57 protein-coding genes, 1 tRNA gene, 1 other RNA gene and 2 other annotated features (1 of these 61 running past the window's edge) are annotated in these 57671 nt (G+C 46.4%); of the genes, 14 read left to right on the top strand and 45 right to left on the bottom strand.

Annotated elements, in window-relative coordinates:
- The 6 genes from FC47_RS02735 to ezrA all read right to left on the bottom strand — a co-directional run.
- A protein-coding gene (locus tag FC47_RS02735; protein ID WP_039945928.1) for a bifunctional folylpolyglutamate synthase/dihydrofolate synthase crosses the window boundary here: on the bottom strand, positions 1-517 show its 5' end (the start). Its footprint begins 803 nt before the window's first position; 517 of the gene's 1320 nt are visible here — the first part of the coding sequence; its start codon is at positions 515-517; its stop codon lies beyond the left edge, outside the window.
- A 118-nt stretch (positions 518-635) separates the two neighbouring features.
- Positions 636-3293, bottom strand: a complete 2658-nt coding sequence (locus FC47_RS02730) for a valine--tRNA ligase (RefSeq protein WP_048345495.1) — start codon at positions 3291-3293, stop codon at positions 636-638.
- Between the two features lie 75 nt (positions 3294-3368).
- Positions 3369-3588, bottom strand: a binding site (T-box leader).
- Between the two features lie 57 nt (positions 3589-3645).
- Positions 3646-4152, bottom strand: a complete 507-nt coding sequence (gene tpx / locus FC47_RS02725; RefSeq protein ID WP_039945929.1) for a thiol peroxidase — start codon at positions 4150-4152, stop codon at positions 3646-3648.
- 142 nt (positions 4153-4294) lie between these two features.
- Complete coding sequence (gene thiI, locus FC47_RS02720) at positions 4295-5515, bottom strand: tRNA uracil 4-sulfurtransferase ThiI (RefSeq protein ID WP_006500257.1); 1221 nt, start codon at positions 5513-5515, stop codon at positions 4295-4297.
- Between the two features lie 27 nt (positions 5516-5542).
- A complete protein-coding gene (locus FC47_RS02715) occupies positions 5543-6691 on the bottom strand; it encodes a cysteine desulfurase family protein (protein WP_006500258.1) in 1149 nt (382 codons plus the stop codon).
- Between the two features lie 189 nt (positions 6692-6880).
- Positions 6881-8587, bottom strand: a complete 1707-nt coding sequence (gene ezrA / locus FC47_RS02710; RefSeq protein WP_039945930.1) for a septation ring formation regulator EzrA — start codon at positions 8585-8587, stop codon at positions 6881-6883.
- Between the two features lie 129 nt (positions 8588-8716).
- Here ezrA and FC47_RS02705 point away from each other — a divergent pair, with 129 nt between their 5' ends.
- Both FC47_RS02705 and rpsD read left to right on the top strand, forming a co-directional pair.
- Positions 8717-9172 (top strand): GAF domain-containing protein, encoded by a 456-nt coding sequence (locus tag FC47_RS02705; RefSeq protein WP_081036720.1) that lies wholly within the window; start codon positions 8717-8719, stop codon positions 9170-9172.
- A 194-nt stretch (positions 9173-9366) separates the two neighbouring features.
- Positions 9367-9975, top strand: coding sequence for a 30S ribosomal protein S4 (rpsD, locus tag FC47_RS02700; protein WP_033934417.1), 609 nt, complete (start codon positions 9367-9369; stop codon positions 9973-9975).
- 194 nt (positions 9976-10169) lie between these two features.
- Here rpsD and tkt read toward each other — a convergent pair whose 3' ends face one another.
- On the bottom strand, positions 10170-12185 hold the full coding sequence (tkt, locus tag FC47_RS02695) for a transketolase (protein ID WP_006500262.1): 2016 nt from the start codon (positions 12183-12185) through the stop codon (positions 10170-10172).
- Complete coding sequence (locus FC47_RS02690) at positions 12178-12933, bottom strand: transaldolase family protein (protein ID WP_006500263.1); 756 nt, start codon at positions 12931-12933, stop codon at positions 12178-12180. The genes tkt and FC47_RS02690 overlap by 8 nt, the downstream gene beginning before the upstream one ends.
- A gap of 650 nt (positions 12934-13583) precedes the next feature.
- On the opposite strand from FC47_RS02690, the gene FC47_RS02685 reads away from it, so the two are divergent.
- The 7 genes from FC47_RS02685 (at position 13584) to FC47_RS02660 (ending at position 17761) form a co-directional block, all read left to right on the top strand.
- Positions 13584-14264, top strand: coding sequence for a DUF6198 family protein (locus tag FC47_RS02685; RefSeq protein ID WP_006500265.1), 681 nt, complete (start codon positions 13584-13586; stop codon positions 14262-14264).
- A gap of 46 nt (positions 14265-14310) precedes the next feature.
- Positions 14311-14721 (top strand): VOC family protein, encoded by a 411-nt coding sequence (locus tag FC47_RS02680; protein WP_006500266.1) that lies wholly within the window; start codon positions 14311-14313, stop codon positions 14719-14721.
- Positions 14722-14816: 95 nt separating this feature from the next.
- Entirely contained in the window at positions 14817-15287 is a 471-nt protein-coding gene (locus FC47_RS02675; RefSeq protein ID WP_006500267.1) for a YueI family protein, read from the top strand.
- A 41-nt stretch (positions 15288-15328) separates the two neighbouring features.
- On the top strand, positions 15329-16588 hold the full coding sequence (locus FC47_RS02670) for a replication-associated recombination protein A (RefSeq protein ID WP_006500268.1): 1260 nt from the start codon (positions 15329-15331) through the stop codon (positions 16586-16588).
- Between the two features lie 42 nt (positions 16589-16630).
- Positions 16631-16819: non-coding RNA, 6S RNA (ssrS, locus tag FC47_RS11090), on the top strand.
- A gap of 88 nt (positions 16820-16907) precedes the next feature.
- Positions 16908-17192 carry a hypothetical protein gene (locus FC47_RS02665; RefSeq protein WP_146192094.1) on the top strand — a complete coding sequence of 95 codons (285 nt, stop codon included), beginning with the start codon at positions 16908-16910 and terminating at the stop codon, positions 17190-17192.
- 86 nt (positions 17193-17278) lie between these two features.
- Entirely contained in the window at positions 17279-17761 is a 483-nt protein-coding gene (locus tag FC47_RS02660; RefSeq protein ID WP_006500270.1) for a universal stress protein, read from the top strand.
- 57 nt (positions 17762-17818) lie between these two features.
- Here FC47_RS02660 and FC47_RS02655 read toward each other — a convergent pair whose 3' ends face one another.
- From FC47_RS02655 to FC47_RS02515, 30 genes are all read right to left on the bottom strand, one after another.
- Positions 17819-18658: a helix-turn-helix domain-containing protein gene (locus tag FC47_RS02655; RefSeq protein WP_006500271.1), complete on the bottom strand. Its 840-nt coding sequence runs from the start codon at positions 18656-18658 to the stop codon at positions 17819-17821.
- 177 nt (positions 18659-18835) lie between these two features.
- Positions 18836-19969, bottom strand: coding sequence for a D-alanine--D-alanine ligase family protein (locus tag FC47_RS02650; RefSeq protein ID WP_033934410.1), 1134 nt, complete (start codon positions 19967-19969; stop codon positions 18836-18838).
- 86 nt (positions 19970-20055) lie between these two features.
- Complete coding sequence (locus FC47_RS02645; RefSeq protein ID WP_006500273.1) at positions 20056-21015, bottom strand: DUF2785 domain-containing protein; 960 nt, start codon at positions 21013-21015, stop codon at positions 20056-20058.
- 86 nt (positions 21016-21101) lie between these two features.
- The gene (locus tag FC47_RS02640; RefSeq protein ID WP_006500274.1) at positions 21102-22244 is read right to left on the bottom strand and encodes an ArgE/DapE family deacylase; all 1143 of its coding nucleotides are present in this window, start codon (positions 22242-22244) and stop codon (positions 21102-21104) included.
- A 60-nt stretch (positions 22245-22304) separates the two neighbouring features.
- Positions 22305-23024: a methionine ABC transporter permease gene (locus FC47_RS02635; protein ID WP_080744364.1), complete on the bottom strand. Its 720-nt coding sequence runs from the start codon at positions 23022-23024 to the stop codon at positions 22305-22307.
- The gene (locus FC47_RS02630; protein WP_006500276.1) at positions 22999-24066 is read right to left on the bottom strand and encodes a methionine ABC transporter ATP-binding protein; all 1068 of its coding nucleotides are present in this window, start codon (positions 24064-24066) and stop codon (positions 22999-23001) included. The genes FC47_RS02635 and FC47_RS02630 overlap by 26 nt, the downstream gene beginning before the upstream one ends.
- 29 nt (positions 24067-24095) lie before the next feature.
- Entirely contained in the window at positions 24096-24944 is an 849-nt protein-coding gene (locus tag FC47_RS02625; RefSeq protein WP_006500277.1) for a MetQ/NlpA family ABC transporter substrate-binding protein, read from the bottom strand.
- A gap of 125 nt (positions 24945-25069) precedes the next feature.
- Positions 25070-25304: a binding site (T-box leader), on the bottom strand.
- 135 nt (positions 25305-25439) lie between these two features.
- Positions 25440-25730: a glycine cleavage system H family protein gene (locus tag FC47_RS02620; RefSeq protein ID WP_006500279.1), complete on the bottom strand. Its 291-nt coding sequence runs from the start codon at positions 25728-25730 to the stop codon at positions 25440-25442.
- Between the two features lie 12 nt (positions 25731-25742).
- Positions 25743-26936, bottom strand: a complete 1194-nt coding sequence (locus FC47_RS02615; protein ID WP_006500280.1) for an FtsW/RodA/SpoVE family cell cycle protein — start codon at positions 26934-26936, stop codon at positions 25743-25745.
- A gap of 65 nt (positions 26937-27001) precedes the next feature.
- A complete protein-coding gene (locus tag FC47_RS02610) occupies positions 27002-27226 on the bottom strand; it encodes a DUF2969 domain-containing protein (RefSeq protein ID WP_006500281.1) in 225 nt (74 codons plus the stop codon).
- Between the two features lie 4 nt (positions 27227-27230).
- The gene (gene yidD / locus FC47_RS10380; RefSeq protein WP_074504706.1) at positions 27231-27482 is read right to left on the bottom strand and encodes a membrane protein insertion efficiency factor YidD; all 252 of its coding nucleotides are present in this window, start codon (positions 27480-27482) and stop codon (positions 27231-27233) included.
- Positions 27483-27490: 8 nt separating this feature from the next.
- Complete coding sequence (gene mreB / locus FC47_RS02605; protein ID WP_006500282.1) at positions 27491-28489, bottom strand: rod shape-determining protein; 999 nt, start codon at positions 28487-28489, stop codon at positions 27491-27493.
- Positions 28490-28573: 84 nt separating this feature from the next.
- Positions 28574-29821, bottom strand: coding sequence for a UDP-N-acetylglucosamine 1-carboxyvinyltransferase (locus FC47_RS02600; RefSeq protein ID WP_045025453.1), 1248 nt, complete (start codon positions 29819-29821; stop codon positions 28574-28576).
- A 22-nt stretch (positions 29822-29843) separates the two neighbouring features.
- Positions 29844-30074: a DUF1146 family protein gene (locus FC47_RS02595; RefSeq protein WP_006500284.1), complete on the bottom strand. Its 231-nt coding sequence runs from the start codon at positions 30072-30074 to the stop codon at positions 29844-29846.
- A gap of 133 nt (positions 30075-30207) precedes the next feature.
- Positions 30208-30630: a F0F1 ATP synthase subunit epsilon gene (locus FC47_RS02590; RefSeq protein WP_033934403.1), complete on the bottom strand. Its 423-nt coding sequence runs from the start codon at positions 30628-30630 to the stop codon at positions 30208-30210.
- Positions 30631-30641: 11 nt separating this feature from the next.
- Positions 30642-32066 carry a F0F1 ATP synthase subunit beta gene (gene atpD, locus FC47_RS02585; protein WP_006500286.1) on the bottom strand — a complete coding sequence of 475 codons (1425 nt, stop codon included), beginning with the start codon at positions 32064-32066 and terminating at the stop codon, positions 30642-30644.
- Positions 32067-32093: 27 nt separating this feature from the next.
- Positions 32094-33017: a F0F1 ATP synthase subunit gamma gene (locus tag FC47_RS02580; protein ID WP_006500287.1), complete on the bottom strand. Its 924-nt coding sequence runs from the start codon at positions 33015-33017 to the stop codon at positions 32094-32096.
- Between the two features lie 31 nt (positions 33018-33048).
- Entirely contained in the window at positions 33049-34581 is a 1533-nt protein-coding gene (gene atpA / locus FC47_RS02575) for a F0F1 ATP synthase subunit alpha (protein ID WP_006500288.1), read from the bottom strand.
- A gap of 26 nt (positions 34582-34607) precedes the next feature.
- Entirely contained in the window at positions 34608-35150 is a 543-nt protein-coding gene (gene atpH, locus FC47_RS02570; protein WP_056967787.1) for an ATP synthase F1 subunit delta, read from the bottom strand.
- Entirely contained in the window at positions 35140-35655 is a 516-nt protein-coding gene (gene atpF / locus FC47_RS02565; RefSeq protein ID WP_033934402.1) for a F0F1 ATP synthase subunit B, read from the bottom strand. The genes atpH and atpF overlap by 11 nt, the downstream gene beginning before the upstream one ends.
- Before the next feature lie 44 nt (positions 35656-35699).
- Complete coding sequence (gene atpE / locus FC47_RS02560; protein ID WP_006500291.1) at positions 35700-35912, bottom strand: F0F1 ATP synthase subunit C; 213 nt, start codon at positions 35910-35912, stop codon at positions 35700-35702.
- Between the two features lie 24 nt (positions 35913-35936).
- Positions 35937-36650, bottom strand: a complete 714-nt coding sequence (gene atpB, locus FC47_RS02555) for a F0F1 ATP synthase subunit A (RefSeq protein ID WP_006500292.1) — start codon at positions 36648-36650, stop codon at positions 35937-35939.
- 311 nt (positions 36651-36961) lie between these two features.
- On the bottom strand, positions 36962-38239 hold the full coding sequence (locus FC47_RS02550) for a solute carrier family 23 protein (RefSeq protein ID WP_006500293.1): 1278 nt from the start codon (positions 38237-38239) through the stop codon (positions 36962-36964).
- 158 nt (positions 38240-38397) lie between these two features.
- The gene (locus FC47_RS02545) at positions 38398-39171 is read right to left on the bottom strand and encodes a YibE/F family protein (RefSeq protein ID WP_006500294.1); all 774 of its coding nucleotides are present in this window, start codon (positions 39169-39171) and stop codon (positions 38398-38400) included.
- Positions 39168-40283: a YibE/F family protein gene (locus FC47_RS02540; protein WP_056967785.1), complete on the bottom strand. Its 1116-nt coding sequence runs from the start codon at positions 40281-40283 to the stop codon at positions 39168-39170. The genes FC47_RS02545 and FC47_RS02540 overlap by 4 nt, the downstream gene beginning before the upstream one ends.
- A 176-nt stretch (positions 40284-40459) precedes the next feature.
- On the bottom strand, positions 40460-41095 hold the full coding sequence (gene upp, locus FC47_RS02535) for a uracil phosphoribosyltransferase (protein WP_006500297.1): 636 nt from the start codon (positions 41093-41095) through the stop codon (positions 40460-40462).
- Positions 41096-41179: 84 nt separating this feature from the next.
- A complete protein-coding gene (locus tag FC47_RS02530) occupies positions 41180-42205 on the bottom strand; it encodes an L-threonylcarbamoyladenylate synthase (protein WP_006500298.1) in 1026 nt (341 codons plus the stop codon).
- A 21-nt stretch (positions 42206-42226) separates the two neighbouring features.
- Entirely contained in the window at positions 42227-43087 is an 861-nt protein-coding gene (gene prmC, locus FC47_RS02525) for a peptide chain release factor N(5)-glutamine methyltransferase (RefSeq protein ID WP_056967783.1), read from the bottom strand.
- Positions 43080-44162: a peptide chain release factor 1 gene (gene prfA / locus FC47_RS02520; RefSeq protein WP_174435177.1), complete on the bottom strand. Its 1083-nt coding sequence runs from the start codon at positions 44160-44162 to the stop codon at positions 43080-43082. The genes prmC and prfA overlap by 8 nt, the downstream gene beginning before the upstream one ends.
- 8 nt (positions 44163-44170) lie before the next feature.
- Positions 44171-44758, bottom strand: coding sequence for a thymidine kinase (locus tag FC47_RS02515; protein WP_006500301.1), 588 nt, complete (start codon positions 44756-44758; stop codon positions 44171-44173).
- A gap of 238 nt (positions 44759-44996) precedes the next feature.
- On the opposite strand from FC47_RS02515, the gene FC47_RS02510 reads away from it, so the two are divergent.
- Genes FC47_RS02510 through FC47_RS02500 form a run of 3 tightly spaced genes read left to right on the top strand, consistent with a single transcriptional unit; the run spans position 44997 to position 47369 of the window.
- Positions 44997-46334, top strand: coding sequence for a Mur ligase family protein (locus FC47_RS02510; protein WP_056967781.1), 1338 nt, complete (start codon positions 44997-44999; stop codon positions 46332-46334).
- The gene (locus FC47_RS02505) at positions 46334-47041 is read left to right on the top strand and encodes a type 1 glutamine amidotransferase (protein WP_056967779.1); all 708 of its coding nucleotides are present in this window, start codon (positions 46334-46336) and stop codon (positions 47039-47041) included. The genes FC47_RS02510 and FC47_RS02505 overlap by 1 nt, the downstream gene beginning before the upstream one ends.
- Positions 47042-47060: 19 nt before the next feature.
- A complete protein-coding gene (locus FC47_RS02500) occupies positions 47061-47369 on the top strand; it encodes a hypothetical protein (protein WP_033934396.1) in 309 nt (102 codons plus the stop codon).
- Between the two features lie 34 nt (positions 47370-47403).
- Here FC47_RS02500 and FC47_RS02495 read toward each other — a convergent pair whose 3' ends face one another.
- From FC47_RS02495 to FC47_RS02470, 6 genes are all read right to left on the bottom strand, one after another.
- Positions 47404-48423 (bottom strand): serine hydrolase domain-containing protein, encoded by a 1020-nt coding sequence (locus FC47_RS02495; RefSeq protein WP_006500305.1) that lies wholly within the window; start codon positions 48421-48423, stop codon positions 47404-47406.
- 122 nt (positions 48424-48545) lie between these two features.
- Positions 48546-49247 carry a homoserine O-acetyltransferase/O-succinyltransferase family protein gene (locus FC47_RS02490; RefSeq protein ID WP_006500306.1) on the bottom strand — a complete coding sequence of 234 codons (702 nt, stop codon included), beginning with the start codon at positions 49245-49247 and terminating at the stop codon, positions 48546-48548.
- A gap of 333 nt (positions 49248-49580) precedes the next feature.
- Entirely contained in the window at positions 49581-51431 is a 1851-nt protein-coding gene (locus FC47_RS02485) for an ABC transporter ATP-binding protein (protein ID WP_006500307.1), read from the bottom strand.
- Complete coding sequence (locus tag FC47_RS02480) at positions 51415-53157, bottom strand: ABC transporter ATP-binding protein (RefSeq protein ID WP_006500308.1); 1743 nt, start codon at positions 53155-53157, stop codon at positions 51415-51417. Before FC47_RS02480 ends, FC47_RS02485 begins: the two co-directional genes overlap by 17 nt.
- Complete coding sequence (locus FC47_RS02475; protein ID WP_006500309.1) at positions 53150-53605, bottom strand: MarR family winged helix-turn-helix transcriptional regulator; 456 nt, start codon at positions 53603-53605, stop codon at positions 53150-53152. Before FC47_RS02475 ends, FC47_RS02480 begins: the two co-directional genes overlap by 8 nt.
- A 191-nt stretch (positions 53606-53796) precedes the next feature.
- Positions 53797-54408 carry a hypothetical protein gene (locus tag FC47_RS02470; RefSeq protein WP_056967777.1) on the bottom strand — a complete coding sequence of 204 codons (612 nt, stop codon included), beginning with the start codon at positions 54406-54408 and terminating at the stop codon, positions 53797-53799.
- A gap of 236 nt (positions 54409-54644) precedes the next feature.
- Between FC47_RS02470 and FC47_RS02465 the strand changes: the two genes are divergently transcribed.
- Both FC47_RS02465 and FC47_RS02460 read left to right on the top strand, forming a co-directional pair.
- Complete coding sequence (locus FC47_RS02465) at positions 54645-55775, top strand: Y-family DNA polymerase (protein ID WP_056967775.1); 1131 nt, start codon at positions 54645-54647, stop codon at positions 55773-55775.
- A 69-nt stretch (positions 55776-55844) separates the two neighbouring features.
- Positions 55845-56660, top strand: coding sequence for a hypothetical protein (locus FC47_RS02460; RefSeq protein ID WP_056967773.1), 816 nt, complete (start codon positions 55845-55847; stop codon positions 56658-56660).
- Between the two features lie 444 nt (positions 56661-57104).
- On the opposite strand, the gene FC47_RS02455 is transcribed toward FC47_RS02460, so the two are convergent.
- Positions 57105-57176: transfer RNA gene (locus FC47_RS02455), tRNA-Gln, on the bottom strand.
- Positions 57177-57671 lie beyond the last annotated feature (495 nt).

Raw genomic sequence — 57671 nt, 5'->3', positions numbered from 1 at the left:
CGTAGCCAACCGTAACAATCCCACTGACAGCTGGCACAATCACATTAGTTGAGTCATAAAGGCCACCAATTCCCACCTCGAGAATTACAACATCTGGCTTTTTTTGTGCAAACCAGGTAAACATGATTGCTGTATCAATCTCAAATTCAGTGGGACCACCCTCAGGCAATACTTGATCTAGATAATCAACAACGGGGGCCACCTTTTGGGCAGCCTTTACCAGCTCATCATCCGAAATCGGCTGGCCATTCAGTGAGATTCGCTCATTAAAGCGGACAATAAACGGCGAGGTAAAAGTCCCTACCGTCAAGCCACTTGCCATTAAGAGCGATCGCAGCATTGCTACGGTTGATCCCTTGCCATTGGTGCCGGTAACGTGTAGATAGCTGAGCTTTTCTTGTGGATTGCCAAGTTCTTTTAAAAATCGCCGCATCCGTTTCAGAGTTGGAATCTTTTTAAACTTGGTCCGGCCATGAATAAATGCCAGGGCATCATCATAGTTCTGAATATTTGTCATGATAAATCCTTTCATTTTTACGCCTAATTATAGAACGATTGTTCGCAAAAATCGACTTAATTTGCAAAAAAACATCCCCAAAGCTCTGATGAACTCTGGGGATGTCCTGCTTACCTAATTAAGCATTCTGCAGCGAAGCAAGACGTGCTTGGGCTGCTTCCAGCTTTTGCTTCCATTCGACTGCCTTAGCGCGTTCTTCGGCTACGACGGCTTCAGGAGCATTATTGACAAATTTTTCGTTGCCAAGCTTCTTTTCGGAACGTTGAACTTCCTTTTCCAGCTTAGCAATCTCTTTTTCCATCCGTGCCTGTTCCTCTTTTAGGTCAACCAGTTCAGCCATTGGAATGTAGACTTCAGCACCGGTAACGATACCGCTCATGGCCAATTTTGGCGCCTGCGTATCGGTAGCAATCTGCAAATCAGCAGGATGGCAGAATCGCTTGATGTAGTCTGCATTGGCCAAAAGCATGTCAGCAGCAGCCTGATCATCTGTCTTGATCAGCAGATCGACTGGCTTGGACATTGGCGCATTGGCTTCATTGCGAATGTTGCGCACGGCCGTAATCAGTTCGATCAGACGCTTCATCTGTTCTTCTGATTTTTCATCTGCAAATTCATCATGAACCACTGGATAGTCAGCAATCATGATTGACTTGCCTTCATGCGGCATATCTTGCCACAGCGCCTCAGTAACGAATGGCATGATCGGATGCATCAGTTTAAGCGTTTGGTCGAGCACGTAGCCTAAAATGTTCTTGGTGTCGGCTTTTTCTGCTTCTGTACCATTGTTGAGCTTTTCTTTGGTCATTTCAATGTACCAGTCACAGAAATCGTTCCAGATAAAGTTGTACAGACAGCGACAAGCTTCACCAAAGTCAAATGACTCAAATTGATCGGTAACCTGCTTGATCGTTGCGTTCAAACGACTCAAAATCCAACGGTCTGCCAGATCCCACTTGTCTTTAGCCGGCAGTTTTGGTGCATTCTGCATGTCACCAAGATTCATGATTACATAACGGCTGGCATTCCAGATCTTGTTGATAAAGTTCCAGGCTGCATCCATCTTCTTGTAGGAGAAACGAATGTCTTGACCTGGCGTAGAACCCGTAACCAGGAACCAGCGCAAAGCATCCGTACCATACTTTTCGATGACGTCCATTGGATCAATCCCGTTACCCAAAGACTTACTCATCTTACGGCCCTGCTCATCACGAATCAAGCCGTGCAGCAAGACATTGCGGAATGGTGCCTTGCCGGTAAATTCCAGTGATTGGAAGATCATCCGGGCAACCCAGAAGAAGATGATGTCGTAACCGCTGACCAGCGTGTTGGTTGGGAAATAACGCTTAAAGTCAGCAGAATCAGTGTCTGGCCAGCCCATCGTTGAAAATGGCCACAATGCCGAGCTAAACCAGGTATCAAGCACATCTTTGTCCTGCTCCCAGTTTTCGGCGTCTTTTGGTGCCTCCATGCCAACGTACATTTCACCGGTTTGTTTGTTGTACCAAGCCGGAATTCGGTGACCCCACCATAATTGACGTGAGATAACCCAGTCATGCACGTTTTCCATCCACTGATTAAAGGTGTGCTCAAAACGTTCTGGGACAAAGTTGACCCGATCAGCTGTCTTTTGGTTGGCCAATGCTTTTTCTGCCAATGGCTTCATCTTAACGAACCACTGCGTTGAAAGCCGAGATTCAACCTGTACGCCGGTCCGTTCAGAGTGACCAACAGAGTGTACGATTGGATCAATCTTCAGCATATAGCCGCCATCTTCCAGATCCTTGACGATTGCCTTGCGCGCCTCGAAACGATCCATCCCGCAGTACTTGCCGGCATTTTCATTCAGCGAGGCGTCCTCGTTCATCGTGTTGAGTTCAGGCAGGTTGTGACGCTTGCCAACCAAGAAGTCGTTTGGATCATGAGCCGGCGTAATCTTAACCATCCCAGTACCAAATTCAGGCGTTACGTAGTCATCAGCAATGATTTCGATCTCACGGTTGACCAGCGGCACCATAACATGCTTGCCGACCAGTTCCTTGTAGCGTTCATCATTTGGGTTTACGGCAACGGCCTCATCGCCAAACATGGTTTCAGGACGCGTCGTAGCAACTTCAATGTAGTCTTTGCCATTAAACGTCGTGCCGTCGGTAAATGGATATTTAACGTGGTAGAAGGCACCCTTGTCATCTTTGTGGATAACCTCCATGTCGGAAAGCGCCGTCCGTGCCTGTGGGTCCCAGTTGATAATGTAGGTTGCCCGGTAGATCAGTCCCTTATTGTACAAATCAACGAAAACCTTGCGAACCGCTTTGTTTAGGCCCTCGTCAAGGGTAAAGCGTTCACGATCGTAGTCAACTGAGATTCCCATCTTAGCCCACTGTTTGTGGATGATGTCGGCATATTCGTCTTTCCAGTCCCATACTTGTTGAATAAACTTTTCGCGACCCAGGTCATAGCGTGAAATGCCTTGTTCGCGCAACCGTGCTTCAACCTTAGCCTGCGTTGCAATGCCGGCGTGGTCCATCCCTGGCAGCCACAAAACGTCATAGCCCTGCATCCGCTTTTGCCGAATAATCATATCCTGCAGCGTAGTATCCCAGGCATGACCCAAGTGCAGCTTGCCAGTAACGTTAGGAGGTGGAATAACGATTGAATATGGCTTGGCTTTCTTATCACCACTTGGCTTAAAGAACCCTTCATCGATCCACCACTGGTAGCGCCCTTCTTCAATCGAAGCCGGGTTGAACTTGGTGGACATGTTCTTTTCTGACATGGCAAGTTCCCCTTTCAGATTTACAGTTATTGGTTAATTTAATTGGCATCAAACAAAAAAAGACTCGCCCTAATAAATTAGGACGAGTCTGCTCGCGGTACCACCTAAATTGAAACCCATCCAAAGACAGGCTTCCACTCAAACATGGGATATCGGCCATGAACCGGAACTGCCTACTTGCTTTCAGCAATTCTGCTCGCGAGCTACCTTCAATCTGGCAAACCGAACCTTTTTTCAGCAACAAGGTCTCTCTAAACGGCTTTACCAGATCTACTCTCTCGTTCAATGCTTGGATAGCGTAATAATAAAAGAAATTTTTGACAACGTCAAGTCGATTCAAATAATTTCTTAATTATTCAGCAGCCGTGCCCAACTTTTCTACTGCATTCAAGGCAGCCAGATAGTCAGGCTCATGCGTCATTTCAGGAACGATCTGTCGATAGACGATCTGGCCATCAGCATCAATGAGGAAGATTGACCGTGCCAAGACGCCTTCATCAGGGATCAAAAGCTTCATTGCATAGCCAAATGACTGTTCATAATCAGATAAAAGCTCAGCATTTGGGATATCATTGGCCGCGCACCAGCCCTTCTGTTCGTTAATTGGATTGGTGGAGACCGTAATCAAGCGGACGTCAGGATATTCAGCCATTGCCTTGTTGAATTTGCGTGACTGCAGCGAGCAGACCGACGTATTGATGTCTGGTACGACTGAGAATAAAGTTGGCTTGCCCAGCAGCTCACGAGTCTTAACCCGTTGATTCTGAGCATCAAACAGCTTAAAGTGAGGAATTTCCGTACCTACTTCTGGCGGATTGCCGACCAGCTGCATCTTCTCACCATTGACAGTAACTTCCACGATGAACGCTCCTTTCAGTTTCACAGCGTTTTTTAATTTTGTGTGGGAACAGTATACCAAATTTAGCACCATTCGAATAGCCAAATCCGGTGTTTGAAATAAAAAAGCTGATGCATTAAAAAGTCTTGCATCAGCTTAAATTTTACAGCAATTCGGCGAATACGTCTTGATTCTGATTCAAGAATTCGTCACCAGCATGAATCTCAGTAACCTTAATGTTTTCCAAAGCTCGCTGCATCAATCCTTCAACATCCAGCCGTGCTTCATAGGCCCGTGCCCGTTTCAGGTTTGGCTTGGTTTTTGGCGATGGCGGCGTAAAGACCGTACAGCAGTCTTCATATGGCAGAATCGACAATTCATAGGTATCGATTTCTTCAGCGATCTTGATGATTTCAGTCTTATCAAACGACAGAACCGGACGCAGCACCGGCCAGGTAGTCACATCATTAATAGCGACCATGCTTTCCATCGTCTGTGAGGCTACCTGTCCAAGGCTTTCACCGTTAAAGATGGCCAGGCCATGGCGTTTCATGGCCAAAGCCGCGGCCAGTCTAAGCATTAAGCGGCGCTGGACGGTCATCAGATAGCCCTCGGGAATCTTTTCCTTAACCGTTTCTTGAATTTCGGTAAACGGTACTTGAATGAACTTGATGCTACCACAATATTTTGCCAGTTTGCTGGTCAGTTCCTTTGATTTAGCTAATGCCTGTTCACTGGTATATGGCGGACTGTAGAAGTGCACCATCTCCAAAGAAACCCCACGCTTCATGGCCAGGTAGGCAGCAACCGGTGAATCGATTCCGCCTGAAAGCATCATCATGCCTTTACCAGCCGTTCCAACTGGTAGACCACCTGCGCCCTTGATCTTTTCACTGGTCAGATAAATTCCGCTTTTCCGAATCTCAACCATCAGATCAATATCTGGATGGTGAACGTCAACTGTTAAAAGATCAGGAAATTCCTTTAGCAGATAGGCTCCCAGCTCACGATTCATCTCAAACGTCCCCATTGGAAAGCCATGGTCGGCATGCCGAGTACTGATCTTAAAGGTGGCCGGTTCTTTTACCTGTTCTCTGATCATCTTAGCCGCTGCCTGCTTAACTGCTTCAAAGTCGCTTTCAACTCGTAAAGAAGGAGAGAAGGTCTGGATGCCAAACACCTGCTTTAAGCGATCCATGACCTGACTACTGTCGGCACCGTTTAAGTCAATATGCATCCGGTCTCTTTGCGGATGAATCTTAACCTGATCAAAGCCATGCAACGCTTTGGTAACATTGGCTCCCAAACGGTCAATAAAGTTCTTTTGGTTGCGCCCTTTAGTCGAAAGCTCGCCATAGCGCACCATAATTTCATCATATTGCATTTTGGAACTAGATTTTCCTTTCAAAAACTAATCGATAATCTTCTTAAAGCCGGCATACAGCTCATCAAAGACGCGATTGAACTCATCAGCCTCAGCCAAGGTGTTTTGATCGCCCAGGCTGATCCGTACGGCACTGGTTGCAATTTCATCGGGAACCTTCATAGCCGCCAAAGTCCCGGCTTCAACGTGCTTCTTTGAAGAGCAGGCACTGGTCGTTGAAATATAGATATCGTGATCTTCAAAAGCGTGCACGATCGTTTCACCACGGACGCCAACAATTGCAAACGTCAGAATATGAGGAGCAAACGAATCATCATTTTGCGAGATAACCTCAACGTGTTCAAAATTCTTGATATGATCGTAAATTCGCGTCTTGATTGCTTTTTCGCGTTCAACGGCCTGCTTTTCGTTTTGTTTTACCAACCGTAATGCCTTGGCCATCGCAACAAAACCAGCCGTATTTTCGGTCCCATTGCGGCGGCCGCGCTCCTGACCGCCACCATCAATCAGTGGAGCCAGCTTGCGGCCGGCTTTGGCATATACAAAGCCGGTTCCGCGCGGTGCATGGAACTTATGACCAGAAAAGACCGCAAAATCGACCCGATCTGAAAAGACAAGGTCATCGATTCCCTTACCGATTGCCTGCACCGCATCAACCATAAAGTGAACTTTAGGATAGTCCTTTAAGATTTCACCAATTTCCTTGATTGGCTGAATCGTACCAATCTCATTGTTGACAACCATTGATTCAACCAGAATCGTATCTGGGCGCAGTGCTTTTCTAACGTCTTCTGGATCAATGCGTCCCTGATCATCGACCGGCAGATAGGTAATCTCAAAACCAAGGTCAGCTAAGCGCTCCATCGAATTACGCACCGCAGCATGCTCAACGCTGGTCGTAATAATATGTTTGCCATATTGACGCTTTTCAATTGCCGTTCCTTTGATGACCCAGTTGTCGCCCTCTGAACCACCACTGGTAAAAACAATCTCACTTGGCAAAACGTCAAACAGGTCCGCAATCTGTTTACGTGCCTGCTCTTGAAGATTCCAAGCCGTCTCACCAACCTTATGCAGACTGGAGGGATTCCCCCAAATCTTTTGGCAGACTTGATTATACGTATCCAAAACTTCCGGCCAGATCTGCGTCGTGGCACTATTGTCAAAATAAATCATACTGTGCTTACTCCTTTAATGCACGCGGGAAAACAGATTTTCCTCGCAAGATATTGCCGCCGATGGATCACATCCGCGACGAAGGTTCGGCTCCTAAAACAACGCTACATTATAACAGATCCCGTTTCTTTTAACCATGATTGACACTTGAAAATAAAAAAACGCGTCATTGGCGACACGTTTTTGGTTTTAAGAATTGCGCTTAAGCTCGGTATAGTAACGCTGCTCCATTCGCTTATAGGAACCCGGCTCGACTTTTTCAACGGCCTTCTCCAAGATTTCCAGACTACCTGGATAATTATAGCGATTGAATTCATTTTGTGCTTTGGCAATCGCATCATTAATCTCTTCATGGTCAATACTGAGCCGGTTGGCATATTGAATCAGCCGTTCGGTCAGTTCGGCACTGTCTCTTAAGTCATCAGTTTTTTCCTGCAGCGTTTCCAGATCGTCTTGCACGATTAAAAGCTGCTTGGTGATGTCTTCCATATCAATCTTAACCTGGCTGATTGCATCGGCTAGTTTACCAATTTCATCGCTGACCAGGAAGAAATAATCCATGTAGTCTTGGGGAATTCCTGGCAGATTCAGTGACTCCACACGCCGTTTGATTGTACGAATCTCAACTGAGAATCGCTGCAGCGTTTTTTTTGCTCGCGCCTCATCAGACTGAAGATCAGCAACACTATCATTGATCTGTTTTTGCTGTTCTTCGATTGCCGTCAATGACTTTTCATTATCGGTCTGACGAGCAACAACCTGGCTGTCAATAGCTTCTTCGACTGCCAGTGCTTCTTGATCTTGGTCATATGATGCCTGCAGCTGCCGCAGCTGTTCGTCAAGGCCGCGTGCGTTGGCCAGTTCGTCATTGTTAAGCGTGTAGTTAAGACTTAAACGTTCCAGTTCATCAATCAGCTCACGATTCTGCTGTTTGGCATGACTCAAATGCCGACCTACATCGCGCATCAATGGTGCAACTTTTGGCCGAGCATCAAGTTCGCGCTGCATAACATCGTAAAGCTGCTCAATATGCTGCGTCAGCTGATCATTTGCCGTTGCCGCCTCATCCAGTCGCAAGGCATTCAAATCAGCATCTGCTTGTTCGCAAAGCTGACCAAGCCGCTTAATTTCTTGATCGATCTGGCCATCAGCAAAGTTATAGTGGTGTCGTTTCAGCTGCTCATAGCCATTTTTTAGTTCCTGCAGTTGGGTGGGAAATTCAGTCAGCAGCGGCTTATAGATATCTGGAATCCTTTGCATCAGTCGGGCCAGTTCCTCGGTATCCTGCTGCAGCTCGTTAAGGACGTCTTGAGCCGCTTCATAGTCGCCTTTGGCCGTAAGCGTGGTGAACTTGGCAAAACGAGCTTCCAGATCCGTCAGACGCTGGCGCAGAGCCGTACTGCTTTTGCCATAGCGATAGCTGTTTTCTTCCAGTTCATTATGAAACTGCTGGTATTGCTTTTTTAGCTCGCCAATTGCTTTTTGATGTTCTGCCTTGGCATCGTCAATTTTTTTCAAACCTTCTTCAAGATTTGTCTGTTCACTCAGCAGCTTAGCAGTCGCATCCTGCAGCTTACGCAGATCCGGCTTGACTTTCAATAGATTAAATCCATGCAGATCTTGCGCTATTTGATCGGCCAAGTCATCGACCCGACTGGCAGCCGTTAGGAATTCATCTTGATATTCATCCTTGAGCTGATTAAAATCCTTTAGCGAGTCGCCGCTCAGCTCTGGATTTGCGTTTTTGGCAAACCGTTCGTCCAAATGAGTTGTCAGTGCGGCAGCTTTTTGATTCAGCAGGGCGTCTACCGCATTGAGGGTGCGCTTTTGATAGACGTATACGCCAATAATTACCAATGCAGCAATAACTAAAATTCCGATCAACACTTGAAACATCTATATCCCACCTATATTTTGCACGGTTTATGCTTTGCGTTTTTCACCGTTTAATCTTAAAATTCCACTAATTAAAATTATATCATATCTGCTCTTGACAACTTATTATTTATCGGAGGGATTTTTATTTTGCCAAACTTTAAGCTTATCAACACCCAACTGGCTGCCTTATTGGAAAATGAAACCAACTTAATTGCTAATCTGGCTAATGCCTCAGCACTGTTAAACGACAGCATTGATCAATTGAACTGGACCGGCTTTTATCTTTATGACCCTAAAGAAAACGAACTGGTGCTGGGACCATTTCAAGGGCATCCAGCCTGTATGCACATTGCAATGAACAAAGGCGTCTGTGGTCAGTCAGCTGCTCAGCGGCAGGCATTGGCAGTTGATGACGTCACTAAGTTTCCTGGTTATATCTCATGTGATGCTACCGCCCGTTCTGAGCTTGTAATTCCCTTGATTAAAGATCAGCAATTGCTTGGTGTCTTGGATTTGGATGCCCCAGTTGAAAAAAGATTTGATGCAAAACTGCAGGCCGGCATTCAATCTTTTGTCGATGAACTGATCAAACATCTTGACTAGGCATGTTTTTCGCGTTAAAGTACTCTTTGTGTAAAATAATGCAGCAGTGAGGGGCAAGCTCGTCAACAGACCAATGCCGCATGGTGTTTCCAGTAACCCAGCTGCAAGGGTGAACGATCCAATTGGCCTGCACGAATGTCAAGCTCACAATCGGATTATTTTACTCCAAATAATTTTATTGGAGGAATTCTAATATGTCTCGTTACACTGGCCCTAGCTGGCGTGTATCTCGCCGTCTCGGCATGTCTCTGTCCGGTACCGGTAAGGAACTGGCTCGTCGCAACTACGCACCTGGTGATCACGGTAATGACCGTCGTGGCCGCCTGTCTGAATACGGTATGCAACTGCGCGAAAAGCAAAAGCTGCGTTACATGTACGGTATGACTGAACGTCAATTCCGTAACCTGTTCAAGCGTGCCGGTAAGATCAAGGAAGGTACTCACGGTACCAACTTCATGATCCTGTTGGAACGTCGTCTGGACAACATGGTTTACCGTCTGGGTCTGGCTACTACTCGTCGTCAAGCTCGTCAACTGGTTAACCACGGTCACATCACCGTAGATGGCAAGCGCGTTGACATTCCTTCCTTCGAAGTTAAGGTTGGTCAAGTCATCTCCGTTCGCGACAAGTCCAAGAACCTGGACGTTATCAAGAACGCTGTTGAAGCCGTTGTTGCACGTCCTTCATACGTTGAATTCGATGCTGACAAGCTCGAAGGTAAGCTGGTTCGTCTGCCAGAACGTGAAGACATGAACGCCGACATCGACGAAGCGCTGATTGTCGAATTCTACAACAAGCTGTAATATCTAATTACGGTTTATTTCTTAAAAAGCTCTGTGATTTAAAATCACGGAGCTTTTTTATATACCAATTCAAATCAAAAAGGCCATGAGCGACTGGGATAGTGGATCGCTCATGGCCTTTGGGGATTTTTGGAGTATTTTGAGATTTAGAGATTAAGATTTATGTGTGATACGTAGTTTTTAGAAAACAGCAGCTAGCCATTAGCAGCCATTTGAGTTGATTTTTCATTTTCAAGCCCGGCTGTCTGCTTAAAGGCTGCAGCAACGCGTTCTGGCGTGAAGCCAAACTTTTCAATAACCTGTTCACCTGGAGCGCTGGTACCGAATTCATCAACACCCATTACCATGCCATTCAAGCCGACAAAACGGTGCCAGCACATTGAACTTCCCATTTCGATTGCCAAGCGCTTATCCAGGCGTGGCGGCAGCACCATTTCTTGATACTGCTTTGACTGCCGCAAGAAACGTTCCTGACATGGCATCGAAACAACCTGCACGTCAATGCCTTCTTTGGCCAATCGTTCTCTAGCCTGCAATGCCAAAGAGACCTCAGAGCCGCTGGCAATCAGGATTCCAGCCGGATGATTGGTTTGAGCCGGTGCCAGAATATAAGCTCCTCGTTCTACCGGTGCATGTTTAGCCGCTGCCAAAACTGGCAGTCCCTGACGCGAGGTAACGATTACGCTGGGACGATCAGTAGTTTTGCCAATGACCTGCCAGGAAGCAATCGTTTCATTGGCATCAGCCGGACGATAGACATCGACACCCGGCATTGAGCGCAGCGCTGCCAACTGCTCAACTGGTTCATGCGTTGGACCATCTTCACCAACAGCCAAAGAATCATGAGAAAAGACAAAGGCAGTTGGGATCTTCATTAAAGCAGCCAGACGAACGGCACCCTTAAGATAGTCGCTAAAGACCAAGAACGTGCTGCCAAAGGCTCGGGTACCACCATGCAGCGTAATTCCATTCAAGGCTGCTGCCATGCCAAATTCACGTACGCCAAACCGCAGATTGCGACCTAATGGATTATCCGCAGCAAAATTGTCATCTTTTTTCAGCAGCGTTTTGTTAGAGCTGGCCAGGTCCGCAGCCCCGCCCCAAAACATCGGATTCTGCCGGGCGATTTCCTGCAGTGCGTCATCACATACCAGCCGCGTGGCAATTTTTTCACCTGGTTGATAGTTTAAGGCATCATCACTCAACTTAAACTCATCATTCATCAATTGAGCAGCCAGTTGCGGATACTGCTGCTGATAGGAAGCCCATATTTCCAACCAGCGCTGGTATTGCTTTTCTTTGGCAGCCACCAGCTCTTGGAAGTGATCATAAACAGCCTGCGGTACGGTGAAAGATGGCTCATGCCAGTCAAATTTTTCTTTGAGGATAGCCAGGCCATCCTGACCAACCGGCGTACCATGAACTTTGTTGGTTCCCTGCTTAGGCGCACCGTAGCCAATTACCGTCTTAACCTCAATCAAGGTTGGCTTATCGGAACGTTTAGCCCGCCACAAAGCTGCATCGATCTGAGCCAGATCATTGCCATCCTCAACGCGTTCATAATTCCATGAAGCCGCCTTGACTCGCTGTTCAACATTGTCATGCGTACTCATTGACAATGGCCCATCCAGTGAAACATCATTTGAGTCATAAAGCACGATCAGTTTATTAAGCTGCAGATTGCCTGCAATATCCAAGGCTTCTTGACTGATGCCCTCCATCAAATCACCATCACCCGCCAAGGCGTAAGTGTAATGATCAATTACTGGCATCCCCGGTCGGTTGCACTGTGCAGCTAGATGCTTTTCTGCAATCGCCATACCAACTGCCATACCAAGTCCTTGACCCAAGGGACCAGTCGAGGCATCAACGCCAGGCGTCCATCCATATTCAGGATGGCCTGGTGTTTTGGAACCCATTTGGCGAAACGCCTTCAAGTCATCAACAGTGAGATCAAAACCGTTTAGATGCAGCAGACTGTAGAGCAGCGCTGAGCCATGGCCTGCTGACAAGACAAAGCGATCGCGGTTGATCCACTTAGGCTGCTTAGGGTTAAAACGCATATGATATTCAAACAGCGTGTAAGCCATTGGCGCGGCATCCAAAACGATCCCAGGATGGCCGCTGTGCGAGGCTTCAATCATTTCTACGCCCAGCATTCGAGCAGCCGTAACTGATTTTTGATCTAGAGTTGCTTGCTGATTACTCATTGACCGCCGCCTCCTCTGCAACTTCATCTAAAATGCTGAATCCCAGCGTACTAATATCTTGGTCAAAACCGCGAACCGTATCCAGAGCAACATCTTCTGGCGTAAACTCGCGCCGTGCCAGCCATTTTTGCAGAATTGCCGGTGGTACTGTAATAATATCGATACCAGCCTGCTGAGCCTGACGAATGTTGTCGACTTCACGCGTCGAGGCCCACAGCAAGTCAACGTTTGGATGCAAATGTGACATCGCTACGCTGGCATTGACAAAGGAAGTTGGATCCGCACCCGTATCAGCAACTCGTCCCACAAATAGTGAAATAATCGCCGGCGTCTGTTCGTCCAAAGCTTCCAATGCCAAGCGTACCTGTTCGCTGGTCGTTACTGCGGTAATGTTCAGCTTGATGCCGGCATGTGCCAGTTGATGAATCAGCTCCGTATTAGGCTGTCCATTCAAGTTTAAAATCGGAATCTTAACATAGACATGTTTGCCTAATGAACTTAAGATTTCTGCTTCCTGCTGCATTTTCTGAGGATCTTGTGAAAAAACCTCAAAAGACAGGGAAGCTTCCGGAAACTCACCGACTACTTGCTTGGCAAACGTCAAGTAATTAGTAACTCCTGCTCGCTTCATCAGTGAGGGGTTGGTCGTAAAGCCCGTTACTTCAGGCAGCTTAGCCATTTGACGCATGTCATCAATGACAGCCCCGTCAGCATAGATGGCAATCGTTTTTTGCTCAGTTGATTGCATTTCTCTTGCTCCTTTGTTAAATATACCAATTTTTAGTTAACAATTAATTCATGACTCGTATCATGACCGAATTTACCAACGCCGTCAATTGGATTTTGAAATTATTTTTGCTAATCGATTAGCAATACCAATTCAAGCTTGTGCACTGATTATCAGTCAATTTTTGAATTAATTGCCGTCATATCAATGATAATTCACATCTGGACCACTAGACGACAGTAGCTTTATATTGTTAAGCAATCGATTGCGCAAAACTTTATCTTTTTTAGTTATATATGATTTTATTTTCATTTATAGCCCTGAGATAAGCATATACCAATTTTAAAGTGAGCAAGTCAGGACTGTCAAAAGCCTGTGAATCAAACAACAAATTCACGAAAAAAATTAAAAAAACAGCTGCCAAACCGATTAATTCCCACTATCTGATTACAGCAACAAAGAAATCGCTTTCGTAAACTGATTTTGAGACAGTTTTTATCATTCTAAATTCTGTCAACCGGTTGACATCGATAGTTACTGGGGGTATCTTTATCGTGGCAAGTGAAGTCTATCACCAATTTTTAAGACGTGATCTTGTCAGGAAGAAGGGAATTAATTTGGAACAAGCAAGCTCAAAAAATGTCACCGCGGTACCAAAGCGCACTATTTCAATGCCAGTCAGCATCGCCTACTTCGCCCTATCGATCGTTATCAACTCGATGGGAAACGTTTTGACTCTGGTTACCAGTTCACATATTCATCCACAGTTTTTAGGATCCGCTTATTGGACGGCGGCTGAAAACAACCTTGGCATTGCCGTCCTGGGGAATAATTCAATGACACTGTTTTGGGCATTCATGGTTCTGGGAATGCTAACCGCAGCCTTAAACGCAATTCTGATGCATAAATGGGAATGGAAACGAATTTTTGGCAATTTCATGTTTATGCTGCCGTTTTCAATCTTTATTCAATGGTTTTCCGATATTTTCAACCGGATTATGCCCGATGCTCATTCTTTGCCAATGGTAGTTCTGTATGTTCTGATCAATTTCTTGGGCGTTACTTTAATTGGAGTGGCCATTTCAATCTATCAGCGAGTAAATCTGGTCCTGCACCCGGCCGATGATTTATTCCAGATTCTGCGTTTTCGTTATTTCAAGGGCAATGCAACCTTATCAATGTGGGCATCCTATATTCCGCCAACGATTATGGCTCTGCTGGCTCTGCCTAGAATGGGGCTGGCAAACTTTGGTCTTGGAACGATTTTCGCGCTGCTCTTCCAAGGCGGCATTACTGGGCTTGCCGATCGAATTATCTTCCCTAAGCTCAAGCATCAAGCCTTAGATGTTTAGACTCTTCACTTTTATTAACAGCAGTTTTGATTAAAGGAGAAAAATTATGGCATTCAACAAAAGTTTAGCTGGCTACTTCGATGATCTGCAGCACATTGGCATTCCAACCGACGATCTGCAAAAAACGGTTGCCTTTTGGGAAAAGCTCGGGTTCAAGATGCTGGGCAATTTTGATACTGACGACCAAGGCAATGAGGTTGTCTTTATGCAATACGCTCACCTGACTCTAGAGATCTGGACTGGTGATGGTGCCGTTCGCCAAACCGGTGCGATCAACCATATCTCTTTAAATACTTCTGATGCCGATGCCGCCTTTAAAGCAGCCAAGGCAGCCGGCTTTAAGATGAAAGAAGATAAAGTTCAGCATCTCGACTTTTGGCAGCATGGCATCAAGTTCTTCAACATTGAAGGACCAAATGCTGAGACTATTGAATTCTGCCAAATCGTCAAAGACTAGGATGATCTTCGCCATTGCTTAATGCAGTGGCGTTTTTTTATTATTCAGGATTAATCAATGATACAATAGGAGAAACTACTTACGGAGGGTTATGCATGGCTAACGAAGAAAAAAGTGCAGTTGATCAGCGGCTGCAAAATGCAGTCTATGGTACGCCTAAAATCAATCCCGATGAGCAAAGACGCTATCTGGGAACTTTTCGTGAGCGAGTCTGCCTGACGATCAGCGTGGCTCAGCTTGGCGAGCGTGACTGGTCTGATGCCCTACGATTGGAGTTAAAAAAAGGGATCGGCAAGCTGGTCTTTTTAAATGGCAATCTAGATGATGAGCAGCTGCGTCCGTATATGCGAGCAGCCGTTCAAGAACATGCCAGCTTCACTTTAAAAACGGATCCGGAATTTTCAACGGCTCCTGAAAAGCTGGCGGTCGTAGTAGCGGCTAAAACCGCAGTCTATCAGTCGCCAGTTGATGTTGCGAAACGCTATCCAAATCTGTCAAATCCAGTTTCTCAAGTCAAGTCGCCAGCTAAACAAGGCTTTTGGCAGCGGCTGTTTCATTCTAGATAAAACAAAGGAGGCCTTGTTTTTTGCAGCCATTAGCCTATCGTATGCGGCCGCGCAATCTAAACGAAGTCGTTGGTCAGCAGCATCTGGTTGGTCCTGGCAAGATCATCAATCGCATGGTTAAGGCCAAAATGCTCAGCTCAATGATTCTGTACGGTCCACCTGGCACTGGCAAAACGAGTATCGCCAGTGCTATCGCCGGATCAACCAAGTATGCCTTTCGCATGTTGAATGCCGCCACCGATTCTAAAAAAGACCTGCAGATTGTCGCCGAAGAAGCCAAAATGAGCGGAACCGTGATTCTGCTGCTTGATGAGATTCACCGCCTTGATAAAACCAAGCAGGATTTTTTGCTGCCTCATTTAGAAAACGGCCACATCATCTTAATTGGTGCCACGACTGAGAATCCGTATCTGTCGATTAATCCAGCTATTCGCAGTCGTACTCAGATTTTTCCAGTCTACCCCTTAACCGAAAAAGACATCAGCCTGGCCATTGATCGCGCCCTTGCCGACCAGGAGCGGGGCCTGGGGAAAATGCCGCTGGAGCTTGCCGACAATGCTCGTCAGCAGCTGATTCGCGCAGTCAACGGCGATCTGCGCAGTGCGCTAAACGGATTGGAGCTGGCCGCCAAGTCAACCGATCCAGCTCAAGACGGTAAGATTCATCTAACCCTGCCGATTATTGAGGAATGCGTCCAGAAAAAAGCACTGGCTGCCGATAAGGATGGCGATGCCCACTATAACGTCATCTCTGCTTTTCAAAAATCGATTCGCGGCAGTGATGTTGACGCCGCACTTCATTATTTGGCACGGCTGATTGCCGCTGGTGATCTGCCAAGCATTGCCCGTCGCTTGACCGTAATTGCCTATGAGGATATTGGTCTGGCAAACCCGCCAGCCGTTCAGCGAGCCATCACGGCAATTCAGGCAGCTGAAAAAATTGGTCTGCCTGAAGCTCGCATTCCCTTGGCCGATACCGTAATTGAACTGGCGCTGTCGCCCAAGTCAAATTCTGGTATTCAAGCCATTGATGCTGCTTTAGAGCGTATTGATCAAGGCAGCTTCGGCGAAATCCCTAATTGGCTAAAAGACGCCCACTACCAAGGTGCAAAAAAACTTGGCCATGGCGTCGACTACCAATATCCGCATGATTTTCCACAAGACTGGGTTCGCCAGCAGTATCTGCCAGATAAAATCAAAAATGATGAGTATTATCATCCAAAGCCAAACGGTGAATTTGAAAAAGCCCTGGGAATTCAGTATCGGCGGCTGTTGAAGGCCCAACGCCAGCCAAGAAGTTGAAAACGATTGCACCTATTTAAAAAAAATGCTAACATACTAATAGAGGTTCTGTAGTGTGCGTGTTGTCTAATTCGCAGTCTTGCCTTACAGTTTCGTTACTTTGGGACTAGTGCCACGACACTGTAACGACATGCCTTCTCACTTGGTAGTCGAAGCTTTGTCGGCCATGGCCCACCTGTCTTATCCACAGGTCAACACTGAAAGACAATTAACGGCATGAACGGAGCCGATACATATCATAATAAAGCGGGATTGAAAGCATTACTGGTTTCAGTCCCGCTTTTATGGTACCTTGGCAGAGAAAGGAGTTTTGATTTTTTTGATTACTGTTTTGATGATTGTTTTTGCCGCGATCATGCTGATTGAAAGCTGGTATCTATTAAGTCACCGCAAGACCGGTATCTTTGGCCAGGCCGCTACTGAGCGCAGTCTTCGTCACTGCAGCATCTGGGGCTGGCTGCTGCTGATCTGGGGCATCGTAAGTCTGATTGCCGCATTCTTCTCTGATCATATTGGCTTGGTAGCAACCGTATTGGTAATTGGCTGCCTGGCTGACATGGCCATGGCGCTGGCAACCAGTTCGTTAGTGTTCAAAAAGCATTAATTTTTAAACATTTTTTTGCGAAAGCCTTTACAATGTTGTAAAATATAAATAAACAAAGAAGCTTAAGCATTAAGGGGGTACTTGATATGACTCAACAATACCAACACATTTTGGTTCCTGTAGATGGATCAAAGGAAGCTGAACTGGCTTTTAAGAAAGCTGTTGCTGTTGCTAAACGGAATGGCGCTGATACGGAATTGCGCCTGCTGCATGTCGTTGACACTCGTGCTTTCCAAAACATCTCCAGTTTCGACAGCTCAATGGTTGAACAAGTAACCACGACTGCCAAGAAGACGCTGGATCAATACGTTGACTACGCTAAAAAGCAAGGCGTTGCCAATGTCAGCTACACGATTGAATACGGCGCGCCTAAGACGATCATTGCCCGCGAAGTGCCAAAAGAAATGCACGCTGACCTGATTATGATCGGTGCTACTGGTTTAAATGCCGTTGAGCGGATCTTGATTGGCTCGGTTACTGAATTTGTTACTCGGACTGCAATCTGTGATGTCTTAGTCGTTCGTACCGATTTAGACAACCAACCAATTCCAGTTCCAAAAAAGCGCTAAAGCATAATTAAAAGCGTTGACTGAAATTTCAGTCAACGCTTTTTTGTATGTATATTTTTAAGCCATTGCTAAGGCCTTCATTGATTCCTTAACCAGTTCAGGATGCTGACCAACCAGCGCCAAACTGTGAGCAATCTCTAAATCCTGTTTGCCCACCGCCTGATTGGCCAGTGCCAGCTGCGCCTTGCCGGCATGCAGATAATAGCGATCAAGCAGAAACATCGAGCGCATCTGCCGACAGATTTCAATACCGCGCTGCGCCGCATTGAGTGACAACTGCGGCTGCCCCAGTGCCAGATACAAGCCAGATATGTATTCATAGACTACGATCCACTGCAGCTGGCCACCAGTCAGTTTTTTTTCATCAATCAAGCGCATTGCCCTTTCAACCAACCTCAGCGCTCGACTTTGACTGCCGATCTTTTCATAGGCCATCGCCATGCCAATCGTGGTCATCGCCAGATAAATATTGGCACTAGCGGTCGAAAATTGCGTCAGAACCAATTCAAAGTTAAAGATTGCTTCATCAAATTGATGATTTTGTACCTGCAGCATCCCTAGCAAATAATAGTAGCGCTGCTTATCAAATTCATTTTGCAGATTTTTGACCTTGATCATCTGCAAGGCAGTCTGGGCATCTTCAAACTGTCTTTCTGCCAACAGACGGCCAATCTGATCAAAAGTTGCCGTCATTGAAACGTCATCATTTTCAATAATCTCATTTGCCGAAATATCCAACCGCGAACAAAGTGCAGTCAAAATATTCATTTTAGGAATTCGATTTTGTTTTTCCATCAGGCTAATCGTTGCCTGCGTACAGATTCCTTCCGCTAATGCCGTCTGTGACAGTCCCCGTTTGCGCCGAATCTGCTTAAAGATATCCCCACGAAGCTTCATCTAATGTTCCTTCTTAATATGTATAGTAAAACCAATTAACCAATATAAATATGTGTATGATTATTTTATCATAAATTTATCAATAATTAGACAATTATAAATAGTTTGCCAAATATAAAACCTCCAAAACTGGCTGGCAGCTCTGGAGGTTGTTATTAATCATCTTAATTGCTTATTTTAGTGGTATTCTTTTTTACCGACCTTTTCTTCACCAAGCGACTGGAAATCATACTTAATCTGTTCTTGCCGTTCAAATTCTTCCAGGCCCAGCTTAATCAGGCGATCAATTAAATCTGAGTACTTAATGCCAGAAACTTCCCACATCTGCGGATAAAGACTGATGTTGGTGAAACCTGGCAGCGTATTCGGCTCACTCAAGTATGGAACATTGTTTTGGTCAACCAGGAAGTCAATTCGGCAAAGTCCCTTCATGCCAAGTGCCTTGTAAGCTTTCAGTGCCATATCGGTAATTTCCTGCGTCAGGTCGTCTGGCAGGATTACCGGCAGATCAAAGACCACGCCACTGGCATCGACAAATTTATTTTCATAGTCGTAGAATGGGTCATCGCTTGGTACGCGGATACCGCCAAGCTTAGAAGCGATTGGATGCTCATTACCAAGAATTGAGATTTCAATTTCACGAGGGTGATCAATCCCCTGCTCAACCAAGACCTTAAAGTCATACTTAAAGGCATCATCAAGAGCAGCCTTTAATTCAGCCTCGTTTTCAACTTTATGAATTCCGACTGAAGAACCTTGCTTGGCTGGCTTAACGAATACCAGATCGCCAAGTTCTTCTTGGATGGCATGCCAGTCGTACTGATCGCGATTTTCTGGCGTCAGCAGAATGTATGGCGTATTGCGGATTCCAGCTTGCGTAATGATCTTCTTGGTCAGATCCTTGTCAAACGACATGGCACTGGCAGCAATTCCTGAACCAATATATGGCTTCTTCAACAGACGGAACAGCCCCTGGACCGTACCATCCTCACCTAAGTTACCGTGAATAACCGGAATGAAGAAATCGATCTGCTTAACCGTGCTCAATGCTTGAATTGGTGCGAGTGGCGCATCAAGATCCATATTGGCATAAGCTTCCTTGACTACGGCATCTTCTGGTTCGCCGTCAAAGATCCGCTGTGAGTATTCATTGTTCAGCAGAATTCCATCTTTGGTGAACATAAACAGGCTGACGTCATATTTGTTCTTGTCCATCGCGTCAAATACATTGTGAGCGCTCCGTTTAGAGACATCGTGTTCCGAAGAATTGCCCCCGAACAGCAATGCTACGTGCAGCTTTTTGTTCGTCATGTAAAATACCACCTATCTAATTTTAAATGTACTTAAACCGTTTTTATTAGAAACTACAGTATAACACTATCTGTAAACGTTGACAACTAAATCTCCTGTTCAATGATCTCAGCCATAACCTTAGGCGGCAGATCTTTGTCAACCAGCAGGGCCGTCATCAAGCGCTGATAGTTGAAAAACAGATGCCAATCTCCCTCGTTATCAACGTCTGACTGCTGCTTCAGCCAAGCGCGCCAATCTTTTAATTCCATCAAAAAATAATCCTGGTACAGACGATGACGCTTGAGCAGAGAGACTAAATACTCCGCAATCTCATTTTGCTCGCCCATTTCCAGCGGCGTGCGCAACCGACGATAGCGTTCCACTAAAACGGTCATCATAAAAATATGGTCGCCTCTTAAAAGATCCGTGCGTTCCGTCATTTCCTTAAAAATATTGGTCAGTTCAAAAAACATATGTGCCCAGCCGCGTCTGCCGATAAAGCCTCTGGTATCTTTTTCCAGCAAGACTAAGAGTGCAACCTTATCAATTACCTCCTGCAGCTTTTCTTCAGTCAGAAAAAAATAGCCGAACCGATCAGCCATTAAAAAAGAATGCAGCATGTTGACTGCTGAAGCCCGCATAAAAACAGCCTGATTTTTAGGCTCCAAGACATGCGCATATAAGATATCGTCTTGCAACACATAGTCTGTCCAACGCGCGACCTCTTCAGCACTGACCATCTCATGTCCCAATAAATCATTGATTGCCTGCCTTGAGCCTTCTCTGGCCAATCGATCAACCGAAGCCAGATGATAAAATAAACTGTTTTTTTGTGCCTGGTCAAGCGGCTCTTTTTCAAGTATCTGCAGCTCAATTGCAGACATTTCGTTTTTTAGATAGCGTCGGTCGTCAGCAGGCGGTTCATAGCTGGTTCGCTTTTGGCTGGGAACCTTTTCAATCAGTTCGCCAACTCGCTGATACAGTGATTGAAAGATCTCGGCATTATCAACGCGCTGATGCAGCTCAATCAGTTGTTCTTTTAGACTGGCAATTGATTCAGTCATAGGCATCCCCCTTTTTGGTAATTATTTAATTTTATCACAATAAAAAGACCTTCATGATCCAACATGAAGGTCTTCCAGTCTTTTAGCTAGCCAAAGAAATCATGCATGATGGTACGGTAGGCATTAATCGTGGCAAAATAGCTCGACCAGGTCGTATACTCATCAATCTGATGCGCCCGCGACCATTCATCAGCACCCAACACGACAACCGGCAGATCAGCACGATGCTTGACAAACACGCTGGCATCGGTAGCTCCATTGATGATCGTCAGCTCTGGTTGATTGGCATAGCTGTCGCTAGCTGCCTTTAAGGCCAGTTTTACCAAATCGCTTTGTGGATCAGTTGCAATCGGCCACCAATCATTTAAGATATTGAGCGTCAATTCATAATCCGTAGTCTGATTTAGATAGTCAATCGCCTGCCCAAGCCGCTGCGTAACCCTTTCATTATCAAACGCACGCGTTGGTCGAAGATTGCCGCGCAGTTCGGCACGATCAGGAATCGTATTGACCTGATCGCCTGCTTTTAAAATCGTAATTGAATGCTTAACGCTGCCTAGGTACTGATCCAGCGGCACGTTATCAAATAAGCTGGCCTCCAGTTCGATAAAACGAGCCAGACCGCTGACGGCATTGATCCCGCGTTCAGGCATGGAGCTGTGTGCTGAGCGGCCCTTGCAGACTACTTGATAGTTATAGCTTCCCGACGTGGCATAAACGATATTGCCGCCCGTTGGCTCACCTACGATCAAGGCACTCAGATCTTTAGCAATGCCTTTCTTCTCCAAACGATTGGCGCCTGGTGTTCCATATTCCTCGCCAGCCGTTGCAATCAAACGGATCTTGCCATCAGGCTGCCAGCCGCTTTCCTTAAGCTCAATCAAAGCAATTGCCTGCGCAGCCAATCCGCTTTTCATGTCCGCGGCGCCACGGCCAAAGAGTCGATCTCCCTGGCTTTCAGCACCAAATGGATCATGATGCCAGTTAGCACGATTACCCACGGCGACCGTATCCATATGACCAGTAATTCCCAAGACCCGATCAGTATTGCCCTGTCCAAACTCAACGATCAGATTGGCCCGCCGCTCGCCAAACGCATCCACCTTAGCATCCATGCCATACTGAGCAAATAGTCGTGCTAAGTAGTCGGCAACATCAAGCTCATTGCCGTTTACCGAGTTGATATGAATCAGATCTTTTAAAATTTTTGCTTGCTTTTCCTTATCCATTGTTCAACACCTCGAAAAAAAGAAACGGCCCCAAAAAGCCGTTTCCATAATCTAATCAAATTAACGGTTTTGGTGGTTAACGGCCTTTGCCAAAACGTCACCAACCAGTTGAATGATAATCACCAGCAGCAATACCAGCAAGGTCGCCACGATTGTAATGTCGTTGCAGAAACGATCGTATCCATATGCAATGGCCGTATTACCAAGACCACCGGCACCAACCGCACCAGCCATGGCCGTGAGACCAACCAGACTGATCAATGAAACCGTAGTCACCCGCACCAATTCAGAACGTGCTTCACGCAAGTAGACTTCGAAGATGATATCAGTATTAGTAGCGCCGATCGCCTGCGCAGCCTCGATCTTACCATAATTCACGCTTTCTAACGCAACCTGCACTTGACGCGCATAAAATGGGAAGAATCCCAAGGACAATGGTACCAAAGCTGCCGTCGTCCCAATCTGCGTACCAACGATCAATTGCGTAAACGGAGCAATGAAGGCCAACAAAATGATAAATGGAATGGCCCGGAACAATGAAACGATCTTGTCAGAAATACTAAACAGCGTCTTATTCTCCATAATGCCGCCGGGTTTTGCGACTACCAGAATCACGCCGAACAACACACCGAGGATTCCACCAAAGACAGCTGGCCAAAACGTCATATACAGCGTTTGACCAATTGAGGTACCCCAGCCACTGTCGCCGCTCCAGCCGAGTTGGACAACATTAGGAAAATATTTTGCAAAAAACTCAGTCATGCCAAATCCCCCGATCATCAATCTTGGTTACTTCAACGTCTCGATCCTTAAAGAACTTTACGGCTGCCTCTCTTTGATCAGGCGTTCCCTTTACGATCACAAACAGCATCCCGATTGGCACGTTGCCTAATACCTCAACGTTGCCATAGATCATGCTGGCTTCGACGCCGGTTGCCCGGTAAAGTCCGATAATCAGTGGCTCAGCAACTGAATCGCCGCTGTAGACCAGCTGATATAACTCTTCATCATCATCAAGCGTCCCTAGGTTCATTGAGCGCAGCGTATCCATGGCCGCCAGTGAACCACCGACAAATTGACGCGTCAGTTCCTGCTGTGGCCGCAAGAAGACTTGCCGCAGCTCGCCTTTTTCAATGATCACCCCATGCTGCATTACCGCAATCTTGTTGGCAACACGCTTAACGGCATCCATTTCGTGAGTAATCAAGATGATTGTAAGACCAAGCTTTTCATTTAGATCCTTGAGCAGGTCTAAAATCTGGTTGGTATTGCGAGGGTCCAGCGCCGAGGTTGCCTCGTCAGAAATCAAAATTTCTGGATCATTGGCCAATGCCCGGGCAATGGCAACCCGCTGCTGCTCGCCACCGGAAAGCTGAACTGGATAGGCATCGGCCTTATCCTTTAAGCCGACCAGATCCAAGAGTTTCAATGACTTTTGTTCGACCTCGTCATCACTGAGCTTGCTGTGCTTGAGGGCAAACATGACATTGTCGAGCACCGTCGTTTCGTTCAGCAGATTGAAATGCTGAAAGATCATTCCGATGTTGCGTCGCTTTTCCTGCAGTTTTGCGTTGCTGATCTGCTGCTTGTGATCAGCAAACAGCACTTCGCCTTCAACCGTGATCTTGCCTGCAGTTGGCTTTTGCAGCAGGTTGATCGTGCGAACCAGCGTTGACTTGCCGGCACCCGAGTAGCCAACTACCCCATAGATGTCGCCTTTTTCGACTTGCAGGGTGACATCCTTAACGGCTTGAACAGTTTCGTTTTTGCCAGTCTGGAACGTAACGTCGATGTGTTCCAAATCAATAATGTTTGTCCCCATATATCTCTTCTCCTTCTATCTGGTGGAAATTACTTCAGCTTAATGTCCCAAGCTGGCTTTTCCAGACCTTTGTATTGTTCGTTGATGACCTTCTTAACCTTTTCCGTTTGGTATGCCTTTACAACATCTTTGTAGGCTTCCTTGTCGCGGTCCTTCTTACGAGCAGCGATCAAGTTGATCCATTGTTCAGAATCCTTGTTGACTGGTTCAGTAAAGATGGACTTCTTAATTGAAAGCTTAGCAGCCACAGCGTAGTTGGTGTTAACGACTGCTGCGTCAACACTGTCCAGCGTCCGTGCTGCTTGGTCGGCAGCAACTTCTTTAATCTTCAGGTTCTTTGGGTTCTTGGCAATTGAGTTGATCGTTGCCAAAGAGTTCGTGTTCTTCTTTAAGGTAATCAGTCCTGCACTCTGCAAAACGTACAGTGCCCGGCTTTCGTTTGATGCATCGTTTGGAACGGCAATCGTAGCACCGTCTGGCAGACTCTTAACGCTCTTGTAGTTGTTGGAGTAGAGGTGAATTGGCGTGATGAAGGTCTTGCCAATTGAAACCAAGGAGCCTTTGTTAGCCTTGTTCCATGCATCCAGGAAAGCTTTGTGCTGGAAAGCGTTCAGATCGATGCTGCCGCTTTGCAGAGCCTTGTTTGGCTGGTTGTAGTCAGTAAACGTCTTAAGCTTAATATCAACATTGTATTTGCTCTTGGCCGTCTTTTTAACCTGATTCCAAACGGCCTCATCCTGCTTAGATGGTGAAACGACCCCGACCGTTACGGTTTGTTCCTTTTGCTTGCCAAAATTGCCAAAGCTGAAGATCCCAGCAATAACGACTACCAATGCAACAACGACCCAGATTAATGTCTTTTTCTTACGCTTGTTCATAATGATGTCTCCTCTCAATCCTCAATTAAATAATCCCTTTTAATAATAGCTTTTTAAAACAACAGCCTGCCGGCAGCCAATTGTTTGATCATTAATCAAAACAAACAAAAAACACTCATCCTTATAAAAAGGACGAGTGTTTCGCGGTACCACCTTTTTTTGCCTAATTCTCGCAAATTAAGCCTCAGTAGGTGACTTAAAAAAATCACCTTGCATTGATAACGGCTGCAACCCCGTTACCGGCTAAATATCGCCAGTACCATTCCAAGCCCATCTTCGACTGCTTAACGAATTTCCTCGCACCAACCGGAAACTCTCTGAGCACGCGCCACAATCTACTCTACTTTTCGATATGTTTGAATTTGTTCGTTCGATTAATTGATTATGTAGTTATTATAATGCAATTTTAATTTACGTCAACACTTTTTTTCATAAATTTCATAAAAAAGCTGAGACCGGCTTTCAATGCCGGTCTCAGCAATCAGAGAAATTTACTCAGCTAAATGGCTGAACCTTAATCAGCCACTGACCATCGTCACTGTCAGCAGCCACCCAGCCTTCCAATGCTGGATTAACGGCGACAATCACACCGTCAAGCGGACTTTTTAAATCGACGATCATTTTCTGTCCTTCGATCGTAGCCAGACTGTCATTGGTTTTAAGCTGGGTTCCCACCAATGCTACATCAATAAAATTCAGTTGGCCTAATTCCTGCAGTGCTGATTTTTTTAAGCCAACTGCGACCAGATCACGGGCTTGATGATCAATCCACCATGGCTGTTCCATCTTACATCACCCCTAATGAAATTCTTGATTGTTGCTGAACATGTAGGAATGATGATGATACCTCATCGACATGACCATTCCAATCCCAATCAGATTTCCGATCAAAGACGAGCCACCAGCACTGATAAATGGCAAAGGAATCCCAGTCAATGGCAAAAGACCGATATTCATTCCAATGTTTTCAAAAACGTGGAAAAGGATCATCATAATAACCCCGGTTGAAATATAGGCATAGAACTCATTTTTGGTATCAAACGTTACCCGAATCATCAGATAGATCAGCAGCAGATAAAGTAAAATCAGCAAGACGCCGCCAATAAAGCCAAAGTTTTCACCGATAACCGAAAAAATCATATCAGATTCACGCACCGGTACATAAACATGCGTGTGGTTAAAGCCCGTCCCGGTAATTCCACCGCTGCCGACCGCCTTAATGCTTTGCCAGAGCTGGTAGCCTTGGTTGGTCGTATCAGCTTGAGGATTCAGCCAGGTATCAACCCGTTCAAACTGGTATGCTTGAAAGCCTATATGCTCTAAAATTCGTCGACCAGTCGTACTGGTAACCATTGCCAGCGCCGAACCGCCAACAACGATCAAAACCGTAGCAACTGGGGCAATAATCCGCCAAGTTACGCCACCTACCAAGACCATACCACAGAAAATAGCAAAGAAGACCAGCGAAGTCCCAAAGTCGTTTTGAAAGTGCAGCGAGATCATAATCGGCATCAGCCACAGCAGCATCTTGCCAATCAAGCGCCAGTCCGATTCAACGGTATGGGTACTGTATTGACTGTTATGAGTCGTGATCACGCGGCCCATCATTAATATATAGGCCGGTTTCATGACTTCTGAAGGCTGAAAAGTGAACGGACCAATGGCAAACCAGCTCTTGGCACCTGTACTGGCGTAGTACGATCGACTATAAAAGACCAGGATGGCAAACATCAAGAAGATTCCGAGCCAATAGACGATTGGCGCGATTTTCCAGAGCTGTTCGGCGTCAAACTGCATGATAACGATAATCATGATCGTCCCAATGATATACCAAATCAATTGCGATACTACTTGACGCGTGATGCTGGTCGGGGTCTTATCATTGCTGGCCGCAACATAGATTGAAGCCAGTCCAATCAACGCCAACAAAAGCACACAGAAGATAATGCCCCAGTCAATCCGCGATTCATTATCATTTTGCGATCGTTGCATTAAAATTTCTCCTTATTAAAACTAAAAAGGGCTCGGGCTTTTCCCCAACCCCTTTTATCCACCAATCAACCTTGGTGAAGATGATACTGCTGAAGGATCGTTTCCAGCCCTTCTTCTTGTGAGCGAACGTAAAATGCCTGTTCGCCTTTGAGGAGGATTGCCTTGAAGCGTTCCTTATCAGCCACGACCTCACCGATCAGTCGCTTTCCAACAAAAATCTGTTCTACCGGCTGGCCATTGCGTTCAATATCTTTGACGCTAACGGCAACCGTCTTTTCTTTTTTTGACACGTTTTCACCCTTGTCTATGATGTGTTCGTCGGATTGTAAAGTGATCCGGCACTGGATCGAAACCACCGTGGGCCCAAGGATGGCAGCGTAAAATCCTGGCACTGCCCATTAAAACTCCTTTAAGTCCAAACCGCTGAACGGCCTCCAGCATATACTGCGAGCAGGTTGGCTCATAGCGACACACACGATAGGGACGACGTGAAGAAATGCCGCGCTGATAACCTTTAATCAGCATGATCACTATTTTCCTAAACATTGCTTAATCTATTTACGATTTTTACCGCTATCAGACTGCATGCGTTCCAGCAGCTCACCAGCACCCTTGGCAACGTTGTCCAGTGGGTCTTGTGAAACGACTACTGGTACCTTTAAGCGATCACTAAACAGCTTATCGATACCGTGAAGCATTGCCGTCCCACCTGTCAGCATGATGCCGCGATCGATAATATCGCTGGCAAGCTCTGGTGGTACGGTTTCAAGTACGGCAACTGATGCTCGAACGATCTGCTCTAAAGTGTCATGCAATGCATCCGCGATTTCATTTTCATTGGTTTCAATCTGCTTTGGCATCCCGCTGGCAACATCACGACCACGTACTTCCATCGTCTGTGGATCGTCCACTTTTTGTGCCGTTCCCAATTTAATCTTGATGCGTTCGGCAGTATGCTCACCAATAATTAAGCCATGATGCTCTTTGATGTATTCAGCAATGTCACTGTTTAACTGGTCACCAGCCAAGCGAACCGACTCGCTGGCTACGATATCACCCAAAGAAAGCACGGCAATATCACTGGTACCGCCCCCCATATCGATTACCATATTGCCACGGGGCTTGAAGATATCAAGTCCAGCACCGATTGCAGCTACCTTTGGCTCATACTCCAGGTAAACCTTGCCGCCACCCGACTGTTCAGCAGCTTGAATGATGGCCTTGCGCTCAATTTCCGTAATATTGGTTGGCGCACAGATCATAATATCAGGTTTTGACATAAAGCCCTTGACGCTAAGCTTGCTGATAAAGTAAGAAAGCATTTCCTGGGTCATATCAAAGTCGGAAATTACCCCGTTTTTCAGTGGACGAATCGCGCGAATGTTGCTTGGCGTCCGTCCTACCATGCGATAGGCTTCCGAACCGACTGCCAGAACCTTATTAGTGCGTGTATCAATCGCCACTACGGATGGTTCGTTTAATACGATACCCTTTCCTTGTACGTAAATCAGAACATTGGCTGTTCCAAGGTCAATTCCGATATCCTTAGCCATGTTTTTCTCCTTCCGATTTTTACTCAATTCGAACGATATTATACCACAACCAGTCTTCAACCGCTGAATTGATAATAATCTGCCTTACTTAAATTTTGTTAATGATTTTGAAGCCGATTCAAAGTCCTTTAACTGCAGACTGGCCCCCAGACTTTGCAGCTTGGCAGGCAAGGCTTCAAACTCATCACCAAGATAAGCGCCGTTTTCTACGATCGTTAGTCCTTTAGCCGCCAAGCCAGCCAGGGTCAGCGTCAGTGCACTGCTGGCATCAAAAGCCCCGACCTTGATGCCGCTAAGCTTGGCTGGACCATTTAAAATCAATTCACCGGCAGTTTCTTGAACACCAGCCTGCATTTTCTGCAATTGATCAAGCAGTCTTTGATCCATGACTGCATTGCTGCTTTTACCATTAGCCAACAGCTGTAGAATTGCAAGCTCAGGGTACATGGCGCTGGGAAAAAGACTTTGTGGATCAGCTGGCAGCAAAACTGCCGTTCCTAAAACTCGAACGCCATTTTGCTGGACGACTACGGTACATCCCATCCGTTCAAGCTGATTAATCACGCCTTGAACGCTTTGCAGATGAACGTTTTCTACAATCACATCGCCATTAGTTATTGCAGCAGCCAGCATCAGTGCCGTTGCTTCCAGATAGTCGCCGGCAATCTCATAGTCACAGCCATGCAGAAACGTCACGCCTTGTACCCTTACGATTTTCGTTCCGGCGCCATGCACCCGCGCCCCCATCTTGTTTAAAAGATTGGCCAGGACAATGACCTCAAAATCACAGGCTGCATTTTCAATTACCGTAATTCCATCAGCAAGGACCGCAGCCATGATCAGGCTCTGAGTACTCAGGCAGTTGCTATCTGCCAGCTTTAAATGACTTCCCTTTAAGCGGCCTGCTTTGATCGCTAAAGCTTCATCATTTAACGAGACATCAGCTCCTAAGCATCTTAGATCGGCAATAATCTCATCTGGCACCTGATCTTTGTTTAATCTGACACTGCCAGTGCGGGCCAGCAGCGGACCAATCATCAATGAGGCAACCTTTGCGGAAGTAATTGCCGTTAGGTCGTCAGCCGTAAGTTTTGCTTGAGATTGGATAATGAGCTGATGAGTCGGCTTATTGACAGTGACAGCCAAGTCCAGCTTTCGTAAGCGTTCATTCATCGTATCGACAGTCATCGTATCAGCAACGTTAGCCAGCTTAAGCTCACCAGTTGATGCCAAAAGCGCCGCAATCTGTGCCGTCAGTGCCAGGGCAGTTGACCCCGCAACAGCAACGCTCCCACGTAGACGCTGCCCTCCTTGAATCAGGATTTTTTTCATTTGGTTTTCCTCCAACATTGATTTATTGTGCCAAATAAATCAGATTACGAATTGCTTTTAGAACCGTCAATAAAAAGCTGGCATTCAAGTAGCCAAGCGCGGTTGCCAAAAGCACCATCAGCAATGGCAGCGTTTTAGGCGGACGCCGAAACCAACGTTCCATATGAAGTCCCTGTAGTGCATAAAAGGCAATCCAAATAAAGCCCAATTGTATTACGATCGTAATCAAAGCCTGCAGACCTGTCAGTTCCATTAAACTCCCCCCAATAAGCAATCATTAATCATATTAACATATTCTATGCTAAGCCTTCTAACTGCTGGTCAATGTTTACAAGAAATTAAAAAACGCCATGCCTGTAATCGGCATGACGTTTTGGCCAACCAAATCAACGCATCTGTGAAACGTTGAGTCGGTTGATTGCTCGGCGCAGGTGAACTTCAGCACGCGCAAGCTCATTTTTACTGTGCTTTTGCTTAGCTTCTTCAACCCACTTTTCAGAGCGTTCTTTGGCTTTTTCAGCCCGGGCTACGTCAATCGTCGTTGGCAGTTCAGCACTGTCAGCAACCACTGTCGCAGCATTTTCATTGAATTCCATGAAACCACCGTTAACGGCGATCACATCGTCTTTAGCGGAGTTGTGCTTGACGCGCAAGGCACTGATCTGCAGCGCTGCAACCAGGGGCACGTGGTTCGCCATGATCCCCATTTGACCGCCACGCGTATCCATAACCAGCATCGTAGCGTCTTTGTTCTCATAGACGGTGCCATCAGGAGTGATAATGGTGACCTTAAAAGTACTATCAGCCATGATCATCCCTCCTAGTTTTCAGCTTTTTCGGCATCAGCTTTCATCTGCTTAGCTTTTTCAACAACATCCTCGATTGGACCGACCAGACGGAAAGCATCTTCCGGCAGATCATCGTACTTACCATCAAGGATTTCCTTGAAGCCTTTGATCGTGTCTTTCAATGGAACATAACGACCTGGCATCCCCGTAAATTGTGAAGCAACGTTGAAGCTTTGTGACAGGAAGAATTGAATCCGCCGTGCCCGAGCAACAATCGTCTTTTCTTCATCCGAAAGTTCATCCATCCCCAAGATGGCGATGATGTCTTGTAATTCACGGTAACGCTGCAGGACATGCTGTACCCGCGTAGCTACTTCATAGTGTTCCTTACCAACGACTTCAGGCGTCAATGCAGTTGACGTTGAAGCCAATGGATCAACGGCTGGGTAGATACCCATTTGCGTCAGCCGACGTTCCAGGTTGGTCGTGGCATCCAAGTGGGCAAAAGTCGTTGCTGGAGCAGGGTCGGTGTAGTCATCGGCAGGAACATAAACGGCTTGAATCGACGTAATGGAACCCTTCTTAGTCGAAGTAATCCGTTCCTGCAGCTGACCCATTTCAGTAGCCAGCGTTGGCTGATAACCAACGGCAGATGGAATCCGTCCCAGCAAGGCTGAAACTTCTGAACCGGCTTGAGTAAACCGGAAGATGTTGTCGATAAACAGCAGCACGTCTTGGCCCTTTACGTCACGGAAGTATTCCGCGATCGTCAAACCAGTCAAGGCAACCCGCATCCGGGCACCAGGTGGTTCGTTCATTTGACCATAGACCATGGCCGTCTTGCTCAGAACCCCAGAAGCCTTCATTTCGAAGTACATGTCATTACCTTCACGGGTCCGTTCACCAACACCGGTAAATACGGAAATCCCATTGTGGCCTTGAGCAATGTTGTGGATCAATTCTTGAATCAAGACGGTCTTGCCGACACCGGCACCACCGAAAAGACCAATCTTACCACCACGAACGTATGGAGCAAGCAGATCGATAACCTTGATCCCCGTTTCCAAAATTTCCGTAGTGTTGTTCAAATCTTCGTACTTAGGTGCTTCACGGTGAATTGGCATCCGCTTGGCATCTGGGCCGAATTCTGGACCATTGTCGATTGGTTCACCAAGGACATTGAAAACTCGACCCAGAGTGTCGTCACCAACTGGAACGCTGATTGAAGCGCCCGTGTTTTCGACCTTCATGCCACGTTGCAGACCATCGGTACCGTCCATGGCAACCGTCCGTACCACACCGTCACCCAGTTCAAGGGAAACTTCAGTAGTCAGCGTCGTGCCATCGCCTTTATCGATCTTCAGCGCGTCATTGATTTCTGGCAGCTTGTCGTCCAAGGGGAATTCAACATCGACAACTGGACCGATAACCTGTACAACTTTACCAGTAGCACTCATGCTGTTTCCTCCTACTTACTAGAATGATTATTCTTGGGCCGTCATACCACCGGTAATTTCAGTAATTTCCGTGGTAATGGCAGCTTGCCGTGCCCGGTTGTATTGAAGCTCCAAATCCGAAATGATCTCATCAGCATTGTCGGAAGCAGAGCTCATTGCATTGGCACTTGAGGAGTGTTCAGACGTCTTGGCATCCAAAATCGCTCCATAAACCAAACTTTCCGCGTATTGCGAAACGATTACCGAAACGATATCGTTGGCGGAAGGTTCGAATTCGAATTCAGGCGAAATCCGCGTCTTGTCAGCAGATTCTTCACTTACGGCCGGCTGATCGTCGGTCATTGAATCTTCTGACACTGGCATCATCTTTTGAACCCGAACGTGTGACGTAATCCGGTTGACGTAGTGATTATATGACAGGAAAAGTTCGTCAAATACTCCGTCATTGTACATTTGTACCGTGGTCTTAACGATCCCACGGACTTCTTTGTACGTTGGCACGTCACTAACACCAGTGTACTCATAAACAACGTTCATACCGCGTTTCTTAAAGAACTCGGTCCCGGTTCGTCCAATCGTCAGGAAAACCGTGTTGTCTTTATTCAAATGGTGTTTTTTCATCGTTTCCAGGGTTTCTTTGATAACGTTGCTGTTGTAGCTTCCTACCAATCCCCGGTCAGATGTAATAACTAAGATGCCAGTCTGCTGTACTGGTCGTTTGTCAAACAGCGACGTGAACTGATCTTTACTATCAGCATCCGTCGTACTGTGAGATTTGACCATGCTGGACAGGACTTCACGAACCGTAGCAGCATAGGCCTCATAAGCCTTAGTATGGTGCTGAATCTGGTTAAGCTTAGCCGTAGAAACCATTTGCATGGCAGAGGTAATCTGACGCGTGCTCTTGGTTGACTGAATCTTGCGTTTAACAGTAGCAAGTGAAGCTGGCACTAAATCTCACCGTCCTTTCGACTAGTCATGCTTAGTTTTTGGCAGCTTTGTCGCTGTCGCTGGTTTGAAATGACGTTTCCTTAAAGTCCTTGATTGCCTGGTCGATAACATCGCCTTCTGGCAGCTTGCCAGTTTCTGCAATCTGGTCATAAACGTCTTGATGGTTTGCACGCATGTAGGCAGCCAGTTCCTGTTCAAAGCGACGAACGTCTTGAACAGGAATGTTGTCAACATAGCCATGTGACAGAGCAAAAAGCGTTACAACCTGTTGAGCGACTGGTTGTGGCTCGTGCAGGCCCTGCTTTAAGATTTCCATCGTCCGTTCACCACGGCCCAGACGACGCTGCGTGTTTTCATCCAGATCAGAACCGAATTGCGCAAAGGCAGCCAGTTCGTTGTAGGCAGAAATATCCAGACGCAACGTACCAGCAACCTTCTTCATGGCTTTGATCTGAGCGTCACCACCGACACGAGAAACCGAAGTCCCGGCGTTGATGGCTGGACGTTGACCAGCATAGAAGGAATCAGAATCCAAGAAGATCTGACCGTCAGTAATGGAGATAACGTTGGTTGGAATGTAGGCTGAAACGTCACCGGCTTGGGTCTGAATAACTGGCAGAGCAGTCATTGAACCGCCGCCCATGTCGTCTGAAAGCCGTGCAGCACGTTCAAGCAGACGTGAGTGCGTGTAGAAAATGTCACCTGGGTAGGCTTCACGACCTGGTGGCCGCCGCAGAATCAGTGACAGTTCACGGTAGGCATCGGCTTGTTTCGTCAAGTCATCGTAAACGATCAAGACATCTTGGCCATTGTACATAAACTCTTCACCCATTGCAGCTCCGGCATATGGTGCCAGGTAAAGCATTGGTGCAGGGTTGGAGGCACTGGCTGAAACGACGATCGTGTAGTCCAAGGCGCCATATTGACGCAGCGTTTCAACTTGAGCCCGTACCGTTGATTCCTTTTGACCAATTGCAACATAGATACAAATCATGTCTTGGTCTTTTTGGTTGATGATCGTGTCAATGGCAAGTGAAGTCTTACCAGTCTTACGGTCACCAATGATCAATTCACGTTGGCCACGACCAATTGGTACCAAGGCATCAATAACCTTGATCCCAGTCTGCAGTGGCACGCTAACGCTCTTCCGCTGCATAACGCCAGGGGCCTTCTTTTCCACGGGACGCGTCTTGTTGGTCTTGATTTCGCCAAGACCGTCAATTGGACGTCCCAGTGGGTCAACGACCCGACCTAACAGTTCTTTACCGACGGGAACTTCCATAATCCGGCCCGTCCGCTTAACAGTATCGCCTTCACGGATTCCCGTGTAGTCCCCTAAAATAACGATACCAACATCGTTACTTTCGAGGTTTTGGGCCATCCCGTAGACACCGTTGCTAAATTCGAGCAACTCACCAGCCATGGCATTTTCCAAGCCATCGGCACGAGCAACCCCGTCACCAACATAGGTAACCGTCCCAGTTTCTTCAACGGAAATTTGGTCCTGATAGTTGGCGAGCTGCTTCTTGATGAGTGAACTGATTTCCTCAGTTTTAATGCTCATAAAGGTCTCACCTCTTTGACAATTGATTATTTAACAAGTAAACGACGAATTTGTTCAATCTTTGAACTGAGACTACCATCCAGAGTTTCATTGTTTGCTCGGATGATGACTCCGCCTAAAATTGACGGATCAACCGTTTCGTGCAATACGATTTCGTTGGCTGACAGGCGCTTAGCCAGACCAGCCTTCAGTTGATCGCGTTGCTTCGTATCGAGTTGCACCGCTGTGATTACTTCGGCGTGGATGCGTTTGTTAAATGCATCGTAACGCCGTTCAAACTCATCAATAATTGCGACCAAATCATCCATGCGGCCGTAATCAAAAACCATTTGAATCAGATTGGAAACGAATGGCGAAGCATCCTTTTTCAATGCATCAATCAAAGATTTTTTCTCAGCGAGTGACAGATCGACACCGCTCAACAGCGCTGCCAAACTGTCATTTTCTTCGAAGACTTGACGCAAAGCAGGTAATTCTTGATAAGTCTGATCGAGTTGACCGTTTTCTTCAGCCAGCTCAAAAATTGCTTTCGCATAGCGGTTAGCAACCGTCTTCTTATCAAGACTCATGTTTTACCAACCCTTCGATGTACGAATCGATCAGTGCTTTTTGATCGTCCGCGTTTAATTCCTTGTGGATGAGCTTGGAAGCAATCTCAATAGATAAGTTGGCAACATCGTTTTGCGCCCCTTTCAGAGCATCACGACGTGCCTGCTCAGCATCCTTTTGGGCTTGCTCTTTTACGACCTGTGCATCTTTTTGCGCATCCGTAACGATCTGGTCCCGTTGAGCTTCACCAGTCTTTTTGGCCGTGCTGATAATCTTGGCGGCTTCTTGGTGAGAGTTCTGCAATTCAGTTTGACGCTGTGCAGCCAGCTTTTCTGCTTCGGCACGCGACTTTTCTGCATTGTCGATGTCATCGGAAATCTTGGTTGCCCGCTTGTTCATCATATCCGTAACTGGTTTCCAAGCATAATGCTTAACCAACAGCATCAGGATAATAAATGAAACAATGTAAAACAGCATGTCTCCGACGTATAAGCTATTGGATTGAGCCAGAACACCTTGCAACATCTATTGACACCTCCTTGTAAATTGATAGCTTTAGTTATTTTGAACTACTTGTTCATTACAAGGAAGCCAATAACGATGGCCAGGATAGGCATGGCTTCGATCAAACCAACACCAATGAACATCGTACCACGCAGTGCACCAGACATTTCTGGTTGACGAGCCATCCCATCGATCGTGTGGCTAATAACAAAACCGTTACCAATACCGGCACCCAGTGCCGCACCAAAAGCAGCGATACCTGCAGCAATTGCACCCATTTTTATATCCTCCTTAAGATATGCTTATTCCTCAGCAGAAACCTTCTGAGAAATATAAACCGTAGTTAATGTTACAAAGACATAAGCCTGAATAGCCCCAATGAAGACTGAGAAGCCTTGCCAAATAATTTCAAGTGGCAGACTGACCAGGATCGTTGGAACACCGTGTGAAAAGGCCATCTGTCCAAGCAACTTCAGCAGCAGTTCCCCGGCAAAAATGTTACCAAAGAGCCGCAGACCAAGCGTCAAGAAGTTGGCAAATTCCTCAACCAAGTTAATTGGCAGCATAACAGCATATGGCTTGAGGTAAGAGCCAAAGTAGTGCTTCAAACCGTTTTTGCTGATCCCGGCAAAGTGTGCCAGCATGATCATGCTCAACGAGAAAGTCAGCGTTACGACTGGATCGGCAGTGGGACTTCTCACAATCTCGTTTCCGTTCCATCCGATTTGGAAAATCAGACCCAGCTGGTTTGAGAAGAAGATAAAGGCAAACAGTACGAAGGCCAAGAAGCTGTAGTTGCCAACTTCTGATGCAGGCATTTGTTCCCGCACGATACCGTTTGTAAATTCAATCAACCACTCAATTACGTTTTGACCGCCTTTAGGCTTCATTTGCAAATGCCGTGAAAGACCAAATAAAACAAAGAAGACCAAGACAAAAATAATGGTGCCTGAAATCACGTTAGTCGCATTGAACGTAAGGCCGAATAGCTTAAAAGTATAAGCTTCACCGCCCATTTATATTCCACCTCTTTTCTTTATAACAATAATTTGGTTTGTAAATTGGATTCCATCTCGTTGAAACAACCACGAACTGTCCCAAGTTACGATCATTAATATAGCATTATTTCATTAAAATTTCAAAAAAATATCAGAGTCAAAGAAAGCGCCAACATCAGCTCAATCCGTTACACAGCAGGCACTTCGAGTTAATATAATATATAAACCAACCTAATAAATTGTTTATAATTTATATCTATTCATTGACACAAATAAAAAAATGATGACATTTGAGATAAAACGTCATCATTTGTTTCTTTTTAATTGGTCTAGTTGTTTTTCTTACGTTCGCTGGCAGCCTCATCAGGCAGGATCAGATTTAAAACAATCCCCAAGACCGCTGCCACCGCCAATCCCGAAAACTGATATTGGCCTAACTTTAAGTAGGCATTACCGATCCCGATCACCAGAATTACCGAGCTGATCATCAAATTACGCTTCTTGTTAAAGTCGATTTGGTCTTCGATCATAACCCGCAGACCGCTAGAGGCAATCACACCAAATAATAGGAAGGAAATCCCACCAATAACGGGGCCTGGGATTGATTCAATCAACGCACTCAGCTTGCCGACAAAACTGAAGAAGACGGCAAACAAGGCAGCCCCTGCCAGAACGTAGACGCTATGAACGCGGGTAATTGCCAAGACACCAATGTTTTCTCCATAAGACGTCACTGGCGGTCCACCAACGAAGCCGGCAATAATCGAAGCCGTCCCATCCCCAGCCAAAGTGTGATTCAACCCGGGATCCTTAAAGTAGTTGCGTTCGGTCAGCTCGTTAAGAACCATGATATGCCCCATGTGCTCAGTCATGGTAACAAACGCAATTGGTGCCATGCTTAAAATCGCGCCCCAATAAAAATGCGGCTGATAGGTCACGAACGGAACCTGAAAATCAGGCAGACTGAACCAATGTGCCGCAGCTACTGGCGCCAGGTCAACAATGCCAAACAGACAGGCAATCACATAGCCGCAAACAATCCCCAGCAGAATCGGAATCAAACCCAAAAAGCCTTTACAAAACATGTTAAAAGCAATCGTAACCAACAATGTCAGCATGGCAACGGCAAAATAGCGCAGGTCATAATGCGTACCGTTCAGCGTGGCATCTTTAGCCGCCGTGCTGGCCAAAGAAAGTCCGATCACCATCACGATTGGGCCGACCACGATTGGCGGCAGCACGCGATCAATCCAGTCCGAGCCAATCATCGTAACGATCAACGATACCAATAAGTACACACAGCCAACCGCGATCGTACCTTGAGCAATCCCTGGGTAGCCCGTTGATTTCATCAATGCCATCATTGGGACGATAAAACTAAAGCTCGAACCCATATAAGCCGGAATCTTGTGACGCGTGATCAGCAGATACATCAAAGTTCCAACCCCTGAACTGAACAAAGCGATTCCTGGATTCAATCCAACCAGAATCGGCACCAGCACGGTTGAACCAAACATTGAGAACATATGCTGCAATGACAATCCAACCCACTGACCAAACTCTGGCCTTTCATCAACGTCTAAAACGACGCCATCACGATGTGCCATTCAAAAACACCCCTATGCAGATAAAAATAATAGCCCTTGAGCTCCGGCCCAAAGACTACCTTAAAACAACCCGCAAGATGGATGATTATTTTAACGCGTCCTTGGAAACCTCTCTGGATTTCATTAAAGGACCGATATTCAAGTTACTAGACTATAGCTTACTTGTTTTCAGAAAAACTGTCAACTATCGTCTTTTTGCGCAGCCCCATTATCCAAGCCGTAATCGGAACCGTTAACAGAACTCCAATAAAAGAAGTCAATACCATTATCATCTCGGCAACAAAAATCTTATTATTCATAATCGTTCCAAATGAGTAATGTAATCCAGCAAACCAGATAAAAAGCGTTAAAAAACCGCCAAAAAAGCCAAAGAACAACGTATTAAAAGTCGTTCCAATAATCTGTCCGCCAATTGCCATGCCGCTTTTCATAATCTGAGCAGTCGAGATATCAGGATGCGCATTTAAAACCTCAGTCAGTCCCGCAGCTACCGCCATCGCTGCTTCAGCAATCGCCCCCAGCGTGCTTAGAATCGTCGTTGTAACAGCCACTTTCAGATAGCTGATACCAATTAAAATCGACATGCCCTCCAGATCCTCACTGTCTTCGGGACCAAAGCCCTGTACCATTGCCCAGTGCTCAACGCCAATAATCAGCAGCAGGAGAATTCCCATTACGATCAGCGATGCGTAAAAAGCCGTCACGGTCGTTTTTAGATCATCCTCACCCATAAAAATCGTTACTGCCAAAATAATAGTTCCAGTCGTCAGCGTTACAAACAACGGCGGAACGTGGAAGGCAATCAGTACGATCGCAAAATATAAAAAGCCAAAGTTTAGCAGCAGGCTTAAAAATGATGTCCATCCCTGCTTACCGCCAACTAAAATCATCAAAATCATCAAGACCAGTCCCAATGCCGTAATCGTACTCATGCTTTTGCCTTCTTTCCTAATAAAAGTGCTGCTAATGCACTGGCAATCGGAATCGCCAAAACGATGCCGATTCCGCTGATCAAGCTTTGAACGGTGCCCAGACACATATTCATTGAAAACGTGTAGCCCCAGGAATTGCCATTTTTCAAATACAGCAAAGATGAGGTAAAGGTATCGGCCATAAAAATCAGAAACAAGACGTTAACCAACGGCCCCATAATGGATTGACCGACGCTGCGTCCGGCTAAGAACAGCTGACGCTTGGTTGCAGCTGGATCAAGCTGTTTGAGCTCAAAGATCGTCGCCACGATGTCACTTGACTCATCCATTACGGCACCCAGCGACCCCAGCAGCGTCTCGGCCAAAAAGAGCGGTCGCGGAACCTGAGTGACATACTGCATCGATTCATAATAAATTCCGCGTTCCTGTGTCAGATTAAAAACCAGCAGACTGATCAGCATTGCGGCAATCGTGCCAAAAACTGTTGCCCCCAAGGTAGCCAGCATTCGCCTGGTAAAACCTAGAATCATGACCAGACTGATGACCGTAAAAATCAATGCCAGCACGCCAAAAATCAGCAGCACGTGCGAGGACTGCATTTTCAGATCCAGCTCAATAGCCAGCATAAACAGAATCGTATTGACGATCACACTAAGCAGAGCTAAGCTGCCTTGTCTTCTCATCATCAACAGCAGCAGCAAAATTACCAACCAGACTAAAAAGACAATGACGGTATCACGCTTATAGCCGGCAATGGCAGCATGCAGCTCGCCATTTTTTTCATGAACGCGCGTCAAAAAAATCTCGTTGCCGACTCGATACCTCTGATCCATTGCCCCGGAATAAGAATAGGTATTGGTAACCGTAAGCACTTGACCGCGATATTTGCCATTCAGCATTTTAATTCTAAGGTGCTGCTTAGTCTGCCAATCAACGTTTTTAAACTCATCAGTCTGCTTAACGGCTTTTTCGTTATGTACCTGTTCAACTTTTGCCAATGGTCGCTGATAAAAAGCCTCATTATGAAAGGTAAACAGCAGCGCACCCAGCCCAATAACCAGCAAGATCAAAAACTGTCTTGCAAAACCGGCCGAACCTTTTAATTTCTGCATTTTCTCAGATCCTTTATTGGATTTAATTTTAACAATCAGCTACCATTTTACTATTTTTGGCAAGTTTGGCTTCGTTTACCGACAGTTGTTAAAAAATGTTAAGACTTTTATCTGGCAAAATAAAAAAGCCCAGCTCGTGAGCAGGTCACAGACTGAACCTTTAATGTTAGATCAGACTACTTGGTGCCAAAAAGACGATCGCCGGCATCGCCTAGTCCTGGGACGATGTAGCCTTGTTCGTTTAAGCGTTCATCCAAGGCTGCCGTGTAGATGTCAACATCCGGATAAGCGGCTTGGATTGCCTTAACGCCTTCTGGAGCAGCAACCAGGCAGGCAAACTTGATGTTCTTTTCTTCACAGCCCCGCTTCTTTAAGGCGCCAATTGCATCAACTGCCGAACCACCCGTTGCCAGCATTGGGTCGACAACGAATAATTGACGTTCCGAAACATCGCTTGGCAGCTTGACGAAATATTCATGTGGCTTAAGCGTTTCTTCATCACGGTACATGCCAATAAAACCGATCTTGGCTGCCGGAATCAAATCGGTGAATCCTTCAACCATTCCCAGACCAGCCCGCAAGATTGGCACAATGGCAACTTTCTTGCCGGCCAGTTCCTTTTGAGTCGTCTTGCAGATTGGCGTTTCGATTTCAACTTCTTTGAGCGGCATGTTCTTGGAAACCTCGTAAGCAATCAGCGTTGAAATTTCCTTGACCGTTTCGCGGAAAAACTTAGTCCCAACGTTTTTGTCGCGAATCATCGTTAATTTGTGTTGAACCAGTGGATGTTCAATAACTTCAAACTTGCCCATGAATATATAACTCTCCTTAAATGTTTCTCAACTATTGTACCAAAAACGGACCTGGTTGCTTAGGCAAAAAGCAAATTTTATCAATTATTTGACCGGTACCTCAAAATGCTTGCCGCCAGCCGATTTATTCAGACGGTTCATGTAGGCTGCGCCCAGACCGGTTGCATCCAACCCCTGTACCAGAATGGAGGCAACGTCTTTTTGATCGTCAAAGAATCGCAGGCCGGCAAACAAATGTGAGCTGGCATCGCTGACGTCTTCGCCAAGCGAGTAGATGACAGCATTATCCGGCCAGCTGAATGCATCCAGGATCTGTTTTTCAGCCATTACCCCAACCTTAGACGGCTGCTCTTCAATCCAGGCGTTAACGCTTTGCCAATTCGTCTGCGGATCAACGATGGCTACTGGAACGCCCGGTGCATAATGGCGATACTTCATCCCTGGAGCTTTAGGCGTTTCATTGGTCCCAACATGGTGCTGATCCAAGTCGATTGAACCGATCACAGATTCAATCTGAGCTTTGGTAACGGCACCTGGACGCAGAATTGCCGGCTGCGGCGTCGACAGATCCAGTACCGTTGACTCAACTCCTACCCGGGTCGGACCATTATCAAGAATCCCGAAAATCTTGCCATTCAAATCATGAAAGACGTGCTGAGCCGTTGTCGGACTAGGCTTTCCTGACGTATTGGCAGACGGACCAACAATTGGAACGCCGGCTTTTAAGATCAGGTCCAGCGTCGGCTGACAATCAGGGTAGCGAAAGGCAACCGTTTCAAGTCCCCCCGTAACCGTTTTTGAAAGCGAGCCTGGCTTGATCTTTAAAATAATCGTCAATGAGCCGGGCCAAAACGCCTTCATCAGCTGACGCGCGCTGTTCGGAATCTCAGCCGCGTACCGTTCAACCATTTCAATCGATGCGACATGGACGATCAAAGGGTTGTCGCTGGGCCGTCCTTTGGCAAGATAGACGTTTTTGACCGCAGCTTCATTAGTAGCATCGGCACCCAAACCGTAGACCGTCTCAGTTGGGAAAGCCACTAACTGTCCATCTTTAATGGCTTGAGCTGCTTGATCAATTTCATTCAGCTTAAAAATTCTTGTTTCCAAAATCGTGTTTCCTTCCCAAACTTAAAAGTTCCATGCATGAATCATCCGCATGCGATCGGCCATATCATGACGAGTTTCGATCTGAGCATATGGCGCGACTTGATGACAAAGGTCTTGAATGCTTTGCTCCTGGTCAAATCCGGTTTCCCCAAACAGCTGACCATGCGTCGTTAAATGATCGCCAATGCTTTCAAACAGCCGATGATAAAAGCCAAGACCATGCTCATCGGCAAACAGAGCAACCGGCGGCTCATAGTCTAAAACGGCCTTATCCATTAAAGAGATTTCTGACGTTGCAATATATGGCGGATTAGTAACGATCAAATCAAACTTTTGATCCGCCAGTCTGGCAAACATATCGCTTTCGATTTCTGGCAGATTGGTTCCATGCAGACGCTGATTGGCAGTCGCTACCCGCAAGGCGCCAGCTGAGATATCACTAAGCGTCACCTGCCAAAGCGGTCTTTCAAGCTTTAGCGTAATCCCAATCACGCCACTGCCAGTTCCCAAATCCAGCACACGCAGCGGCTTATCTTTCGGCATCGTGTCCAGCACCCACTCGACCAGTTCCTCAGTCTCGCTTTCTGGGATCAAGACATCGCGACTGACGATAAACATCCGCCCGTAAAACGGCGCTTTGCCAACGACATACTGCGGCGGTTCATGATCGGCCACCCGCTCGATTGCCCGCCGAAACCGCACTGCTTCTTCGGATGGCATGCGATCGCGATTATGCATTAAAAGCGTTGTCGTGTTCCAGTCATGAATCATTTTCAAAATAAACTCAGGCGTCTGCGGATCCAATCCGCGTTCTTTCAAATATTCGGCTGCCCAGCGCTGAGCTTGAAAATAGTTCCAAGACTCACCGGTTGGCTTATTCATTGCGCAGCTGCTCCAGTTTCTTGGTTTGATCGGCAATGATCAAGGCCTCGATAATCTCGTCCAGATCGCCAGCCATGATCTTATCCAGCTTGTTAAGCGTCAAGCCGATACGATGGTCGGTAACCCGGTTTTGCGGATAGTTGTAGGTCCGGATTCGTTCAGAACGATCCCCAGTCCCAATCGCATCCTTACGCTTTTGATCATAGGCATTTTGTTCTTTTTGCTGGTAGTAATCGTAAACCCGCGCTTTTAAGATCCGCATGGCTTTAGCCCGGTTCTGCTGCTGGGAACGCTCGTCTTGCATCGCCACTACGATACCAGTTGGCAGGTGCGTCATCCGAACGGCAGAGGAAGTCTTGTTGATGTGCTGACCACCGGCACCAGATGAACGATAAACATCAGTACGAATGTCTTTAGGATCGATATCAATTTCCACGTCCTCAGCTTCAGGCATTACACCGACCGTCGCCGTTGACGTGTGCACACGACCAGCCGATTCCGTTACCGGTACCCGCTGAACTCGGTGCGCGCCGTTTTCAAACTTCAGCTTGGAGTAGACCTTGTCGCCAGTGATCAGCAAAGAGATTTCCTTAAAGCCGCCGACTTCAGTTTCATTTTTGTCAACGACTTCAACTTTCCAGCCCTGCTTTTCAGCATAGCGCAGATACATGTCGTATAGATCAGCCGCGAACAGACTGGCTTCATCCCCGCCAGCGGCCCCACGAATCTCCATGATGATGTTTTTGTCATCATTCGGGTCTTTGGGAATCAAAAGCACTTCCAATTCCTTTTCCAGCGTGGCCTGCCGTTCCTTAGACGAGGCAATCTCATCTTTGGTCATCGCCGTTAGATCAGGATCATCAATTTCGCGAAGCATTTCTTCGTCATCTTTAATGGTTTGCGTTACCTGTTTATATTCGTTGTACTTTTCAACGGTTTCGCGCAGGCTTCCTTCTTCCTTGGACAATTTCATAAACCGAGCAGTATCAGCAATTACTTCTGGATCACTGATCAATTCATTGAGCTCATCATAGCGATCGGCAACCGCTTGAAGCTTGTCAAAGATTTCTTCCATTTCCATGATTATTTCTCCTGTTTCTTATTCAGCAGCGGGTGAAAGTAGTGCTTGCGGCAAACCGGGTAGTACGACTCGTTGCCGCCGATTTGAACCTGTTCTCCTTCATAAATGGGATGACCGTCAAGCATGCGCAGATTCATGGTTGCCTTATGAGGGCAGAACCAGCAGATAGTCTTCATTTCTTCGATCTTGTCCGCATAGATCAAAAGATATTTGGAGCCCTCAAACAGCTCATTGCGAAAGTCATTCTTCAAGCCAAACGTCATGACGGGAATGTTTAATTCATCAACGATCTGCGTCAGCTGTAAGACATGCTCTTTGGACAGAAACTGAGCCTCATCGATCAAGACGCAGTAGATGCGCTGGTCAATGTTTTTGACGTATTCATAGACATTGGTGTCTTTCATGATTGGATGAACTTTTCTTTCCAGACCAATTCGACTGGCAATCGTCCCCCGCCCTGACCGCGTATCCACGCCACTGGTCAGTAAAACAACCGGTTTGCCTTGTTCTTCGTAGTTATGAGCTACTTTTAAGACATCGATCGACTTGCCGGAATTCATCGCGCCATACTTGAAGAATAACTGTGCCACGCTCTTTCACCTTTTCTTTGCAATAGTAACTAAATTATACCGAAAATCAGACCTATTTTAAACCGTCTGACCCAAGGCTGCAATTCAGTCGACACAAGTATAAAATTTTATCACAAATTATCGCTGCTGTGGACCTTTTAGACGATTTGAGCATGATGACTTTCTTTTTTTGGATGCAAAGTTTAAAATTGATCGGTACTATAATAAGTTAAAAATTATTTTGCGGAAGGATTTTTTTATGTCACTGAAAAGCTCATTTGCCGAATTTGCTGGTCGCTCCAGCTATTGGTTTTTGCATACCTTCATGCACGGCGGCAGCTCATTGCCAGGCAAGATCACTTTAAAGCTGGATCCCGACATTCTCCAGTCGTTTGCTAAAAAATATGACCTGGTTATTGTCACTGGGACTAATGGCAAGACCTTGACGACTGCACTAAGCGTCCGCGTCCTGCGCGAAAAATACAGCGATGTCTTGACCAATCCCACCGGCTCAAACATGAAGCAGGGAATCGTTACGACGTTTATCACCGCACCCAAGCCAAAACAAAAAGGGCTGGCCGTTTTGGAAGTTGACGAGGCCAACGTAGCCATCGTCACCTCCTATATCACGCCAGTTGCCTTTGTCTTTACCAATATTTTCCGTGATCAAATGGACCGCTATGGCGAAATCTACACAACCTATGAAAAGATTCTCAAAGGCGTGCGGATGGCACCAAAAGCCACGATCATTGCCAACGGTGACGAGCAGCTCTTCAACACGCAGAACCTGCCAAACCCCGTTATCTATTACGGCTTTAACCACGAGCATCACGATGACCTGAGAGCTCCAGCCAATACTGACGGTCTGCTTTGTCCTAAGTGTCAGCACATTCTGCACTACCACCTGATCACCTATGCCGGCTTAGGCGACTACTTCTGCCCACATTGCGGCTTTAAGCGTCCTAAGCTTGACTACGCCGTTACCAAACTGGGAAAACTGACGCCAACCAGCTCAACGTTTAAACTTGACGGCCAGGAATATCGGATTGAAATCGGTGGTCTCTACAACATCTACAATGCGCTGGCGGCCTATGCGCTGGGTCGTTTCCTAGGCGTCAGTCAATCGCAGATCAAGCATGCCTTTGAATCCGACGAACGAGTCTTTGGGCGCCAAGAAGAGATCAATATCGATGGTAAAAAAACAACGCTGATTTTGGTCAAGAACCCCGTTGGCCTCAATCAGGTTCTTGATATGATCGAGACTGATCCCGAACCATTCAGCTTTGTCTTTTTGTTAAACGCCAACTACGCCGATGGGATCGACACCAGCTGGATCTGGGACGGCGACTTTGAAAAGCTGACTCAGCATGATATCAAGCAGTATATGACTGGCGGCGAGCGCTACAAGGATATCACCACGCGACTGACGATGGCCGGAGTCGACAATATATGGAAAGAACCGGAACTTGCCAGCGTACTGACCAAAATCAAGGATCTGCCAACTGATCACGTTTATGTCTTAGCCAGCTATACGGCCGTTTTACAGCTCCGCAAGCTGCTGGCCGAAAAAGGATACATTAAAGGAGGGATGGACTAATGACCAAGTACCATCTGAATCTGGCCCATCTTTATGGTGATCTGCTAAATACCTACAGTGACGTTGGCAACATCATCGCCTTGCGCTATTATGCCAAACAGATGGATGCCGACATTGCCGTTAAGGTTGTCAGCATTGATGAGGAATTTAATCCTGACGAGTTTGACATGGCACTGTTTGGCGGTGGCCAGGACTATGAGCAACTGGTTGTCTCAAAAGACCTGCCTAACAAAAAAGCCGGGATCGAAAAATTTATCAATGATGGCAAGCCGCTGCTGGCGATCTGCGGCGGCTACCAGCTCCTGGGGCACTACTATATTGGTGCAAACGGTGAAAAAATTCCCGGTCTGGGCGTTTTGGATCACTACACCCTGAGTCAGGACCATAACCGCTTCATTGGTGACATTACCATTAAAAATGAAGAAACCGGGCAGGAATACCATGGCTTTGAAAATCACAATGGCAAGACTTATCTAGGCAAGGGTGAGCGTCCATTGGGCAAGGTCGTTTCCGGTCATGGCAATAATGGCGAGGATGGCAGTGAAGGCGCAATCTACAAAAACGTCTACTGTTCTTACTTCCACGGACCAATTTTGACGCGCAACGGTGAGATCGCCAAAAAGATCCTGTTGGCTGCCCTGCACCATAAATATCCCGCTGCCGATCTCAGTCAGGCAGCGGCCCTGGAAATCAAGCCGACCTTCTAGTCAAAGGAATGGTGAATGAATGATTAATACTGATCTCTATGCTACTTTGATCACGATTATCTTTATTGTTGAAAGCTTTTGGGAATTTCGCTTATATGCCTGGCTGCGCGGCAACCAAGATCTGGCCCGTGACCCTCAGCTAAAGCAGCGGCTGTTCAGCACCATGCGCGTTGAAAGCAAATGGAACTGGGGCTCTTGGCTTTTGATCATTCTCTTGCTGATTGCTCCCGACAACTGGGTACTGCCTTTTGGCTGTCTGCTGGTTTTATTTGAAACACTGGTCATCAAACGAATGGACAATCTTAAAAGCTCAATGCAAAACCAATAATAAAAACGTCACGCAGCGCTGCGTGACGTTTTTTTTACTGGTCCTTTTCATTTAGATACGTCGCAAACAAGTGATCCCTGGCATCCAGGAAGGCTTGATTGTCGGCACTTGGATGAACGCGATTGGACAAGACGATCATCCCTTGATCAGTCTGTTTGTCCAAAACCATCCACGTTCCCGTATAACCAGTATGCGAAATAACAAAATGATGGTCACAGCTGCGCGAATGGAACAGTTTCCAGCCAAAGCTGCGCAGATGTTCACCATTCATCGGCGTCTGATCATAAAACAGGCTATTGATCGTTGCCGGTTCGACCAGTCCGTCCAGATTCGTTTCAAGCAGGGCATGACTGAATTTTAATAGATCATCTAGCGTGGCAAACATCCCCGCGCTGCCGCAGTGCTCACCTAAGACATAGCCTTTGGGATCATGCGTCTGACCGCGAATCAATCCCCGTTCTTTTTTAATCTCGGTTGGCACGCATTTGGCTGGATCCGGGAAAAACGTCGTATCATTCATCTGCAGCGGTTTTAAGATCCGTTCCGTAATTGCTTTTTGAATCGGCTCACCCAGGATTTTTTCAGCAATCCAGCCAACATAGATCAGACCAACGTCAGCATAGCGGATCTGCTTATTTAAATTAGGGCCAACGCGCAGAGTATTGAGCATTTCTTTAGTCAGCTCAGCGGCCGGCAGCTCATCACGATGCGGAATATAGCCTTCGATGCTGGAAGTGTGCGTAAGCAGATTGCGAATCGTAGCTCGATCATCATTCAGCTCTGGCAGCCAGTTGACGACCGGATCATCCCAGTCCAAAAGTCCCGCGTCCTTTAGCTGCATGATCACGGGAATGGTGCCCACGACTTTGGTCAGTGATGCCACATCATAGAGCATGCCATCGATCAGTGGTTCTTTGTTTGGCTGCAGCTGAGCCAGACCGGCCACGTTTTTTAAGGTTGTCTTGCCTTCAAAGATTGCCCAGCTGATTCCAGGAACGATGCCATCATCGACCATGGCATTCAAGGATTGGATCGTATTTTGATATTCGCGCATGTTTTGACCTCTTTATTTAGACTCGGCCTTTATTCTAACACATCTACTGCCAGATCGATGGCTGATCGCTAACCAGCTAAGCTATTGAGCCGGTTGCGATAAAGCTGAATTCCAGGTTGCCGCTATGAATAGTCGATATCCAGATGATTTTGATCAATATAATAGTTTTTCGGCGGCTGAATAGCCAGGCCCTTTTGCTGATCACGCTGATATTCATTGTCGAGCGTATCGGCGCTGTATTCGGGATGTCCGGTAATATAGATCGAATGTCCTTCATCAGCCTGATAGATTAAAGGATCAATCGTCTGGTTGGCGACCAGTATCTTTAGCCCTGCTGGCAGTTGCTTGGGCAGCTCAACTTTGGTATACCGAGACTGCGGAATCTTGATCGTATTGAGATCTTTTAACAGTGCTGAATCACAGCTTGCGGTTCCTTGATAAACGCCAAATAGCTTATGGCTCATTTTCTGCTTGGGCAAGCCGAAATCATTCCAAAGTCCCACTTGAGCTGCCCAGCATTCATAAATGATCGATTTAACGTGATCGTGAGCCCATTCAACGATCTGCTTAAACTCATCCCGGTAGTCAACGGCTTCAAACGGCAGACATTCAACTGGCGCTCCCGTAATGATCAAACCGTCAAAACATCGCTGACGAATCTGCTCCAGACAGACATAGTGCTGCTTGATTCTTTCACCACCGGCATGCCGAAAATGATGAGTAGCCGGATACAAGAACGTCACCGTGCAGTCGATGCCAGTCTCGTGAAGACGCTGCAGAAACTGCCATGATGATTCCTCCTTAAAAACAAAAAACGTCTTCATCCTGATTTCCCGATCAGTTTAGGAAATCATGGGACGAAGGCGTTTCGTGGTACCACCCATTTTCACTGCCATCTCACAATGACAGTCTCATTCAGTACGGACATACTGGGCGAGATATCGGTCGCTTACCGGCTCAGGTAGCCTATTGACCCCTGAACGAACTCCGAGCTCATCTTCAATCATTATTGGTCGGTCCGCTTTCACCTGATCGGACTCTCTTTAACGACCCGTTGTGATCTACTCTTCTCATCACTGTTCTCATTTTTATGCTTTATTTTTAATTGATTATTAATCTAACATCTTTTTTTAAAATGTCAAGCACTGAATGATCAGCTAAATCTGATTACCCAAGAACTGACTGTTGTAAAGATCAGCATAAAAGCCATGCTTAGCCATCAAGGTTTGGTGATTGCCCGTTTCAATAATGCGCCCATGATTCATGACAATGATCTGCTCGGCATTGCGAATCGTCGACAAACGATGGGCCACGACAAAACTGGTTCGATTCTGCTGAATATCGTTCATGGCATTTTGAATCAAAGACTCGGTTCGGGTATCGACTGAGCTGGTCGCCTCATCTAGAATCAGAATTTCTGGATTAGCCAAAAATGCCCGGGCAATCGTCAGCAGCTGCCGCTGACCCTGGGAAATATTGGACGCTGATTCATCCAGCACCGTCTGATAGCCATCTGGCAGCTCGCGAATAAAACTGTCGGCATAGGCTAATCTGGCTGCTTGATAGACTTCTTCTTCAGTTGCGTCCTCACGACCATACTTGATGTTGTCAAAGATCGTGCCTTTAAACAGCCAGGTATCCTGCAACACCATTGCAATATGCGTTCTTAATTGGCTGCGGGTCATCGTCCGCGTATCGTGCCCATCAAGATAGATATGACCGCCCTTGACGTCGTAGAAACGCTCCAAAAGATTGATGATCGTTGACTTGCCGGCCCCAGTCGGCCCAACGATTGCGACCATATGATTGGTTGGCGCCTTGAGATTAAAGTCTTGAATCAGCGGCTCGTCATTATAGCTGAACTGAACGTCTTTAAACTCAATCTTAGGCTGATCATGACCGGTCAATGGCTGGTCTTTTAAAATTCGCTCATCCATTTCCGGCGCGTCCAGCACTTCAAAGATTCGCTCAGCTGAGGCAATCGTCTGCTGAATCGTACTGCTCAGATTGGCAACCTGAGTCAAAGGCTGCGAGAATTGGTTGGTATATTGCAAGAATGCCTGGACGTTGCCCAACGTAATCTGACCATGGATGATCTGTACAGCCCCAATCACAGCAACCAGCAGATAGCCAACGTTTTTGATGCAGTTCATAAACGGAAAGATCAGAATCGAAAAGAACTGCGCCAGCCAGGCAGAATGATAATACTTCTCGTTTTTCTGCGCGAACTTGGCTTCTTCATCTTCTTCATGATTAAACGTCCGCACGATCGTCTGCCCAGCAAAGGTTTCCTCAACTTGTGCATTGATCTTGCCGAGCTCCTCTTGCTGCGTACTGAACAGTTTCTGCGCACGGGGAGCAATCATACCAACGACACCAAGACTCAAAGGTACGATGATCAGCGCAACCAGCGTCAGTTTCCAGCTGATAGACAGCATCAACGCCAGCACTCCGACAAACGTAATCACACTGGTAATCATTTGAATCAGACTCTGCTGCAGCGTGGTGGCAATGTTGTCCATATCATTGACCATTCGACTCATCAGATCCCCATTGCTGTGCGTATCATAGAACTTAACCGGAACGACTTTCATCTTGGCTTTAACGTCACGGCGCAGGTTATAGACCACCTTTTGCGAAATATTGGTCATAATAACCTGCTGTGCCAGACTGAAAAGGCCTGAGAACAAATAAAGCAAAACGACAATAATGGCGATGTGCTTGATCTTGTCAAAATCAATCGGCAATGCGGTCAGATGCTGCCCAGCCTTCATCTGAGCATAACCCTTCATTATTCCTTGATAAATCGTCGTCGTGGCCTGTCCTAAGATCTTAGGCGAGACGATCGATAGAATTACGGAAATGATGGCCAGCACGATCGAGAAAATCATTCCCCAAGCCCATGGCCGCAGATAGGAAAACAAGCGACCAGTCGTGCCCCAGAAATCCTGTGCCTTGGCTTCCTTGCCGCGTGGTCCGCCATGTGGTCCTCTACGCATGTGCTTCATCTCCTTCCTGAATCTGTGAATGCAGAATCTGCTGATAGGTTGGATTGTCAGCCTTCAACTGAGCATGCGTTCCTTGTCCAACCACGCGTCCTTCATCCAGTACCAAAATCAAATCGGCATCGGCAACCGTTGAGATCCGCTGTGCCACGATCACCGTCACGGCCTGCTTGATCTGCGGGTCGGCTTTTAAGGCCATTCGCAGCTGGGCATCGGTTTTAAAGTCTAGCGCTGAAAATGAATCGTCAAAAACATAAACGGATGCTTTTTTAATGATCGTCCGCGCAATTGCCAACCGCTGCCGCTGACCACCCGAGAAGTTGCTCCCATTTTGCTCAACGACTGCATCCAGACCGCCAGCTTCCTTAACGAAATCGGCTGCTCGAGCTACTTCTAAGGCATGCCACATCTGTTCATCATCAGCCTGATCATTGCCAAACTGCAGATTGCTGCGAACCGTCCCCGTAAACAGCACGGCTTTTTGCTGCGTTATCGAGATCAAGCTGTGCAGATCATGCTGGCTCAAGCGATTGATTGGCTGATCGTTGACTCGAATCTCGCCTTTTTCAATCTCTAAAAGCCGCGGAATCAGATTCACCAAAGTTGACTTGCCTGATCCCGTTCCGCCAATAATTGCCAGCGTCTGACCAGCCTTAACCTTAAAATTCAGATCGGCTAGCGCCAGTCGTTCAGCGCCATGATAGCGAAAATCGACATGATCAAAGCTTAATGAGGCTGGTTTGCTCAAATCGAGCTTTAGCTGCTGATCCTTTGGCGCATCGTGAATGCTGATCGGCTTTTCCAAGACCTCATTGACTCGAACTGCCGATGCCTGCGCCCGCGGAACAAAGACAAAGATCATCGAAAGCATCATGAAGCTGATCAAAATCATTACGGCATAGCTTAAAAACGCGATCAGATCACCAACTTCCATCGTCATGTTCGCAATCAGATGACTGCCCATCCAAATGATGCTGACGTTGGTTAGACTCAAAATCAAGGACATTACCGGAAACATCAACGAGACCAGCGTAAAGGCCTTGATTCCAGTATCCGTATAGTCGCGATTAGCCTTTTTAAAGCGTTCCTGCTCATAGTCGTCTTGATTAAAGGCCCGAATCACCCGCACGCCAGTCAAGCCTTCTCTAAAAATCAGATTGATGCGGTCGGTCTTTTTCTGGATACTCTTAAACAAAGGCGTGGCCATCGACATGATAATAATAATGACTACTGCCAAGATCGGCAGACTGATCAGAAAAATCTTGGTCAGTCTTGGTTCGCTCTGATAAGCCAAAAAACAGGCCGCCACCAACATGATTGGCGACTGAATCATCATCCGCAGCATCTGGACGATCACGTTTTGAATCTGCACCACATCATTGGTTGAGCGCGTAATCAGAGATGAGGTTCCCAACTCTGACATCTCACGCTCCGAAAACCGAAAAACACGCTGATAGATCTGAGCCCGCAGATTTTTGCCGACCTTCATCGCCTGTGTGGCTGCAAAATAAATATTGCCAATTGCCATTAACAGTCCAATCAGCGCGACCCCCATCATGATCCATCCTTCATGAGTAATAAACGACAGATCCTGCTTGACTACCCCACGATTGATAATTTCCGAGGTCAGCGTTGGAATCGTCAAGTCACAAATGACCTGACCAACCATAAATAAAACCGCCAAGACAACGGCCCACCATTGCAGATTACGTTTGGCAATCTTAAGCATGACTATTCTCACCTTCTTTATTTTTTAAACATTCATTTTTGATGTTTTGATCAATTTTTAAAATCAATCGATTAAGTTCTGCTTTTTCCTCATCACTCAGCGTTCCGAATAGAGTTTTGCAGAACCATTGATGACGCTGATGATTTTCTTTTGCCAGTTCAGTACCCGCTTTGGTCAGCCGCACATGAATGACGCGCTTGTCGCTGACATCGCGCTGTCTTGTAATCAGACCGTCTCTTTCCATTCTGGTCAGAATCTCAGTCATTGAACCCGGCTTGATCTGTGCCAGGCTGGCCAATTCACGCTGTGAGATATTCTCATGTTTCGACAATAGGAACAAGACGCGCCCTTGACCATGAAAGCCACGTTGTTTAGGCTTGGATACCATTCGAATGTCCATGCCCAACAAAAACAGATGACCAAACAGCATTTCATCGCTAATCGACATTTTATTTCCTCCAATTAAAATCGTTAGGTACATAATAGTTATGTACCTAACGATTTTTTAGTTTACTCTCTTTCCCATAATCGTCAAGCATTTTTGGAGATAGAAAAAGCACCCGTTTTAACGGATGCTTTCACTGAGCAAAAAACCATTGCCAACCGTCCAGCGTTCATGACCATTGGCAATGTGAATATTTAGTTGAACTCACCAGTCATTGGATCCATCTGTTGGTATTGACCGGTTGCTGGATTGTATTTGTAGATTCCTTTTAAATGCGAGACATTCGGATCCTGCCCTGCACCGCTGCTGGTCCGCACGTCAACCTGCCAGCTGCCATCACTGGTCTGTGAGGTCATATATTGGTCGCCATTTTCCGGCTGCAGACCAGCGGCTTGGTTAAGTCCATCAACTACCTGATCGTTAACCGTTGCAGCCACCTGCGCTGACTCATTTGAAGCAGCTGCTTGACTGACTGCCGTTTGAGCTGCTGATGTCGCTGGCTCGGCTTTCTGAACCGCTGCGTCTGATGATTGAACAGTCTCACCATCAAGACTGCTGGAGGTTGCGGCTGCAGCTGATGAACTGATACTTTGCGACGTTTGGCTGCTGGATTGGCTGGCCTTACTGGTTTTGGCAGCCGCGTGCTTCTTTGGGGCCCGCTGATGCGAAACTGCTGTCGCTGAGCTGCTGGAATCGGCTGACTGATTGTTGCCGATTGGAGCGCTGACTGATGCACAGCCAGTTAAGCTCAGCACCATTGCTGCCATCAACAATCCCGTTAGCCAATGTTTCGACTGCTTAATCATGTCAACCGCCCCTTTCCAGATTCAATTTTTCATTACCATTGTAACTCATTTGCAACAATAATGTAACATTTTTTCGAACCGGTATTTATGATATCCGCTGCTGATTTGGCAAACCATCAGCCAACCTGCTGCTTTCGTGTTTCGGATCAGACCAGCTGCTTAATGGTTTAATTTGCATTTTGAAACACACGTTCGTATAATTGATTAAAAGTTACCTGAAAGGATGCCATTTTGAGATGCTTGACTACCATAATGAACCACATGGCGTTTATTTGATGATTGACAATAAGTCTTTTTTCGCCAGCATTGAAAGCGTTCAGCGCGGAATTGACCCATTGGATTCCGTTCTGCTGGTCATGGCTGAACATGAAAATAATGGCAGCGGTCTGGTCGTCGCCACCTCGCCACTGGCTAAAAAGCACTTTGGCATTCGCAACGTTGACCGCGGCTACAAGGTTCCTAGTGATGCCAGACTTTTAACCGTTCCGCCACGACTAGCGCTTTATCGGCAAAAAAACCGGCAGATCAATCAGATTTTCCGTCGCTATGCTGATGCTGATCACTGGTGGCCATACTCAATCGATGAAAGCATCCTTGATTTAAGCGACACCTGGCCATTTTTTGGCGCAACTCCTGAAAAAGCAGCGGCGGTAATTCAGCGGGCTGTTTTTGAAGAACTCGGCTTACGGACTACGGTTGGGATTGGTGAAAATCCATTGCAGGCAAAACTGGCCTTAGATCTGTTCGCCAAGCACGCGCCTAATTTTCAGGGACGGCTTTCATATCATGATTTTGCCGCTCGTATCTGGCCACGACATGATTTGACCAATATTTGGAGCATTGGTAAAAAAACAGCTGCGAAACTAAATCTTTTAGGCATTAATTCCATTGGCGATCTAGCTCATACCGATCCTCATTGGCTTAAGCATGAATTTGGCGTTGTCGGTACTCATCTTTACGCATTGGCTTGGGGTATTGACCGCACTGATCTTTCCGTACGGCTGACCCCTAAAAATCCCAGCTGGAGCAGTTCACAAGTCATGCCTAAAGATCTCAGCCGTCAAAAAGACATTGAGCAGGGCATCATCAAGGTTGCCAACGACGTAATCGATCGACTCAGCAGGCATCATCAAAAAGCCGGTCGCATTCGCCTGGGACTTGGCTATGCCAATGGCGTTACCGATGAGAATGGCCGCACCAGCTATAGTCATGAGATTACCATTGAGCCAACTGCTGAACGAAAACTGTTGATCGATCATCTGCTTGGCATTTTTCATCAGGCTTGGTCAGGGGCTGCCGTTCGCAATATTTCCGTTGCATTGAGCCGGCTCAGCGATGCCAATACACAGCAGATCTCGCTGTTCTGATTGATTGTTGATATTCAGCATGACCTCGCTGCCAACTGCGGGGCGATTAAAAATTTAATGAGGTAAACCATGGATGATTCACTTGCCAGCGCTGCTCATCAAATTGCTGAACAGGTCTGGCCATTATTTAAAAGACTGCCTAAAACCATCTATCATATTCTGGTAGTCAATGATCATTATGACGATCAGTTTAACTTCTTTTTTGAGATCTACCGGCCACATTTTAGAACGCATTCCTATCCTCTTTATTCAATGTCCAATCAGCACCTGGATCAGTTAGAAACACTGCTGCGTCTGCTGCGCGAACAAGAGGGTCTGCAGATCAACATTGATTTTCGTGGTTTTGACAATCAACGCTGGCCAGAAAGTCAGCGCCGCATTGTCTCCCACCCTTATCAAGCACCGACATTTAAACAGGAGCCGATTATCAAGAATTCAGCAGTTTCGCCCACCATGTCAGCCCCGGTTCGCCTGCCTAAGTATCATGATGAAGAAGCGGCCAAGATTGCCAACGCCTTTTTTAAAAATGAATACATTGACTACGGCATGGGTAAGTGGCATGGCTTCCGGATTGCTGAGCTTAACGAGGTTGAAAACGAATTTGCCACCCTGCCAATTGAAGTTCCCCAAAATCATCAGAGCCAATTTGCGATTCGATCATTATTGAAACTCAGTATCGATCAAGACCAGCCAGTACATCTGCAGCTGCAGTTTGGCGGCCGCTGTCATGGCATCAGCGGCATGATTTTAGGCACCACCGAGCAGACCGCTTTTATCAAGCCAGCGCATCAGCACCAATTGGCCTTGCCATTAAAATTGATTTGCCATGGCGAGCTGTTGGTCAACAATGACAATGATCGTGATCAGCGATCTGAGTCGCTATAATATCTTCTTCAACTGAATCTTTTGCAGAGTTTTCCACGCCCTGCATCATCCCCCAAAGCCCCCGCCTTATTTTGACGGGGGTTAGATTTTTTATGTTCTTGAACGCGCATCGACCTTTTCAAACGGTAAATTCCAAAAATTTTGCGTTTGAGCGCCACCGAAAAATCGTTTTGCCTACTGCTGATCAGTTGGCGATGGCTAAAAAGCGAAATGTTACCAGAAAATCATCGGAAACTAATAAAGGCAGTCCCAATTATGGAACTGCCAAAATACCGTTATATCAACAACTTATCCGCTATTACCTGCCCTATTGTGAAATTTTTCGTTACCAGAAATGTTACCAGAATTTCCTTGTTTTTGAGTGTTTTTGCTTGTGAAATAAAATAAAAAAAGTGCATCATATCAACGACTAAGGACGCTGACAGATGCACAATGTTGTTAGGATTGGGTATACAGGGATCGAACCTGTAAATTATGGATTCAGAGTCCACTGCCTTACCATTTGGCTAATACCCAATAAGTTGAGTTGATTGCTTTTAACAACGATTATTAGTATACATAATAACCTATATTGAGTCAACACTTTTTCCAAAATTATTTTTAAAACTATTTATCGTCCAGTTTGTTACTTGAATTTGACTCACGAATTATGGTTGAGATTAGGTTTCGAATGTATGATCCCTCCAGACAATCCACGCAAGCGGCAAAATGCTAAAATCAGTGCTGCTATCCGCAAAATCATATAATTGCTAGTACCAGTCACCTTCACCATAATACCCAGTCTAATCTAAGCAGACAAGATCCAGTTCAAAATTATAAAAGGACCTTTGATTAATATTTTTCATTTCAACAGGAAAATAGCCGACTTTGTGAATAAAATCAAGTCCTAAACAATCAAGATCCTTAAATTACCTACTATATCTTAATTTTTAACCGATTGTAGGTAACTGTATACTCAACTCACCTAGCTTTACCTACTTTAGGCCTTTTTTGGGAGTGTAAAATATTTTG

Origin of the sequence: Limosilactobacillus mucosae DSM 13345 (assembly GCF_001436025.1) — a bacterium.
Classification (GTDB): domain Bacteria; phylum Bacillota; class Bacilli; order Lactobacillales; family Lactobacillaceae; genus Limosilactobacillus; species Limosilactobacillus mucosae.
Note: the sequence above shows the minus strand (reverse complement) of the source record. Positions and strands in the feature narration are given on the sequence as shown.

Coding starts and splice junctions, on each gene's coding strand:
- FC47_RS02620 (WP_006500279.1), bottom strand. CDS start 25,730: ATGGAACAGCCATGGTGGATTGATCATCAAGCCCGTGATCTGGTCGCA.
- FC47_RS02615 (WP_006500280.1), bottom strand. CDS start 26,936: ATGCAACGATCGCAAAATGATAATGAATCGCGGATTGACTGGGGCATT.
- FC47_RS02495 (WP_006500305.1), bottom strand. CDS start 48,423: ATGCGCGAATATCAAAATACGATCCAATCCTTGAATGCCATGGTCGAT.
- FC47_RS02600 (WP_045025453.1), bottom strand. CDS start 29,821: ATGAAAAAAATCCTGATTCAAGGAGGGCAGCGTCTACGTGGGAGCGTT.
- FC47_RS02730 (WP_048345495.1), bottom strand. CDS start 3,293: ATGTCAGAAAAGAACATGTCCACCAAGTTCAACCCGGCTTCGATTGAA.
- thiI (WP_006500257.1), bottom strand. CDS start 5,515: ATGCAATATGATGAAATTATGGTGCGCTATGGCGAGCTTTCGACTAAA.
- FC47_RS02645 (WP_006500273.1), bottom strand. CDS start 21,015: ATGACTGAATCAATTGCCAGTCTAAAAGAACAACTGATTGAGCTGCAT.
- rpsD (WP_033934417.1), top strand. CDS start 9,367: ATGTCTCGTTACACTGGCCCTAGCTGGCGTGTATCTCGCCGTCTCGGC.
- prfA (WP_174435177.1), bottom strand. CDS start 44,162: ATGGAAGAAATCTTTGACAAGCTTCAAGCGGTTGCCGATCGCTATGAT.
- FC47_RS02690 (WP_006500263.1), bottom strand. CDS start 12,933: ATGCAATCAACTGAGCAAAAAACGATTGCCATCTATGCTGACGGGGCT.
- atpF (WP_033934402.1), bottom strand. CDS start 35,655: ATGTTGCAAGGTGTTCTGGCTCAATCCAATAGCTTATACGTCGGAGAC.
- atpH (WP_056967787.1), bottom strand. CDS start 35,150: ATGAGTCTTGATAAGAAGACGGTTGCTAACCGCTATGCGAAAGCAATT.
- FC47_RS02590 (WP_033934403.1), bottom strand. CDS start 30,630: ATGGCTGATAGTACTTTTAAGGTCACCATTATCACTCCTGATGGCACC.
- FC47_RS02460 (WP_056967773.1), top strand. CDS start 55,845: ATGGATGATTCACTTGCCAGCGCTGCTCATCAAATTGCTGAACAGGTC.
- FC47_RS02625 (WP_006500277.1), bottom strand. CDS start 24,944: ATGAACAAGCGTAAGAAAAAGACATTAATCTGGGTCGTTGTTGCATTG.
- atpD (WP_006500286.1), bottom strand. CDS start 32,066: ATGAGTGCTACTGGTAAAGTTGTACAGGTTATCGGTCCAGTTGTCGAT.
- FC47_RS02475 (WP_006500309.1), bottom strand. CDS start 53,605: ATGTCGATTAGCGATGAAATGCTGTTTGGTCATCTGTTTTTGTTGGGC.
- ezrA (WP_039945930.1), bottom strand. CDS start 8,587: ATGTTTCAAGTGTTGATCGGAATTTTAGTTATTGCTGCATTGGTAATT.
- FC47_RS02540 (WP_056967785.1), bottom strand. CDS start 40,283: ATGCAGAAATTAAAAGGTTCGGCCGGTTTTGCAAGACAGTTTTTGATC.
- FC47_RS02660 (WP_006500270.1), top strand. CDS start 17,279: ATGACTCAACAATACCAACACATTTTGGTTCCTGTAGATGGATCAAAG.
- atpA (WP_006500288.1), bottom strand. CDS start 34,581: ATGAGCATTAAAACTGAGGAAATCAGTTCACTCATCAAGAAGCAGCTC.
- FC47_RS02630 (WP_006500276.1), bottom strand. CDS start 24,066: ATGGGGACAAACATTATTGATTTGGAACACATCGACGTTACGTTCCAG.
- FC47_RS02680 (WP_006500266.1), top strand. CDS start 14,311: ATGGCATTCAACAAAAGTTTAGCTGGCTACTTCGATGATCTGCAGCAC.
- FC47_RS02635 (WP_080744364.1), bottom strand. CDS start 23,024: ATGATCGGGGGATTTGGCATGACTGAGTTTTTTGCAAAATATTTTCCT.
- atpE (WP_006500291.1), bottom strand. CDS start 35,912: ATGGGTGCAATTGCTGCAGGTATCGCTGCTTTTGGTGCGGCACTGGGT.
- atpB (WP_006500292.1), bottom strand. CDS start 36,650: ATGGGCGGTGAAGCTTATACTTTTAAGCTATTCGGCCTTACGTTCAAT.
- FC47_RS02685 (WP_006500265.1), top strand. CDS start 13,584: ATGCCAGTCAGCATCGCCTACTTCGCCCTATCGATCGTTATCAACTCG.
- FC47_RS02650 (WP_033934410.1), bottom strand. CDS start 19,969: ATGACGAACAAAAAGCTGCACGTAGCATTGCTGTTCGGGGGCAATTCT.
- FC47_RS02595 (WP_006500284.1), bottom strand. CDS start 30,074: ATGGAACTGACAGGTCTGCAGGCTTTGATTACGATCGTAATACAATTG.
- FC47_RS02715 (WP_006500258.1), bottom strand. CDS start 6,691: ATGATTTATTTTGACAATAGTGCCACGACGCAGATCTGGCCGGAAGTT.
- FC47_RS02675 (WP_006500267.1), top strand. CDS start 14,817: ATGGCTAACGAAGAAAAAAGTGCAGTTGATCAGCGGCTGCAAAATGCA.
- upp (WP_006500297.1), bottom strand. CDS start 41,095: ATGGGCAAGTTTGAAGTTATTGAACATCCACTGGTTCAACACAAATTA.
- FC47_RS02505 (WP_056967779.1), top strand. CDS start 46,334: ATGACCAAGTACCATCTGAATCTGGCCCATCTTTATGGTGATCTGCTA.
- FC47_RS02545 (WP_006500294.1), bottom strand. CDS start 39,171: ATGAGTACGATTACGGCATTGGGACTGGTCTTGATGATTTTGATGATT.
- FC47_RS02465 (WP_056967775.1), top strand. CDS start 54,645: ATGCTTGACTACCATAATGAACCACATGGCGTTTATTTGATGATTGAC.
- FC47_RS02485 (WP_006500307.1), bottom strand. CDS start 51,431: ATGAAGCACATGCGTAGAGGACCACATGGCGGACCACGCGGCAAGGAA.
- mreB (WP_006500282.1), bottom strand. CDS start 28,489: ATGGCTAAGGATATCGGAATTGACCTTGGAACAGCCAATGTTCTGATT.
- FC47_RS02500 (WP_033934396.1), top strand. CDS start 47,061: ATGATTAATACTGATCTCTATGCTACTTTGATCACGATTATCTTTATT.
- FC47_RS02470 (WP_056967777.1), bottom strand. CDS start 54,408: ATGATTAAGCAGTCGAAACATTGGCTAACGGGATTGTTGATGGCAGCA.
- FC47_RS02510 (WP_056967781.1), top strand. CDS start 44,997: ATGTCACTGAAAAGCTCATTTGCCGAATTTGCTGGTCGCTCCAGCTAT.
- FC47_RS02670 (WP_006500268.1), top strand. CDS start 15,329: ATGCGGCCGCGCAATCTAAACGAAGTCGTTGGTCAGCAGCATCTGGTT.
- prmC (WP_056967783.1), bottom strand. CDS start 43,087: ATGAATAAGCCAACCGGTGAGTCTTGGAACTATTTTCAAGCTCAGCGC.
- tkt (WP_006500262.1), bottom strand. CDS start 12,185: ATGAGTAATCAGCAAGCAACTCTAGATCAAAAATCAGTTACGGCTGCT.
- FC47_RS02480 (WP_006500308.1), bottom strand. CDS start 53,157: ATGCTTAAGATTGCCAAACGTAATCTGCAATGGTGGGCCGTTGTCTTG.
- FC47_RS02640 (WP_006500274.1), bottom strand. CDS start 22,244: ATGGATAAGGAAAAGCAAGCAAAAATTTTAAAAGATCTGATTCATATC.
- FC47_RS02655 (WP_006500271.1), bottom strand. CDS start 18,658: ATGAAGCTTCGTGGGGATATCTTTAAGCAGATTCGGCGCAAACGGGGA.
- yidD (WP_074504706.1), bottom strand. CDS start 27,482: ATGTTTAGGAAAATAGTGATCATGCTGATTAAAGGTTATCAGCGCGGC.
- FC47_RS02550 (WP_006500293.1), bottom strand. CDS start 38,239: ATGGCACATCGTGATGGCGTCGTTTTAGACGTTGATGAAAGGCCAGAG.
- FC47_RS02490 (WP_006500306.1), bottom strand. CDS start 49,247: ATGAAGACGTTTTTTGTTTTTAAGGAGGAATCATCATGGCAGTTTCTG.